This is a genomic window from Kitasatospora sp. NBC_00070, assembly GCF_045041205.1.
Lineage (GTDB): Bacteria > Actinomycetota > Actinomycetes > Streptomycetales > Streptomycetaceae > Kitasatospora.
Window position 1 is genome coordinate 7,618,306 of the sequence record NZ_CP108247.1, and the last position, 56,120, is coordinate 7,674,425.

The following is a 56,120-nucleotide window of genomic DNA, read 5'->3' on the forward strand; positions in this document are numbered from 1 at the left end:
CTCACGTGGAACCAGCTTGCCTGCGAGTACGGCCCGCTGACCGCGCTGGCCGACGACCGCCGCATCGGCGGCGGTCGGCGCTGACCGCGCAGCACGCGATGGCGGTCAACGAGACGGTGCTCACCTTCGTCCGCTGACTGGTCGGTCCCGGGTCATGCGCTCGGGGGTGTCGCGTCTCGAGAATCCGAAGCCGGTGCCGGACGGATGCGGGATCCTGATGACCACGGACGACCCGGAACACCAGGACGACGAAGACGAGCCGCAGGACGACACCGACAGCGCAGGTGCTGAAGCTGGGGGCACCGACGACGAAGGCGCGGCAGTCCGTCGCGGGCAACCGATCGGCGGGCTGCTCCCCGAGATCTACGACCCGCTCGGGCCGTTGCGTGCGCAGCTGGCCGCTCGCGTCTCCGCTCCGGCCGACCCGTGGTGGACGCTCCGGGTGCAGCACGCCAAGCTCTACCCGGCCAAGGATCGCATCGCCTGAGCAGCGCCGTCCGGGGCCTTCCGCGGCGGGTTGTCGCGACCCCTGTTGCTGAAGGCTGTCGCGGGCTGTGACCTGCACGGGTGGGCACATCCCCCCGTAGTTGGTCCGGGCGCGACAGCTTCTCGGGGGCCTGGTGTCGGGCTCCCAGCAGGTCGCAGGTTGCGTGCTGTTGGTGGACGGATGGGTGGTGTGCCCGGGGAGTGCGGGAGGTGGGCTGTGGGGCGCCGTGGTCTGGAGCGTCTGCTCCGTGAGGAGGACTGCCCCGTTCTCATCGACGCGCTCATGGAGCCGGAAGAGGACTGACGGGCCCGCCTCTTGGTGCGCTATGGAACCCCATGTCGCACACAGCCCGGCCGGGGGCATCGGCTACTCCAGCGGATGCCGAGTTCGGTGAGATGGGTGGCGTGGGTGGTGGGGATGTCGGCTCGTCTGTTGCGGCTGTTGGTGATGAGCAGGCCGAGGCTGACCTCCACGGTGTTGCTGCAGGGAAGGGCGAGCGGTTCTCGATCACGTGATGATGCCGGGGAGGATGCGTTGCGGAGGTTGGGAAGTGATGCGGTGTCAGCGCACTCGTCGCGAGATTTGGTGCTCGGCTTCGTCAGCGATCTCGGCGCGGCCGGCGCCGCGATGCGGGAGGCGTTCCCTTCGCTGGAGCGGCTGGCTGATGTGCTGGTGCTCGCCCGCTCGGGACAGGTCAGCCGCGGCGGTGAGGCCGGCAAGTACTCGTACCTGGTTCACGGTGCGGGCTGTCGGATGACAGGCCCGGGCGGGATCGACATCGATGTGGACTTCGTCGACGCGGCGGAGGTCTTCGACTTCTGGCGCCTGCGTTGCTACGGACAGAGTCTGCCTGCGCCTGTCGACCCCACGGACGAGGAGCTACGGGTGGCGGTCGAGAGCCTGGGGGATCTGCTGGCCGAGGTGAGGCCCGGGTGGTTCACGGTGTCCGACAGCCATGAAGGACGCGCCGGGCCGGCGTTTCTGGCGCCTGACTCAGCTGGTCTCCCTTTCGTCGCTGCTCAGGACCTGTCCGCGCTCTGCCCTGATCGTCTGGGTTTAGTGCCTTTTGGCGAAGAACAGGAAGCCCAGGAGCTGCACGAGGCCAGCCGGCACGAGGACCTGCTGGCCCTGTATGAGAAGCACCACCCTAGCCACCTACAGATCGGGTAGTAGCTTCGCATCCGCCTGGTGGCGGCCGCGCGGGATCACACCGCCGTTGGTGAGCCGGATCGGTGTGATGAGGAGAAGCCAGCCGGCTGCGGCGGTGGGCTGGAAGTCGAAGACGCTGGTGAACGGGCCGGTGATCAGCAGCATGGTGCGGTACGCCCGGCCCGAGCGGCTCCACTCGCGGGTGGCGGCGACCTCACCGTCGAACCAGGCCGGGCCGCCGGGCCGGCGGACGGTCAGCCGGTAGCCGTCGAGAACGGCCGACCAGCCCGGATGCGGGCCGGTCGCGAGCGCGGGCGTGGTGCCGCGCTCGGCCCAGCCGTCTTCGAGGACCAGCGGGCGACCCACGTCAGCGGGAAAAACCAGGACGGGCTGGTGGTCGGGCATCAGCTCGGGCCACGGCCGGCCGCGCAGGCCGGGGCCGCTGATGATTTCCATGGACGGGCCCATCCCCGGTCCGGCCGAGCCAACTCTCCGCCAGGCGGACAACATCATCGGCCAGGCGGGGGCGGCGGTGCAGGCGAATCCACTGACGGGCCACCGGCAGGCCCTGACCCTATGGAGAGCGCCGCTGAAGATCAACCGGCACCAGACGCTGCCGCCGGCCAGCTGCACTGTTTCTGATGGTTATCTGTCAGGCAGAGGTTAGTTCCCGTTTCCCACTGGACGCGTGCGATGCAGTCGCTGGAGGGCCTCACCCTGTGATGTTCGGGTGCGGTGTCAGCGGGATGCGGCTTCATGTCAGCGGCTGCTCGGGGTAAGAGCCGCAGGGCGGGGCGGTGTAGCCGGGCTGGAGTGCTGACGTTGGACCCGCACTTCCATGGACGTGTGGCCGCATCAGCCTGTGACTACCTGTCCGTAGCTCACATCAGGCATGGTCCCGCGCAGCGGGCGGCCAGGTCGGTCAGGGGGTGGACCGAAGCGGCAGGGGCGGGGCAGCGGAGATGTGCCGTTCATGTGACTGATACGTTCGTCCGTCCGATCAGGGATCACCTGAAGGACTGCACGTGACCACCCAAGCCCCGCCGCCGGAGTCCACCGATCCCTGGCATGCCCCGGCAGCGGACTCCGCCCAGGCGCCGGCGGCGCCGTACCCGGTGCCTGCCCCCCGTCCTCTGGTCGCCACATCCGGTGCCTGGCCCTGAACCGCGGAACGGGCTGGGCATTGCCGCGATGGTGCTCGGCATGCTGGCGCTCACGGTGATCCTTTTCTGGCTCGCCTGGCTTCCCGCCCTGGTCGCGGTGGTGCTCGGTGTGCTTGGGCTGGGGCTGTGCCGCCGGGGCATCCTCGGGGTGCTCGCGCTGCTGGTCTCGGGCGGAGTCGGCACCTTCGTGGGGATGGCGGTCTACAAGTCCGTCCAGGCGGACCGGGCGGAGCAGCAGCGCCGGGTGGCCGCCGAGAAGGCCCGTCAGCTGACCTTCGGTCAGAGCTACACCACCGCCGACGGCCTGAAGACCACCGTGGCCAAGCCGGAGACGGGGGCCCCGCGCCTGAACGTCCCCTCCGCCGAGTCTGGCGTGCAGGCCGTCCGGGTGGCGGTCGCGGTGGTCAACAGCACGGCCGAGCCGCGCACCATGCGCGCGGGCCTGCTCTACCCCAAGGGCCCGCACGGCGACGCCGAGGACCTCTACGGTGGTCCCGGGAGCCACATGTCGATCGACGGAACCCTGTAACCCGGTCAGCAGGTGGTCGGCAATCGCACCTTCGCGCTTCAGTCCGCCGATTTCGGCCTGGTCCAGGTCGAGTTCGTCCCGGACCGGGCCACCTTCGAGCCCATCCGGTGGTCCGGCGTGCTCTGAGTTGGCGTCAGTGGAATTCCTCGGTGGTGACGGGTTTTTCCCGGGGAATTGCGGAGGCGCCGGCTGTCGGGTTGCTCAGGGAACTGCGGCTGTCGAAGGCGACCGTGCGCCATCTGCGACAGCTCACTCCGGGCGTCGAAGGTTGCGTCAGCGGGCCGGAAACGATCTCGGACAACTCCTGGAAGGGTGCCGCGCCCGGCCGCCGACGCACCTCGCGCAATGCCTCCTCTGAGCTTGCGTCTTAACCTCCGCCTCCGCCTCCGTCATACGGCGGCAGGGGGAGGGTGTAGGCAGTGTCAAGCTTGTTGATGATCTTCCGGAGTTCGCGGGCGCCCCGGGGTGACATCGCATTCCCGGAGGCGCCTCGGCACCGCTGAGCGGGTGGTCCGGGCAGGGAGGCGCCGGATGTCTGGCGGCTCCTGTCGCTCGGTTGACGCGGCCCGTCCATCCCGGTAGCCCTGGGTGTTTACTCGACTACGAGCCGTGTGACGCTCCACACAGTGATGATCCGTGCACGGTGTGCAAGACTCACCCCAACGGGCCAAAAGCCTTCAATTCCTAGGGAGTACACCGTTATGCGCACCCGCATCGCAGCCGTTGCTGTCGGTATGACCACCCTTCTCGCCGTACCCGCCACAGCCTTCGCCGCCCCTGCCACGATCACGGGCCCGGTCACCTGCACCACCGATGCCTCGGTGACCGGCCAACCCTGTGTCTGGCACGAACGTGACGCCGCCGGTCTCGCCGGCCTCGCCCGGCTCACGTCGACCACCGGTCAGCCGGTCCTGGCCAAGGTTGAACTCAAGACCCAGCGCGCCTGGGGGAGCCCGTGGTTGACGGTGGCCTCGACCACCGCCCTGCGCTCCGGCCCGGCCGTGCTCACCACCCCGAAGGTGGTCACCAACGAGCTGAGCATCGTCTGCGTCACCACCGCCCCGGCGCTGGCCCCGGAGCAGCAGAGCACCCTCTGTACCCACCCCTCGGCCTGACCGGCGGCGGCGCGTCCGACGCTCCCTGTCCGGCCGGGCGCGCCGCCAACCGTCTTGCCAGCCATAGGCATTGGCAGTCACCGGCGGGGCCCGGTCGGCACGCACCGCGCCGACCTCGATCCCGGCGGCCCGGACGCCTCCGGTGGCGATCCGAGTCCGCCGGGCCGGGCTTCGCAGCCTCGCTCGCCTCGTCATCGGCCGTGACCTGTCGCCGGGATCCGAGTGGCCGCAGCCCGCGTTATGTATCGGTGCTGAGCCACGTGCCCGAGTCGTGTGACCCGCCCTCGACGACGTCACCCGGGCGGTGAGGTGCTCCTCCGGCTCGGTGACCCGCGACATCCGCTGCCCTGGGCCGTTCGCTGACCTGTTGCGGGAGTGGATCGACAGCCGTGACTCGATGAACACCGCCATGGACCGTGGCTCACGCCCGCTCGTCCCCGGCCGCAGGGCCGCACCACCGATTCACCCTTACGTCCTCGCCGTTTCGATCAACGACCATGGGGCACCGACCACCACCGGCCGGGAAGCAGCCATTTGCCCGCGCCCGTCGTCGCCGACGCCGGCTACCACGACAGACCGGCGCCACCTCGAGCCCGTACGCCGCAGGCAACCGGCCGCGGTCGCCATCCCGCTGGATGCCACGACGAACTGACCACGGCAAGAGGTCGGTCGACGTCCTGGTCGGCCGGCCCATCCCGTCGCCGCACCTGAAGGAGGGTCTGGGCCCACGAGCGGCGCGGGTTTCGGGCCGCACGTACGCGGCTGGTCACGGACGGACTCGTATTCCGGGCTCGCACTGGCGGCGGCAGTGCCCGTGGCGGCGGGTCGAGGGCAGGGCACTCCCTGATGCCGCCCCGCCAACCGCACCGGCGGCGACGCGGGCCCGGTGTTCCGGCCCGGCGCGTGGTTGCGCAAGCTGGACAAGGCCCGCACCGACGGCAAGCTGACGGCCCAGCAGACCACCCTGCTGGACGCGCTCCGCCCTGACCGAAAGCCCAGACCGCCCGAAGGGAACCCAATGGACGAGGACAGCCCGACCAGCCGTTCCCGCTGGTGCTCCACCGCCACACCGACGGCGAGCTCATGATGCCCGCCTCCCACGTCACCGGCCTGCAGCGCCACACCGCAGACGACTACCCGGGCTGACCCACTTCCTGCACGCAGCACTGCGGATCTCCCGGGGCACGGCCAACGCCTCTCACAGCAAACCGGCCACGTCCCGGGCCCTCCCGATCCGAGACCAGAAGGACACTCCAGCATGGCGACCGCACTCCCTGACCGGGCTCCGGGGAGACGGTTGTGAGGGCGGCCACTGCGGGCGCCGCCGTGATCACCGCGAATCCGACCATCCGTGCCCGCGTCCTCGCGCTGGGTCGACGATGTGCCCGGCGTCACCAGCCGCGAGGGGTGACGGCGGGCACAGTGGGGCCCTGAACGATCGTCCGGAGGACCTGCCAGGCCCTTGAAATCGGGGGTCCGGTCCCGGCCGTACCTTCGGTAACCCCGCTCTGAGCTGCCCTTTCACCGAAATGCTTGCCCGGAGCCCCCGATGGCTCGTAGCTTCGTAACCAGTGCACAGCGCACCACCCGGGTCCACCACCCGCAGCCCCCGCCCACGAGGCGGCCGGGTATACGCGGTGAAGGTGACCGGGGCGGCAGTCCGCGTCGGACACGTGAGCAGCCGCCCGCTGCGTGCGACATCCCGGAGTACACCCCCGTGCGGGGCCGCTCCGTGCTGTCCACCCGGGGCTTCCGAGAGGATCTGTATGACCTTCCGTAACGAGACCACCACTGCCACCACCTCCGCCAAGCGCAACCGCCTGCGGATGGTCCTGATGGGCGGCGCTGTGGCCGCTCTCCCGGTGGCGGGCCTCGTCACGGCCACTTCGGCCTCTGCCGCGTCAAGCTCGACCTGGGACGCCGTCGCCCAGTGCGAGAGCACCGGCAACTGGAACATCAACACGGGCAACGGCTTCTCCGGCGGCCTGCAGTTCACCCCGAGCACCTGGGCCGCGTTCGGCGGTACCCAGTACGCCGGCTCCGCCGACCAGGCGAGCAAGGGCCAGCAGATCGCCGTCGCCGAGAAGGTGCTCGCCTCCCAGGGCCCCGGCGCCTGGCCGGTCTGCTCCGTCAAGGCCGGCCTGACCAAGGGCGGCTCCGCGGCCCAGGTCGACACCTCCGCGGCCGCCGCCCCGGCGAAGTCCACCAAGTCGGCGGACCAGACCACCAAGGCCGCTCCGAAGAACGACACCTCGGCGGCCTCGCGCGGCACCGAGCGCAAGCCCGTCGAGAAGACCGCCCCGGCTGCTCCGGCCGCCCCCGTGCAGAAGAGCACCGGTGGCAGCTACACCGTCAAGAGCGGTGACACCCTGAACGCCATTGCCGCCGCCCACGGCGTGAACGTCAACACCCTCTACACCGACAACTCCGCGGTCATCGGTGGCGACATCGACCTGATCCTGCCCGGCCAGGTGCTGAGCATCTGACCTGACGGTCGGTACACGGGTACGACGGAGCCTCCCTTCCCTGACCTCGGTCAGCGAAGGGAGGCTCCGTCGTACCCGTGACGTGCACCCGGGCGGTGTGATCAGGTGAAACGGAGCAGCGGCCGGGCACCAGGCGCCGGCCACGGCGAGCGCCCCGATCAGGGCGCGCGGCTGCTCCTGCTCCACACCGTCCGGTACCTATGTCCCCACGGCCCGGGCACCACAGGGTGAAGACGTCGGGGCGGCCGGGCCTGTACACAGCCTGGCCGCCCTGCTCCTGAAACAGCACACTGACCCTCATGGCACACAGGTTGTTGTGCCGCGCCTGGCCGTTGACGGCGCACAGCCGCCGCGACGCCCCGAAGGGGGTGAATGTGCCTGCGCTCCGTAGTGGCCAGGGTTTGCATGGTGATGACCATGAGTTCGGCGGGAGCGCCCAGGTCCCGGAGGACTGTGTGCTGCCGCCCGAGAAGAAGGCGGTACTCGGCCTCGCTGTCGGGGTAGCGCTTCGAGCCCGGCAGGTAGTGGAACCGCACCCACCGCTCTCTGAACGCCTCAGACAGGAGGTGCCCAACCGGATGGCACGTCCCCCAGCGAACCTGCCACGCGGCCGAGAGCGTCTCCATGTCCACCACCTGCTCCGCGCCTGCTCCCATGGGTTCCCTACCGTTCGTTCGCACCGGCGTGACGCGGTCGTCACGCTTCGAGCTGCGGGTGACCCGCTGCTCGCGCCTACCGTACGTGCGCCGATCAGCAGGGTGAGAGGCGCCGGCCAACGGGGCTGAACAGTCTGGCCACCCTGCCTGCAAAGCTGGCCATCTACCGTGGAAGGGCACAGAGGCCCCGAAGAGGACAAGCGGCGTTCCACCGAACCGCGACGTTTCCAGAGGTCAGCGACCGGTTCCACCTGCGGCAGGGCCTGTCTCGCCGCATTGAGGAAGTCGCTGCCGCCCACCGGGGTTGTCGGCCCGCCGCGCTTCCGCCTGCGGAACCGGCCAGGTCAGAGATGCTCGCCGATGCGGAGCGCGTTGCCGGCCAGGCCCTGTGGTGACAGTCGCAGGGCCAGCGCTCGTAGCGCTCGGATTGATTTCCCTGGCCTCGGGCCTCAAAGCCGAGGGCTGGGCCGGTACCTGAGCGGCTTGGCGGACCTGGACGAGATCGACACTGAGGTGTTGGCGGCCGGTCGGGGGCGTGTTTGGCCTGAATGCCTGTTTCTGGGTTTCCCGTGCGGTGTTCCCCTGCATGGGGCGGGGATACTGAGGCGGACATTTCCGCTGGCCCTGCAGGGTCCCACGCTCCGGAGACGACATGCCCAAGCTCCTCACCACGGCCTTCAGTACCGCCGCACTGACCGCGGGCCTGCTTCTCGGGGCTCCTGCCGCTGGTGCCCAGGCCGCCGCGTATCCGACCAGTTCCTTCGACGTCACCTACGGGAACACGTACACCCGGGGCACGATCACTTGGTACAACCGGCAGGTCGTCGTGTCCGGCGAGCACAAGTCGGTCAGTGCGACGAGCTGCCGCGGCACCACGGCTTTCGGTGTCGACTCCCAGAACCACGACGTGGCGGTCAACTTCAGCGACCACGGGGTGTGCGGTGCCAGCGCGAAGTTCAGTTTTCCCGTGACCTTCTACCAGGCCGGAGTCGGCGTCGTCCGCATCTGCCTCGACAACGGCGCGGAGCACCCTCCCGTCGCCTACCTGAAGTGTGCGCGCTACGGCCGCCCCTGACAGGTCGGCGCGGTGCCCGCCATTGTCAACCTCGGCGGCGGCTGCGGCAGTGCCAAGTTCCGTGCGCTGAAAGCTGAGTTGGTATTCAGCGCCGAGATCGCCCGCAGGGGCGTGTCGGCCCTGTTCAGGCCGGCGAGCGGTGGGTGATCGAGCGTACCCACTCGTGGATGAACGACTGCGGCGAGCTTCGGCGCTGGACCGGGAAGAGCGGCGAGGTTGTGGACTTCTCCTCTGCCTCGCCGCCACTCTCGTCACGATCCGCATGCCGATCCGCCGGGCAACGAGCTGCTACCGCTGGGACGGGCGCCCCACCAGGCGATGCCTCGAATGGTCCATGCGCCGGTTGTTCTCAGTCGGTGGGGGTGGCTGTCGGGTGGATGTTGAAGGTGATGTTGGAGAAGTCCCGTCCCAGGACGACAGGGCCGCTCTGCGAGCCCTCGACGTGGTTGTGAACCGTGCCGCCGGTGTCGCCGGTCCGGGCCAGGTCCCACCAGTTGGCGAGCAGAGTGCGGAACTCGGCGTCCATGGAGGCCCTCACCTCGAGCATCGTGATCAGCCGCTGCGCTCGCACCGGATCGGCCGGGGCGGCCTCGAACGCGGCGAGCTCTTCCTGGCCCGAGCCGATGCCAGGAGCGCCCGCAACGTCGCCGGGATCCCGATGACTGAAGGGGCGGCGGACCAGGGCCGACAACCCCTGCCACATCTGTCGGCCGGCTTCGCCGCCGACCGTTCCGGCCAGAGCCACCAGAGCTGCTGCCGAGATCGGATCCATGATGTCCCCCTGTGCGGTTCCGTTGTCGGTCCCACCCTAGGAGTTCTCGGTGGCCCGGTGCGGGTACTCCGCTGATCTGTGGATGCGCGCGTCCCAGGACCCTGGGGCTGCCTGTGATGTGCCACCGCCCCGTCAGGAGGGTTGGCGGCTGGGAGATATGAGGCACAGGCAGGCGCAGGGTGGAGGGGGAGATGTACGACAACGTCGGTGGCCAGGCTCGGGGTGGTGCCGTCTCCGGGCCTGGCACATCGGCGGGGTACATCGTCACGTGCACGCACCGGCTGCGCCGGATCGGCCTGTTCCGTTTCGGGCCCCGCCTGAACTGGGCTGCTTCGAGGACCGGTTGGCTGAGCGGGAATGCACTCTGCGGGGCACGGAGAGCCACCCGAGCAGTGGTGGGCCGCTGACCGGTATCGGAGGGACCGGCGAGACCGTGTTGGTGTTCGATATGGCCCGCGAGTTGAGTGACGGTTTCCCTGACGGGGTGCGCTGCGTTGACCTTGATGACTTGCGCCGGGACGGCGTCGTGGAGGTTGCGGACGCGCTCGGGGGGCTTCCGACCGGACCGGGAGTCGCTCCGGACGGGCTGGAACGCTCATGTGCCGGTCGCTCCAGGCAGTACTGGACCCGGACACGAGACAGAAGACCGCTCATCGTCGTTGACAGTGTCCGGTCGGCGGGCTTGTGTGTCAGTTCTGGTCGGATGCGTCGCCGTAGACGTTGTCCGGGCTGACGATCCGGGTGATGGCCCGGCCGAGCAGGGTGCTGGGGTTCTCGCCGTTCGAGGGGATGTCGGTGTTGAGCAGGATCACCATCGTCGCCTGCTGGGCGGGCAGGTAGACCGTCAGGCTCTGGTAGCCGGGTAGGGAGCCCGCGTGGCCGATCCAGCCGTGGTTGATGTCGATGCCGAGTCCGTAGGCGTCACCCGGCGCGCCGGTGGGGTGTGCGTCGAGGCGCTCCGCCTGGGTCTGCGGGGCCAGCAGTCGGCCGGTCGCGACGTTCTCCGCCCAGGCGTGCATGTCGTCGAGGTTCGAGATCATCGCGCCGGCCGCCCAGCCCCAGCTGGGGTTGAAGTCGGTGGCGTCCGCCACCGTGCCGTCCGGCGTCACGTCGGTGTAGCCGTGGGCGTGCGGCAGCGGGAACTCCGCGGCCTGCGGCAGGAAGGTGTGCTCCAGGCCGCTCGGCCGCGTGATCAGGTCCCCGATCACGTCGCTCAGGGGGCGGTGGGTGACCTTCTCGACGACCAGGCCGAGCAGCACGGTGTTGGTGTTGGAGTAGTCGAATTGCGTGCCGGGAGGGAACTGGTTGGGGTGCTCGAAGGCGATGCCGAGCAGCTCACTGGGCGACCACTGGCGGTGCGGCTCGGTCGCCAGCAGGTGCTGGAAGCCCTCGTCCTTGCTGTAGGCGAACAGGCCGCTGCGCATATCCGCGAGCTGACGCAGCGTGATGTGCTCTCCGTCGGGCACGCCGTCGACGTACGCGGAGATCGGGTCGTCCAGGCCGACCTGCCCGCGGTCGACGAGTTGGAGCAGCGCGGTGACGGTGAAGGTCTTGGTCTCGCTGCCGATCCGCATGTTCAGGTCGGTGCGCATCGGGGCGCAGTCGCTCGTGTCCGCGACGCCGAAAGCCCGTACGTAGCGTGGCTGTCCGGGCTTCCAGAGGCCCACGATCACTCCGGGGACACCGGCGTCGGTGGCCGTCCGCTGGATCACCCGGTCCAGTTCCGTCGCGGTCGCGTCCCAGGGCCGTGACGCGGCTGCCGATTGCCCGGGAACGGGTACGGCCGCCGCGGGAGCGGCAACCGGGGACAGGGAGGCCGCCGCACACGCAGAGACGACCATCGCGATGCTGAGCAGGGCAGTTCGGCCCGTCCGGATGTACATGCGTCCTTGGTAGGTCCCTCCGGGTCCTCGTCCGCAGCGCCACGCCGCCCCCCGGTACGCATTCATCCGATCGCCTCGGGCTCGCTGCGCGAAGAACTCTCGCAGGCCCTGGGCCCGGCGACCAGGTCTCCGTTCCCCGAGCGCCGGAAGAACGCGCAGACGCGCTCCCGCGCGCGAAAGTCCTCCGGCATCGCCTGCCAGGATGACGGTGGCCGTTCCGGTGACCGTCACACGTCCTGCCCGCGTTCGTCCGGGGGCGCCCTGCGGGGGACACGCGGAATCCTGCTGTCCGGGGCGCCGCTGTCCAGTACCGTGGCTGTCGGTCAGCAAGCCGGAGAGGCGGGGTCATGAGCCTGGAGGACGGCAGGTCGAACACTGGGCCGCCGGGTACCGCCAACAGTCTGTCAGGTGGCACGGTCAACGGTCCGGCCGTCCTGGCGGGAGCGGTGCACGGTGGCATCACGTTCAACTACCAGGCGGCGGCGGCCCCGGTCCCGAGCAGGCCGGACCAGGTGCCCCGCCCGCCTCGGCCGTTCGTGAACCGGCAGCAGCAGCTCGCGGATCTCGACGGACTGCTCACCTCCGGGGCGGACTGGGAGGGATGCCCCGTCGGCGTCTTCAGCGGACTCCCCGGGGTCGGGAAGACCGCGGCCGCCTACACCTGGGCCCATCGCCGTCAGGACGCCTTCCCCGACGGGCAGTTGTTCGTGGACTTCACCGCGCTGCGCGGTGGCGCCGGAGCGGACGTCTCGGAAGCCCTCGCGATGTGCCTGCGAGCACTGGGGGTGAGCGAGCAGTACCTGCCGACGGGCCTGGCCGACCGCACCGGCCTCTACCGGAGCCTGTCGGCCGACCGACGGATGCTCGTGGTGCTCGACGACGTCACCTCGCCCGGCCAGGTCACGGCGCTGGTGCCGCAGGGGCGCGGCAGCGCCGTCCTGGCCACCAGCACGAGGCGGCTGGGCGAGCTCGCGATGGCCGGTGCCGCTCTGCTTCAACTGGACGTCCTCGACCGGCAGAGCGCGGTCGAGCTGCTGGCCGGACTGTGCGGCCGGGCCCGGGTCGACGCCGAGCCGGCCGCCGCGGCCCAACTCGTCGACCTGTGCGGCAGACTGCCCGTTGCGCTGCGGATCGCCGGGGCGCGGCTGGTGATCCACGGCGGGCTGACCATCGCCGGGCTGGCCGCCGAACTCGCCGACGAGCGGAGCCGGTTGAGCCGGCTCTCGGTATCCTCCGCCCACGAGGAGCGCCCCGTGTCAGCTGCACTCGAACTTGCCCACCGCGACCTTCCGGCGCCGGCCGCCCGGCTCTACCGGGTGCTCGGCTGCCTGCCCGGCCGCACCTTCGACACGGCACTGGCGGCCGTCGCCGCCGCACTCCCCGTGCCGCAGACCCAGGATCTGCTGGACGTCCTCGAATCAGCGAGCCTGCTCAGCCGCACCGACGACGGCCGCTACCGCCTGCACGAGCTGGTCCGGCTGCATGCCCTGGAAGCGGCCCGCGAGAGCGACCCGCCGGAGACCGAGCGGCAGGTCGTCGGCCGGGTGGCCGGGCACTACCTGGTGCTCACCACCCTCGCCGACCTGGCGGTACGGGCCGACCGGCTGAGGATCACCGAGGTGACCGGACTCCTCGGCCACCGGGGCGAGGGCCGGGCGGACCCGCACGATCCGTTCGCCCGCGCGGACGACCCGGGGCAGGACGCCATCGCGTGGCTGGAGGCAGAGCGGGCCAACCTGCTCACGGTGCTCCGCGCGGCGGCCCGGTTCGGCTTCGACCGGCAGACCTGGCAGCTGGCGGAGGTGCTCACCGTCCTGTTCCTGCACCACCGGCACCTGGCCGACTGGCGGGAGTCACTCGACCTCGGTGCGGCGGCCGCCGCCAGGGACGGTCAGGCGGCCGCCGAGGCCCGGCTGCGCAGTCTGCTGTCCAGGCCCTTGCTCGACCTCGTCCGCGACGACCAGGCCCGGGAGCAGCTGGAGCAGGCGCAGCGGCTCGCCGCCGGATCCGGCCACCTCGTCCTGCAGGCGTCGGTGCAGGAGTTCTTCGGGCGGTACTGGGACCGGCACGACCCGGCCCGCGCCGTCGACGCCTACCGGGCCGCCCTGGCGATGAACATCCAGGCCGGCGAACCCCGTGGCCAGGCGCTGGCCAGGTACTTCCTCGGCTGCGCCCACAGCGCGGCCGGAGAACACGGCACCGCCGCGCGGGAGCTCACCACGGCCCGGGACAGCTTCCTGGACCTTCGGGACACGCGGATGGCGGCTCGGGCCCTGGCGGACCTCGGCCGGGCCCGGGCCCGGGCCGGCGAGGGGCCGGCCGCGATCGCGGCGCTGACCACCGCCGTCGACGAACTTCACCGGCAGAGTGCCCGCCACTACGAGGCGCAGGCCCTGGAGGACCTGGCCGGCCTGCTCACCGACCCGGGCGGGGTCGACGACCTCCTGCGGCGCGCGCTGGTCATCTACGAGGCGGGCGGCAGCCCCCGTGCGGAGGTGCTCCGAGCCCGCCTCGCGGACGGCTCCGAGGGCGGCAGGACCTGACGCAGCCGCAGTTCCTGTTCACGCTCCCCGACCCGGAGGTGGACGGAGCTGACGGCGCGTCGGCCCAGCCGCAGGCAGGCGTAGACGCCCGCCGCCGCGAGCCCGGGATCCGGCGGCGGGCCGCAGGGGGCGGTGGCCAGCAGCACACTGCCGTCCCGGAGGCCGAGCAGGCAGCCGTCCGCCACCGCGAGCGCCGCGAGCTGCGCACCGGGGAAGTCGGCCAGCAGGCCGGCGATCCGGGCCAGCCCGGTCTCCTCGGGGACCGCCGCCCCCGCCCGGAGCAGGACGGACGCGCTCTCACTGAGCCGGGGGTCCGGCTCGTCCACGTCGCAGGCGAGATGCCAGAAGAGGTGCTCCTGCTCGGCGCCCTCCACGGCCAGCCGGGCCGGGTACCGGCGGATCTCCACCTCGACCCGGTCCGTCGCCTGCCCGACCACGGTCCGCACGGACATCGCCGTGACCGGGGCCCCGGTGGTCGGCGGTGCGGGATAGGCATGGGTCCCTCGGACGGGGCCGTCGGGGACCGGCAGCCCGAGCAGGTCGTAGACCAGCCGGCGGATACGGGGCTGCGCCTCGCCGGGATCGGCGAACGCCCGCGCGGTGATCTGCGCGAACCGGCCCGGTCGGTGTTCCGTCACGGCGGCGTCGACCTGGGCCCGCAACGGGCCGGCGTCCAGCCACCGCGCCGCCGCGCGCAGCCCGTACCCCGCCGTCCGCGGCACCGACTCGGTGCCGAACGCGCCCAGCAGGAGCGGGCGGTCGACGGCGGCGCCGTACAGCGTGACCGACCCGTGGTCGCCGATCACCAGGTCTGCGGCGACCAGCGCCTGCTGCCAGCCGTTGGTCGGGTCGACCACGAGCAGGCCGGCTTCCGTCGCCGCCTGCTGCATGCTCCGGATCTGCCAGGCGCCGTGCGCCGCCCACACGTTCGGGTGCAGGACCAGGGCCACCCGGAACTCGTCGGCCGGCAGCTGGGACAGCAGCTCGGTCGGCAGGTCGGGACGGTTCGCGATGAGCGAGCCGGCACCCCAGGTGGAACTCACCAGCACCAGCCGCAGACCGTCCGGCACCCCCAACGCGGCCCGGTACCTGTCACGCCACCGGACGCTGGCCCGCAACCGGTCGAAGCAGGGGTCACCCACCAGGACGGTCCGCCCCACCGTGTTCGGACGGGCGGCGGCCAGCTGCCTCTCCTGCTCGGGGTGGGAGAGCGTGAGCCAGGCCCGACGGGTGGTCAGCAACTCGTCCGCCACCAGCCCCGAGAGCCGGGTTCCGGGGCCTGCGGAGTCCGGTACGAACTTCTGGAACCCCACGCCGTGGGGCAGTACCAGCACCGGGTAGTCGCCCGTGGGGACACCGATGTTCTCGCTGGCGGTGAGCAGCAGGTCGGGCTTGATGTCCTCCAGCTGCGCCCACGGGAGCATCCGGCAGCCGAGTGACCTCAGGAGCGCGAGCACACCGTCGTTGAACGCCGACGAGGGATCGTAGGCGAAGACGGTCGCCACCCGGGGGTCGTCGTGGACCACCGCGGGGAGCACGTCCAGCACCCGGACGAGCGAGGTGACGGTCCTGGCGGCCACCACCAGGGTCCTGGTACTCCCGAAGGTCCGCCAACGCCAGGCCTCGGGACCGACCGGGACGAGAACGCGTCCGTCAGGCTCCATCGCACACCTCCGCCCTAAGGCAGAATCGCACACAGCCCGTCAGACGTGCTCGCGGCTCGCGGCTCGCGGCTCGCGGCTCGCGGCTCGCGGCTCGCGGCTCGCGGCTCGCGGCTCGCGGCTCGCGGCTCGCGGCTCGCGGCTCGCGGCTCGCGGCTCGCGGCTCGCGGCTATTGTTCGTAGCGCACCGAGGCATTCCCGGCAACTTTTTCACCACCCGATCTTCCTTCGGAAGGTTACTTGGTGGTGCGGCAGTGGTCTATGACGCCGAGTCAGCCGGCAGCTGCGGTGGGCAGCCGTGCTGAGGGGGCGGACCTCGCGGCGGGGTTGTCGTGGCGAGTCTCTGTCCGTGTGGGGAGTCGCGGGGAAGACGGCGCGTCCTCGCCAGGCGTTCACGCTGGTGGGTGCCACCGGCGTGCTCCTCGTGCGCGGTGGTCAGCCGCTGGCCGGCCGGGCGGCCGCGGGTGGTGTCCGGGCTGGGCGTCGTCGAGCCTGGGCAACAGTGCTGCGGTCCTTGCCGGTGAGGGCGCCGTCGCGGTGACGGCTCGCAGGGAACGGCTGCGCGAGGGGACTCTGTTCGGCGTGCCGGGAGTGGGCCACCGTCGTTTAGCCTCGCCGCGGTGCGGGTGGTCCGGTGTTCAGCGGTGGTCTGTCGGCTGTCCGGGGCCGCGGCCCTGCCGCTCGGGCCGCCGGTCCGCCTGACCGAGGAGTTCAGGGCGCGGACCTGTGATCCCACCAATGGCCAGGAACTCGGTGCCACCCACCTATTCGAGCCACAGGAAATCCAGCAGGGCACCGTCGCGCGTGAGCGTCAGGACGCCGCCGTCGACTATGCCGAGCCCGTCCGGGCGGCCGGTGCCGTCACTGCCCGGCGACGCGGGCAAGCTCGAAGAGATCTGGGACGACATCATCAGCGAACTGGACAGCGACTACGGCGCCTACCAGTACGTCTCCCACGTAGGCCTCGGCGCCTGACCACCCATCACCACCCGGGCCCGGCCGACCAGGCCGGGCCCCGACCCATCGAGAGGCCGGCCGTGACCACCACGCCCACCCGCCTTCCCACCCAGGCCCGCCCCGCCCCCGACCCGCAGCCGGCTCTGGTCCTGGACCCCGGCGCCATCACCGATCCCGTTGAGCGTGAGCGGGCGCTGGCCCGGCTGCTCCGCTTTCAGGCCCAGGTCCTCACCAGTCACCTGCGCCTGGGGGAAGGCGACCGGGTCCGGCTGCTGGAGCCGGTGCACGCGACGTGGATCGACAAGGACCTGGCCGCCGAGGAGCACTGGGAGGAGGACGCCTGCACCTACGCGGATGTCCCCGTCGGCACCCTCGGCGTCGTCACCCGGGTCCGCCGCTACCCCACGCTGTTCCCGTACGTCGTCGCGTTTGACCGCGACCCCGGATGCGCCGTCCGCAGCCTCCGGATCGAGCGCACCACCGATCAGCCGCTCACCCCTGTCAGGCCGCCGGCCCCGGACACCGGCCTGCAGCCGAGCCCGCACTGACCTCCTTGGCCACCACCAGGCGGTGGTCGTTGCCGAACCGCCAGATGTGCCGTTTCGCGGTACGTGGCCAAACGGTGCACCGTAGTCGGACAGGCCGGTGGTTCCGGTTCTGAGCAGCTGTCAGCTGCTCAGCGGAGTTGGTCGGTGGACGGCAGGGAGGTCGGCATGTCGTCGGTGACCCAGGCGTACTCCAGGGCCGACAGGGTCGTGCCGCCCTCTGCCCAGAGCAGGAGTTCGCCGATGTACTCGTTGGAGCGGTCGTAGACGCTGGCACCGGCCGGCAGCAGCGTGGACGGAGCGGCCGGATGCTGCTCCAGTCCGAGGACCCGGAGGTCGACGCTCACCGACCCGGGGCCCCAGGTGGCCACCACCTCGGTGCGGTCCAACTGGCCGAGCAGAGCCGGAGCACCGGCGAAGTCGGCTTTCAGGAGGTGTTCCAGCACGGCTCGCTCGGAGGCGTTGAGGGGGCGAGGTTCGATGGGCACGGCAGACATGGGTCCATCCTCGCGGGTCGCTGCCGTCCGGCCGGCCGGTCCCGGCACAGCCCGCCGGCGGTCGGCCAACAAGGCTGAGCAGCCTGGCCGACCAGCCCGCAACGATGGCCACCTACCGTGCAAAGGCATACCGCCAGAGCCCGGGAGCGAAGGGCGTTCGACGTAGGTTGTCCCGCAGGTTCGCCCTGCCCACCCGGGCGCCCGCGACGTTTCCACAGTTCAGAGCAGCTCTGCCCGAGACCGGAAAGCCAGACAGCCCCTTCCTGTACTTCCCCGCTTGCGACGGTGCGCCGCCTGGTCTGCCTTCTCGGGGATGACGTGTCCGGATCGCTCGCCGCCGCAGGTAGCGGCGGGTCCGGCAATTGCTGTACGCCTTGTCGGCAGTGATGTTGTCAGGCGTGGTGCGAGGACGGCCGGTCGTGAGACGCGGAGCCCGGATCTTGTCCATGACGGGCTCGACCTGGGTGCAGGCGGCGCATTGTCCCGGCGTGATGACCAGGGACAACGCCCGGCAGTGGCCCTCCGCGCTCAGGTGGATCTTGGTGGTGCGACCGCCTCGGGACCGTCCGTGGGCCTCGCCGCCCGCCCGCCCGGGCGGGCGGCGGGCCGGGGCGCGGCCCGTGGGTGATGCTCGGCAAGACCTTCAAGGGACCGACCGACCGGGACGCTCGCCCGGCAGGCCGCCGAGTTGCCCGCCCGGGAGACCGGGCGGGACGCCCGGGCGCTGCTGGTCTGGCCGGAACTGGTCGTCGAGGTCGCCTTCGACGGCCTCCAGCGCAGTCCCCGCTACCCTGCGAGTGCAGTCCTTGCTGCCCCGCCAGCGCAGTCTCTGCTGCCCCGCCAGTGCAGTATCCGCTATCCCGCCGGGCCGGCCCTGCGGTTCGCCCGGGTGGTGCGCTACCGGCCGGACAAGAGCGCCGCCGAGGCCGAAACGGGTTCCTCTGTACGGGAGTTGGCCACCGTCGAAGGCTTGTGAGGCCGTCCGCGCGGCCGGGTCCGCCGACCTGTCCGGCGAAGTACTCACGGACTGAAACGCCTTGCGCCGCAATGGGGTTCACACACAGGGGTCGAATCAGCCATTCCCGATCCGGCCACCGTGGTTGGACCAGTGACGGTTAGGTTGACCGTGACAACGAGAGGCGGCCGCCGGTCAGCCGGCGCCGCCCTGGCGAAAGGTGCCCGACATGCAGGTGAGCGTCGACCGGGACCGTTGCTGCAGCTCCGGCATGTGCGTGACGAACGCCCCCGCGGTCTTCGAGCAGGACGACCGGGACAGTCTCGTGAGGCTCCGTCAGACCGTCCTGCTGCCCGAGCAGTTCGACGACGTCCTGCTCGCCTCCGAGCTCTGTCCGGGCCGGGCGATCACCGTCACCGGGGACGAGCCCGCGCGGACCGGGGTCTGACGGACCCCCGCCGCCGGCCCCGCAGGCCGCGCCGGGAACCGTCCCGGGCCGCGAACCCCACGAGAACACCCGCGACGTGAGGAGACCCCAGCCTTGACCACCGCACCCACCACCCCCGTCCTCCCACTGCCGGCCCCGCACGCCGCCGGCGGCTGCCCGTTCAGCCCGCCGCCCGCGTACCCCGAGGCCGCCGCCACCGGGCCGATGACCAGGGCCGAGCTGCCCGACGGCGACCTCTGCTGGCTGGTCACCGGCTTCGCCGAGGTCCGCACCGTGCTGTCCGACCGCCGGTTCAGCGCCGACATACGCCACCCGACCTTCCCGCTGCTGATCGCCGGCGCCCGCTCGCTGATCACCGACAATCCGGACTTCCTGCGGCTGGACGACCCCGAGCACGCCCGCCAGCGCCGCATGATCACCGGGGAGTTCCTGGTCAAGCGGGTGGAGGCGCTGCGCCCGGAGATCCAGCGGATCGTGGACGGGGCACTGGACCGGATGACCGCAGGCCGGACCACGGCCGACCTGGTCACCGACTTCGCGCTGCCGGTGCCCTCGCTGGTGATCTGCCTGCTGCTCGGCGTGCCGTACGAGGACCACGACCGCTTCCAGAGCCTGAGCCGCACGATGCTCAGCCGGGAGAGCACCGTGGAGCAGCTCCGGGAGGCCCAGGAGGAGGTCCGGGCCTACCTTCGCGACCTGACGGACCGCAAGCGCGCACAGCCGGAGGACGATGCCCTCAGCCGACTCGCGGCGCGGGACGACCTGACCCCGGACGACGTGGCCGGCATGGGCGTGCTGCTGCTGATCGCCGGGCACGACACGACCGCGAGCATGATCTCGCTGTCGACCGCGCTGCTGCTGGAGCACCCCGAGCAGATCCCCGGCCTGGCCGACCCGGCCACCCTGCCGGGCGCGGTGGAGGAGTTGTTGCGGCTGCTGACCATCGTGCACACCGGCCTGCCCCGGGTGGCGCTGGAGGACGTGGAGCTGGGCGGCGTCACCGTCCGGGCCGGGGAGGGCGTGATGGCGCTGCTCTCCACCGCCAACCGGGACGAGGCGGTGTTCGGCGGCGCCGACCATCGGGCGACGGACGAGCTGGACCTGCACCGGGACGCCCGGCGGCAGCTGGCGTTCGGCTTCGGGGTGCACCAGTGCCTGGGCCAGCCGCTGGCCCGCGCCGAACTCCAGATCGCCCTGGAGACGCTGTTCCGCCGGCTGCCGGGGCTGCGGCTGACCGGCGAGCGCGAGTTCCGTACCGACTCGTTCATCTACGGGATGCGGTCACTGCCCGTGACCTGGTGAGGGGTCACCCTCCTCGATCTCGACCTCGCCGCCTCCCTGGCACCGGCCAAGGAGAACACCTGGGCCGAGGCCCACACCCGCTACGCCGCAGCCCCCACTCCGGAGCGCCCTGACGGCGCGGTCGTCGCCACTGCCGACCTCGCCCGCCGGAAAGGCCAGCCGATCCGGATCATCGACCTGACGCCCTGAGCTGACGACCCCTCACGAGCAGGCCCGCGCCGCAAAGGCACGGGTCTGCTCGGCGCCCACCGCCTGGGACGAAGTCCCGGTGAAGATGGTGAACAGAACCACCCTGCTGGACGACTGCAAGTCCTACCTTCACCGGCGCTGGAACGAGGGCTTCCGCAACGCCAGCCAGCTCTACCGGGAAGTGCAGGCCCTCGGCTACCAGGGCAGCCGGGACGGCGTCGGCCGCTACATCCGCCTGCTCAAGGGAACCACCGTCGTGCCACCAGCACCTCGCTCCGCCTCCAGGCCCCGCCGAATCCTGAAGTGGATCACCATCCGGCCAGAGCTCCTACGGCTCGACGAGGCCCTCGACCTCAAGGAGATCCACGCCGTCTGCCCTGAGCTGGAGGCCGCCACCGGCCACGTCCGCGGTTTTGCCGACATGATGACCAACCTCCGCGGCCACGAACTGCCCCACTGGATCAGCGGCGTCCTGCGCGACGGTCTGCCGGCAATCCGGGTGGGCGCCCAGGGACTCCACTACGACGAGAGAGCCGTCATCGCCGGCCTGTCCCTTCCCTGGGGCTCGGGTCAGGTCGAAGGTCAGGTGACGCGAGTGATTCTGTGGAATCCAAGCTCTCAAGTGGCACCGAGGAGCCTGCCGCTTCGAATAACTGCTGGCCGGTTGGGCCGCGGGCCGGAAGACTCAGCTGCTGTGAACATGGGGATCTCCGGTTTCAAGCCGTCCTTCCTGATCGGGATCGAGGCGGTCCGGCAGGCACACGGATCACGTCTGACGACGCTCGTTGGTAGGCGGCTGGCGCGGTGCGCCCTGGTGCGCTTCATCGAGGACGGAGACTGGTTCGCCGACTGCCCGGTGGTGCTGGACTTTGACGACCTCCAGGTGGAGGTTTGCCACTCGAAGCTCGACGAGCTCTCGATCGGCTGGAACACGATCGACACCGCAGCGCCCATCGCCGGGTTGGAGTGGTCCGAGCTCACGCCCCAGTGGTCTCACGGCGATGAACGCCTCGAACCCTTCGTCGGTCAGGAACTGTGCGAGGTCGCGCTGCTTGAGTGGCGGCCAACAGAGCATGACCTGGCAGCCGGAACGGTGGCAGTGGAGTTCGCTTTCGCCGACGGCTGTCTGCGGATCGTCAACGGCCTCGACGAGAACCGCATCGAGAGAGGTGCGGCCCAACCGGAATACATCCGGCACAGGCTGGGCCGCTGATCGCTACTACTTGGTCGGCGTGAGGCCGTTGATGACCTTGCCGGTGTTGACGATCTCGGCGAGGCGGGCCTCGACCTCGGCCAGGGCGCCGGTGAGTTGGTCAATCTGTGCGCGCAGGCCGTCGGCGCGTGCGGCGGTCTCGTCGTGTTCGACCTGCAACAGCCGCAGGAGTTCGGTGACGTTCACGCGGCCAGCTCGACGTCGTCGCGCCAGGCGGGGCTGGGGGTGGTGAGGCGGCGGAGCATGCCGGCGGTGGAGGCCCAGTAGATGCGGGAGGCGGCGTTGTCGGGCCGGTGGTCGTAGTCACGGGCGAGGCGCCGGTGGAGCATGAGGGTGCCGTTGACCTGCTCGACCACCCACCGCTGTCGCGGAACGAACCCTTTGCCCCCGTCGTCGGGGTTGCGCCGGACCACCTCGACGGTGCTGTCCTTCAACGCCCCGTGGATGATCACGGCGTCCTTGAAGCCCTGGTCGACCAAGGCCTTCTCCAGGCGCATCCCGCACCGTTCGGCCGCCTGGTCGAGCAGGGCGATGCCGGCCTCGTTGTCGTGCGCACCGGCGGCCAGGACCACCACACCGATGACCAGGCCCAGCACGTCGACGGCCAGTCCTCGCTCCCTGCCGGGCGTCTTCTTGTTCGCGTCCATTCCGTCGTCTCCTTCGGCACTCCCGCCGCCACGCGGACGGACTGGGTGTCGATGATCACCAGGGACGGGTCCTCTAATCGCCGGGCGCGCTCCCGCACCTGACAGCGGAGGATCTCCTGAATCCGCTGGTCAAGACCGTCCTGGCGCCACAGGGTGAAGTAGTAGAACACCGCCGACCAGGCCGGTAGGTCGTGTGGCAGGAGCCGCCACTGACAGCCCGTCCGGTTCTGGTACAGCAGCGCGTTCACGACCTCGCGCAGGTCGCAGGAGCCCGGGTCCCCGGTCGCCGAGCGCGACACCCGCTCCAGCTTCCAGGCGGTGACCAGCGGCTCGATCAAGGCCCACTGCCCGTCGGACAAGTCTGTTGAGTACGGCATCCGTTCCACGCCCCGACCCCATCATGCACACGACACGCAAGTCAGTCCAAATGCCTCCGTACCCACGAACGGGCGACACCAGATCATCCAGAAGGCCGCCTTCGAGAAGGCCCTGGCCCGGGACGGCGAGCGCACCCACGACCTGCGCCTGTGGCCCGCCCTCTACCCGCCCACCGGCCACGAGGGCCCCCACCGTCGCCCTCATCTTCGAAGCCGGCCGCAAGCGCGCCCGCCCCGGCACCAAGCCCCTCACCGCCGAACAGCGACAGGAGAAGCAGAAGCCGGACAACGACCGGTTGAAGCACCGCAGCTACACGGTGGAGACCACCTCGAAGTCCACCTGGTACGTGCCCCCGTACCGGGGAGAGGGGATCACCGCCCGCGACCACCACCGCGCGCTGCCGGTCGTGGCCACCCACCCTGCCACTGCTGCGCACTCGCAGGGCCGATGCCCCGATCTGGCGCCGCTTCGGCTGCCTCGGCTGGCACACTCTCACCGACGCGCTCGACAACCCCGACGGCGACCAACTGCTGCGCACCGAGCGGGCCGCCGCCGAGCGGGCCCGCGACCAGCGGGCGCAGGAGGAGCGCGGGCGCCGCTGCCCGGTGTGCGCCCGCTGCGCGGCGAAGTTCTCGGACGAGCGGTGGGCCGAGCGGGAACGAGCCCACAACGATGACAGGCTCTGCGCCGACTGCCGCCAGGCCGACGCCGACCAGCGGGCCCGCCAAGAGGCCGAGCACAAGCAGGCCGCAGCCGAGCCGCGGCAGCTGCCACCGCCGCCGAGGCGAAGCGCACCAGGCCGCGGTGGCGCCGCTGACCAGCCGCCGCCCACTGCTCCCCGGTGCGGGTCGCTGACCTGCACTGGGGAGTTTGGGCACCCCGTCTGACCTGCGCCGGTGAGTTTACTGTCGGGCCGGGTGAGTTTCGGTCCGCAGCGCCGGCGAGGTCGGCGGCCCCGGACCGGCCTGCGCTGGTGAGAATCGGGTGGGGTGGGCTGTTCGGGTGAGAGCGGTTGCTGGGCAGGAGTGGGTGGGCAGTGGTGCGGGGTGACGACTCCTCGAGCATCCACCGGCGCGCCCGCCGTCGGCGCCCTCGCTCGGCCACCCCGGCCGGCACCACGACCGTCTTCGCCACCGAGCACCAGGCCCCGGCCGCGCCCAACCGGCTGCGCGCGTGCTGCCGGACCTGGACCAGCGAGCACCGCCTTCTCGGTGGCACCGTCGTGCGCACCGCCTGGCACCAGCCGACCTGCCCGGACGGGGCGGCCCGATGACCGCCCCGGCCATTGCTCCCGCCGACTTCGCCGCAACGCTGCCGCCGCACGCCGTCTCCGCCACCGTGCTGCTCACTGACGCGGAGGATCGCATCCTGATGCTGTACCGGGCCCGCGCCTACCCGGGCCATCCGGCGTGGTGGCAGCTCTCCGGCGGCCTGGGCGATCTGGGCGAGCAGCCAGCCGCATGGCGCCGTCGCACCCCCTGCGCCATGCGCTCCACCTGAGGCGCGGCCCGGGCCCGTGAACCCAGGCCTCCGCCGACGTGCTCCGGCCGGTGGCTCGGTACAGTGTGGAGCCATGCGGCAGCGAGAGCGCGAACGCGCACTGTGGGACGCCTTCTTCCACATGGACGTTGAGCTGTGGCAGGTGCTGACCCGCAGGCTCCAGGCGGACACCGGGCTGTCCGAGCCGGACTGGCAGGTTCTGGATGCGCTGGGCAACGCCGAGGGCCACACGCTCCGCTCGTTCGAACTGGCGAAGACGCTGATGTTCGGTAAGAGCCGACTCCATCAGCACGTCGGACGCATGGAGCAGCGAGGTCTGGTGGAGCGGAGGCCGGTGCCCGGTGACGCCCGCGCCACGGTGGTGTCCCTCACCCCGGACGGCCTGTCGGTGTCCCGCCGGGCCCGGGCGTACCGTGCCCGGCACATCCGGGAGGAGCTGATCGGCGGCCTCACCACGGACGAGGTGGAGCAGCTCATCGCCATCTCCGACAAGATCCGTGCTCATGTGCGCCGCGACCAGGCGGGCTGAGGATCACTCCCAGACGGTGGTGGGGATCTCGGCCCGCAGGACGGGGGCGACCTCGGCGAAGAACCGTTCGAGGTAGCCGCGGGTGACCGCCAGTTCGGTGGTGTAGGTCGAGAAGAACCCCTCCACCCCGACGCCGAACACCTGGTTGCCGAACTTCCGCTGCAGGCCGAGGAGTTTCTCGGTGATCTGCTCGGCGGTGCCGACGAGCGCGGATCCGTTCTCGACGAAGTCCTCCAGGGACTCGAACGGGAAACGGGCGCGCACGCGGTAGTGCTCGGCCACCGAGGCCTCGAACATCGGCCGCGCGATCGCCAGGGCGTCCTGGGAGCGGTCGGTGATGATGGGGGAGTGCACGCCCACGGCGACCAGTGCGTGGTCGGGATCGTGGCCGTGGAAGGCGAGCCGCTCGCGGTAGTGGGCGACCAGATCCAGGTAGTGGTCGACGCGGTCCGTGCCGTTCGCCGAGTACAGCGGATCCCCCCAGCGCGCCGCCAGCTCGGTGGACCGCTTGTCGGTGGCCGAACCGTGCCACACCCGGGGCGCCGGCTGCTGGAGCGGCCGGGGTTCGAGGGACGCCTCGGTCAGCTTCGGACGGTAGCGGCCCTCCCAGGTGACCTTCTCCTCCCGCCACAGCCGCCGGAGCAGCTCGTACCCCTCCTCCAACCGATCCCACAGGTCGGCCGGGTCGACCCCGAAGACGCTCGGCGCGACCGCGTCGCCGCCCTTGCCGATGATCAGGTCGAGCCGTCCTCCGCTGAGGTGGTCGAGCGTGGCGTAGTCCTCGGCGGAGCGGACGGGATCGGTGAGCGACAGCACCGCGACCGTGGTGACCAGGCGGATCCGGGACGTCCGGGCGGCGATGTTCGACAGGATCACCGCAGGTGACGATGACAGCAGCTCCGGATTGTGCCGCTCGCCGATCCCGAACGCGTCGTACCCGACCCGCTCGGCCCACAGCGCGAGATCGATCAGCTCGGTGAACCGCTCCGTCCGGCTGAGCGGCGGGCTTCCCAGTCCCCTGCTCTTCCTCGGGACCAACGTGCTGGCCAGGAACTTCACGACCACACTCCTCTCGTTGAGTTCACATGTGAACTCTGGAGGAGATGGCTCCCCGCGTCAAGACGCGATGGGAACGCGGTCGACACTGAATCACGGCGCCGGTGCCAGATCGGGCGTCCGCGGTGAGGTTGACGGCGAGCGGGTGCTGCCCGGCGGCCGAGCTGACTGACCGTCGGCGCGTCGAGGCGGCCGGGCCAGGACGGAGGGGCGAGGGTGAGCCGCCCGCCCGCCCGCCCGCCCGCCCGCCCGCCCGGGACGGTGCGGTTGGCCCCCCTGCGGGAGTTCAGCTGCCTCCAGGAGGGCGCTTCATCCCTGTGCGGTGCTGATGGTGGTTCATGTGCCGCGCCACGTCGGGGCGGATCGCGTTGCCTTGCGCCCCGATCGGCTGGGTGGCTGCGTAGGCGAGAACGAAGAGCGCTTGTTGGTCAGAGCCGGCAGCACCAGGTGCCTGATGGAGTCCCAGATGTTGATGAGAAGTGGCAGCGGCTCCGGCGCCTGGAAATGGTGGTGACGTCGACCTGGGGCGTCCGTATCCTTCGCCAGGTGAGTCTGATCGAGATGGTTCCAGGGCAGGTCGAGCTCGTCGTTCAGGGGGCAGGTGCGTCGGCGGCCTCTGTCCGGATGCTCGATTGGTCGCGGGCAGAGTACGAGGTCGCCTTCGCCGTGGAGGCCATCGATGACGGTGTGCGTGCGCGGCTTGAGGCCGTGACGGTGACCGTCTGGGACAACATGTCCGAGTTCTTCGATGGCCTCGCGCGCGACTTCGGTGGTTGGGAGGGCGAGCGGGTCTGGGCCAACAACCACCTGGTCGTGACAGCTACGTTCGGCTCGGGCGGTCATGTGTATCTGGGCTGGACCCTGCGGTCCGGATTCTTCCCCGGTGACTGGAGCTGCGCTGTGACGACCGTGATCGAGGCCGGCGAGGGGATGACGGCTGCAGCCGCAGACCTGCGGGAGTTCCTGCGCGAGGAGTAGGTCCTTGACAGTCGGCCCGTCCCCGCACTGTCTCAGCCGACGGCCTGCTGTTCGGCGCGGGCGCGCTGGTTGAGGTCGCTGTGGCGGGTCTTGGGTGTGCGCGGGGAAGGTCGGCCGGGGATTCTGTGGGGCGCGGTTCGGGTTCTGGTGCGCTTCTCGGGGTCGGGCGTGTGGCCGTCGTCCCCGGCCCGCCCGCCCGCCACCGGACCGCGCCCGGCCGCCGTAGGTGTCGATGTTTGTCAACTTTGGTTGACATTACCCATGTCGTCAACCTAGGTTGACGACATGGGTAATCAAACGCTGCTTGCCTGCGGGATGGCCGCCGGCCCCCTCTTCACCGTCGCGTACCTGCTGGAGGGCGCCGGCCGCACCGACTACAAGTCCGCACGCCATCCGGTCAGTTCCCTCGCACTGGGACGCGCCGGGTGGACGCAGACCCTCAACTTCCTCGTCGCAGGTCTGCTGACGCTGGCTTTCGCCGTGGGCCTGTGGCGCGCCGGGCCTCCCTGGGGTGCACTGCTGATCGGCATCTGGGCGGTCGGCCTGCTCGGCGCGGGAACCTTCCGCACGGATCCGGTGGGCGGTTACCCCGTCGGCACTCCCGATCAGCTCCGACGTCCCAGCCGCACCGGATCTCTGCACGACCTGTTCTCCTTCGCCGGGTTCCTCGCCCTCGCCGCGGCCTGCCTCGTCTTCGCCTGGTCCAACTCGCCGGGATGGGCCCTCTACTCGATCGCCAGCAGCGTGCTCTTCGCCGCCACGATGGCGCTGGCCGGTACCGCGTTCGGCCAGCATCAACGCTGGGTGGATCGGGGCGGACTGATCCAGCGCCTCTCGCTGACGATCGGCTGGACCTGGCAGACGCTGCTCGCTGTGAGCGTCCTTCCGGCCTGACAACCACCTCCCGCCAACGGGCTGAGCCCCGCAGGTCAGTGGCCGGCCCCGCGTCCCGGCCTGGGCCCTGTGCTCGGGCTCCCGGCTCCTGGCCGCCGTGGCTGCGCCGGGCGGGGGCTCGCCGCTGTGCGGCTGTGGCGGGTGCTGCTGCGCCGGGGTGTGGTCGGCGTCCGGTTCCTTCCCGGGCCCGAGGCGGTGCTTCCCGGGCGTGGGACAGGCCCGGGACAGGGGTGTCCCGGGCCTGTCCCACCGCCGTCCCACCGTGTCCGGTTATGTCCGTTTCGCTGGGACGGTCTCAGGTCATATCCCCAGGTCGGAGTGCTTTCGGTCTCGGCCTGAGACGGGGCTGGGACATGCCCTCGCGGCGGGGCCGTCCCGGCCCTGGCTGACCCGTCCCATCGAAGTTTGATCTGTCTCACCGGAGTTCGACTGCCAGGGATTCGTCTCATCGGAGGTTGATGTCGCAGGTCAGGTACGGTTCGGGCATGATCGACAGTCTTCCTCCTGACGTTGCTGTGCCCGGTGAGATGCTGCTGGCCGGCTACTTCGTCGCGGTGCCCGAGCCGCTCAACGGCTCGGGCCTGCCCCGGGCGGCGGGGCTGACCACGGCGTCCGGCTGCCTGGCCGACCGGCTCCCGGAGGACGGCTGCTGGTTCGGTACCGCCTCGGAGGCGCTGGAGGCCTGCCTGCCCGTCCAGGTGCCAGCCACGGCCCGCTTGTACGCCCTGCTGGTGCCCGCCGACCATGTCGGTGGCTTCGTCGCCGACATGGTCGCGGCCGGGACGGACGAGCCGGTACTGCTCGCACACCTTGACCGCCGGGCCGGCCGGCCCGCCCGGGAAGTGGCCGAAGGCGGGCGCGAGCTGGGCTGGGAGGTGCTCGGCTACGACATCGGCATGCTGCACAGCTGGCTCTGCAACAACCTGTACGAGGACGGCGTGCGCGAGCTCGGCGTGGCGACCGACGACGACCGTGGCCTGCTACCCGATCGGGAGGCCGCCGTGCGGGTAGCGGCCTGGGCCAACGCCCGCGGTGACACCAAGCCCGTCACATGGTTCCCCGCCGCCCTGGTCGAATGGGACACCCAGGTCGAGGGACGGACCGGCCCCGCCGTCACCGAGACCGCAGTACGCCGAGCGGCACAGCCCTGGTGGCGCCGGATCTTCTAGCGGAGCAGGCCGGGCTGCGCGGTCGGGGTGCCAATCAAACTCCGCGGAGACTCGTCAAAGTTCATTGAGACGGGTCAGGGTCGTCCCGGTCTGGATTGTTGTCGGTGGGTCAGGCCGCCCGGGGCCCGGCCGTAGCGGGCGCCGGTGCGTCAGGCCGTTGTCCGGGCCGGGCTGCTGGCCGCCGTGCCGTCGTCCGGGGTGTCGAGCGGCTGCCCCTGGTCGCCGTTTCCCGTCGCTGGGACGGTCTCAGTGGGCGTTTAGCGAGCTTTGCTCCGTCATGCGACTTTCAGCCCTGACCATATTCGTGCTGCTTGCCCGATATCGGAAGTCTGTCCTGACCTCGGCCGCCGACATGACTGTCCGTCTCATCCGCTTCTATGCCTGGAAGTCCGTCTGGTTTGAAGAAGTCATAGAACCGCCCGCAGGGCGGCGGAACGGAGCTTTCCGCCACACTCATGCAGACGCTGTGGCGTGAGCCAGCGGAAGCCGTACCCCAGCGACCTGTCCGACGCCCGATGGGCCCTGATCGAACCGAAACTGACGGCCTGGAGGAAAGCCCGACTCGACCGCAGGCCCACCGGCAAACCCGCCCAGGTTGAACTGCGCGACGTCTTCAACGCGATCCTCTACATCAACCGCACCGGAATCCCCTGGAAGTACCTCCCCCATGACTTCCCCAACCACGGCACCGTCTACGCCTACTACGCGGCCTGGCGCGACGAGGGCGTGTTCGCGGAACTCAACTACGACCTGACCGGCCTGGCCCGCGTGAAGGAAGGACGCAATCCCGAACCGACCGCGTCCGTGATCGACACCCAGAGCGTGAAGACCTCCACCAACGTGCCTCTGACCAGCCAGGGCACCGACGCCGCGAAGAAAATCGTCGGCCGGAAACGAGGCATCATCACCGACACGATCGGACTGATCCTCGCCGTGACCGTCACCGCCGCGAGCCTGTCCGAGAACGCCCTGGGAATCCACCTCCTCAACCAGGCCAAGAAGACCTACCCGAACCTCACCAAAAGCTGGGTCGACACCGGCTTCAAGAATGCCGTGATCGAGCACGGAGCCGGCCTCGGAATCGACGTCGAGGTCGTCCACCGCAAATCCGACGTCCGCGGCTTCCACGTCGTGAAGAGACGCTGGGTAGTCGAACGAAGCCTGGGCTGGCTCATGCTGCGCCGCCGGCTCGCCCGCGACTACGAGACCCTGCCAGCCAGCTCCGAAGCCATGATCCACATCGCCTCGATCGACAACCTCACCAAACGCATAACGGACGAGACCACACCAACCTGGCGAGGGACCTACTAGGGCATAAAGGGCAATCCGCCCACATCAAACGCCCTCTCAGAGTCTGGGCAGTCGGCCGGGTCGAGAGCGCGGTCCGCTGCGGCTTCGGCTTGGCGGTGTCGCTGTGCCCGGTCTCTACCTGCCGCGGCGGGCCGGCCAGGCGGACTACCGGGGCGCCACCCTCGGCTCACTCGGCCGGCCGCTGACCGGGTCGACGGTGAAGACCGTGATCTCCTTCTCCGCTGTCACCATGATCTGGTCTGGCCCGGACCACTCGGCGCTCTTGAAGTAGCCGCGTCCGTCTCCCTCCTCCCACACTCCCAGATCCCAGTGGCGGGCGGACCAGCCGCTGTCGGTCAGCAGCTCCACGCGGTAGACCGGGTCGATCGAGAAGGCAACGTTGGTCACGGTCAGCACATGGTCCGGGCGGTCCGGGCCGGCCTTCTGGTCGACTGCCCGTCCTTCACCGTTCAACGCGAACGACAGGAAGGCGATCGGTAGCCCGACGACACCGAGGGCCACCACGGCGGCTGCGCAGCCGATCTGCGACCACCTGGTGCGGAACTCGAACCCGACCACCGCCGAGGCCACGGTCAGCACGACTGCGGCCCCGAGCAGCAGCACCGGGTGGTCGAACCAACGCTCGACCTCCACCAGTCCGCCCGAGTGGGAGGCCTGAAAGCCAGGCAGGTACGCCAGGAGCGCCACCAACGCCAGACCTCTAAGCCACCACGCGATCCACCTGCGACGTGTCGCTGCCATCCGTTCCCCCGGGTGATCGTCTGCGCGGACTGTACTACGGGGCGCGCGCCTATGTGCTTGGTCAAGGGGGTCGGTGAGCCGGCACTCCAGCCGCAGGTCTTGGTCTTGCTGGGTGAGACCGGTCCGCACGTGGAGAAGGCCTCCGTTGATCATCGCAAGTTGTGTCGGCAAATGAAGATCAGCCGGTGGCCGTGGGCCACAACGTGGACCCTGCCCGGTGGCAACCGGTATGCGAGGGCCTGATGGCCAAGGTGGCGGACCGGTTCGCCCGGGTGGAACCGCGCCGCCGGGCGCGGGCGTTCGTGCTCGGCCTGCTCGCGGACCTGCCGAGAAAGAACTGCTGGACGATCGCCGAGCACGTCGGTGACGCTAGTCCATCCGGCATGCAGCACCTGCTCAGCCGGGCGCCCTGGGACGCCGACCAAGTGCGAGACGACATACGGGACTTCGTGGTAGACAACCTCAGCGACGAGACTGCCGTGCTGGTCGTGGACGAGACCGGCGACCTGAAGAAGGGCGCCGAGAGTGTCGGTGTCCAGCGCCAATACACCGGGAATGCGGGCCGGATCGAGAACTCCCAGGTCTGGGTCTACCTCGTCTACTCCGCCTCGGTCGGGCACGCCGCCATCGACCGCCGCCTCTACGTTCCCCGCTCCTGGACCCAGGACCCCGACCGGTGCCGTGCGGCCGGCATCCCCGACGACCTGCGGTTCGCGACCAAGCCCGCCCTGGCCACCGAGATGATCGCCAAGGCCCTGGACGCCGGCGTCCAGGCCGCGTGGGTCACTGGCGACGAGGTCTACGGGGGCGACCCGCACCTGAGTACCGAGTTGGAGCGACGTCAGATCGGCTACGTGCTGGCGGTCTCACGCAAGCGGCCGATTGCCACCCGCGCGGGCATCTTCCATGCGGGCGTGCTGGCCCACGGCTTGCCGAAACGGGCCTGGCAGCGGCTGTCGGCGGGGGCCGGGGCCAAGGGGCACCGCTTCTACGACTGGGCCCAGGTTGACATCGATAGCCCGCCCGGCAGCCCCGGCCACTGGTGACTGCTTGTCCGACGGAACCGACGCACCGGCGAACTCGCCTTCTACCGTTGCTACTCGCCCTGCCCTATCTCGCTGAGCGCCCTGGTCAGGGTGGCGGACGGCGCTGGACCGTGGAGGAGACTTTCCAGGCCGCCAAGGGCCTGGCCGGACTCGACGAGCACCAGGTCCGCCGCTGGGTCTCCTGGCATCGCTGGACCACCCTGGCCATGCTCGCGCACGCCTTCCTCGCCGTCACCGCAGCCATCGAACGGGCCGCGAACACCGCGGCGGCAGAACTCGGCCCGCTGACCTGTAACGAGATCCAACGGCTGTTCGCGGCACTGCTCGCCCGCCACGCCGGCGATCTCGCCCATCGACTGCGCTGGTCGACCTGGCGCCGCCGACACCAAGCACGAGCCCGCACCAGCCACTACCGGCGACAAACAGCCCAACTACCGTGAAGATCACGATCTACAGCCGGAGGACTAGACCATTGGAATGGGTCTAGACCACCTGCGTTCGGAGTGTCCAAGCAGCACTCGCCTCGAATGAGGCTATATTGCGGTGTATATGCGATTAATTATGTGCGCTAGATGCGGTGAACTGTGCTACCTTTCCCGCATGGAGGTATGTGATGAGTGAGATCTACGCGGCGGTGGACGCGCTGCTGGCCAAGGCCCGGGACGGCGGGGACCTGCCAGTGCCCGCCGAGCGGGAGCGGCTGCGCAAGGCCGCAGCCCTGACCCAGATCGAGATGGCCGCCGCGCTCAAGACCCGGCGGGAGACCTTCGCCAAGTGGGAGAACGGCACCGCGCAGCCGCGGGCCCCCAAACGCGGCGCCTACGCCTTCCTGCTGGCGGGCCTGGCCGACATCCACGGCACCGAAGGCCCGGACGGCTGGCTGACCCCCGCCCGCCAGGCCCGCCCCCTCGACGCCGACACCACCGCGACCACGGAAGGGGAGTGACACCCTGATGGACCGCCAGACGTACACCGCCGAGCTCGCCGGCCTGCGCGAGCTGCGCACCGAGATCGGCCAGGCCGAGAAGGCCGTCGCCACCGCGCGGAAGGAGCTGGACAAGCTCACCGCCCAGCGCTCGCGCAGGGTTGCCGGGCTCGCGGGGTACGAGGCTGCCAAGGCCGACGCGGTTGCCAAGGCGTCCGGCCTCACCCTGGCCGACGTGGTGCGGATCGCGCCGCTTCTGGACCCGACCCCGGCCGCCCTGCGCACGGCCAAGGCCGAGGACCAGGCCGTCGTCGTTCCCGCCGCCGCGCCCGTGCAGGTCCCGGTGGCCGAGCCCGCGCCGCCGGTCGGTGCCCTCGCCCCGGTGCTGACCCGCCCGGCTCCCGTTGTTGCCGAGCAGCCGGCCCCGGCCGCCGTGACGGCGGAGACCCCGGACGAGGTCGAGGACCAGGCCGTCGTCGCCGAGCAGCCGTCCGAGGTTCCCGCTGCGCCGGTCGCTTCGGTCCCTACACCGGTACGTCCGGTGGACGAATCGGGGGTGCGTGAGCTGCCGTCCCTGCCGCAGGGCCCGGACGGCGCTCGCTTCGAGGCCGTGACCACGGGCCTGGTGTCCAAGCGCCCGGCCTTCACCCAGAAGGCCCGCTCCACGGTGTTTCTGGACGCCGCGAAGGGCGAGCTGGTGGCCCGCGACCAGGTTGTTCGGCTCACCCTCGGTGCCCGTACCCCGGGGGAGATCCTTGATGCCGTGCTGGCCGCCGCGCCGGGAACCGAGCGGATCTACGTCACCACCGGTGACCCCTGGCACGACGGCGCCGAGCGGTACTCCACGCTCAAGGACGCGGTGGCGGCCTGGCTCAACACCCCTTCCGAGCGTTGGACCACCGCGACCGGCCGGGGCCGGGACCAGCTCGCCGGGCACTTCGTCCACCAGCGCCAGCCCGTCGGCCGCTACGCCCCCCACGCGCAGCCGGACGGCGACATGGTGGAGATCCGCTCGATCGTCGAGTGGTTCGACCCGGCCGGCGCGGACGCGGCGACGGTGCGGGACGCGTTCCGGCTGCTGTGGCAGGCGCTGCGCCGGCACTGGGACGACGCGGTGCTGATGGGCTCGCCGTCGCAGACCGGCCGGGACCTGTGGACCCGCACGATCCCGCTCAAGGGGAAGTGGGCGGGCGGCTACCCCGTCATGAGCGAGGAGCTGCGCGGCCTGCTGCACGCCACCGCCGGGCAGGGCCGCACCGAGCTGATCCTGCCGCCCCGGGTCCCGGCCGAGCTGGACCGGCTGGTGGAGCTGGACGCCACGTTCGCCTACGGCAAGCAGACCTGGAAGAGCGGGGTCGGCCCCCCCGAGCGCCTCACCGCAGGCCGGTTCGCCGCGCTGGCGGAGAAGGAGCAGGCGAAGGCCCTGATGTCCTGCTCGCACTGGAACGTGCGCGTCACCGTCCCCGACGGCTGGGAGCACGTCGGGCTGCTGCCCGCCCCGGTGCCGGGGGAGAAGGCGTGGGCCTATCCGGCCGAGCCCGGATCGACGTTCACCACCTGGGCGGGCGGCGCGGAGATCCACCTGGCCCTGTCCAACCACCTGATGCCGTGGAAGATCGAGGTGCTGGACGGCCTGGTCTGGGAGGACGGCAAGCCGCTGGACGACTGGGGCAAGAAGCTCAAGTCGGCCTGGGCGGACCTGACCAACCTCTCGAAGCTGCACGGCGACGAGCGCCAGCGCAAGGCGGCCTTTCTCGCCTCCCGCGCGGTCCGCGCCATCCTGCTGTTCGGGCTCGGCGGTTTCGCCCAGCGCCCCCGGATGGTCTCCGGCTCCACTCCGGCGGGCGAGCCGCTTCCGGCCGGGGCGGAGATCCTCGGTCAGGACGGCGGCCTGGTCACGTGGCAGCGCTCCACCGGCTTCTCCCGCGACCCCAATGCGCACCCGGAGTGGGCGGCCCGCGTCTGGTCCGGGGCGCGGGCCGCGTTGCTGTCCACCCGGATGCGCGAGGACGACGTCCACGTCGGCGCACTCCACCTGCCCGCCCGCAGCATCGTGGCGTTCCGCACCGACGCCATCTACACCACCGAGGACGTCTCCTGGCCCTACCACGGCCAGCCTGGCGACTTCCTGAAGAAGGGCCACCTGCCCGGACCCGTCGCGCCCCCGGCCACGGTCGAGGACCTGATGGCCCTGCGCGACCTCGGCCGCACCCACTACACCCAGGGAGGTGACCGGTGAGCCCCGCCGACCCGACCAACCCGAACGAGGCCGCGCAGCTCACCCAGCAGTTGATCGACCAGGGCTACACCAAGCGCCAGGTCGCCAAGATGCTCGGCCGCGACGCCTCGCTCATCTCGCAGTTCTTCACCAAGGGCAAGGGCGCGAGCATGGTCAACGCGCTGCGCCAGGTGGTCCGCGCGGTGCGTGGCGGCGAGCGGGACGAGGAGGCGCTGTCCGGCATCGCCGGGGCGAACACCAAGCGGCGCACCACCAAGGGCGGCCAGAAGGCCCGGGTCCGCGGCAAGGACACCATCGGCACCCCGGGCGGCAGCATGGCCGGCCGCGCAGGCAAGCAGGCCATCCGCTCCGGCGCCGCCCACCTCGCCCCGGTCGTCCACGAGACCGGCCAGGCCGGCGGGAAGCTCGCCTTCACGGTGCGGATGAAGGCCGACCAGTACGTCTACTCCGCCGGATCGGAGAAGGACTCCGGCGGTGTGCGCCGCGGCTTCATCCCCCGCTCGGACGGAACGGAGGAGCGCACCTACGGCTCCAGTTCGTCCGGTGGGTTCGACGCAGCCGAGTGGTCCCAGCGCGTCGCCGACCACCACGGGGATGTCACCGAGGCGATGAAGGAGTGGCTGGTGGAGACCGGCCGCGCGGTCGAGGACGCCGACATCGCGTACCTCGAGGTTCGCGCCTGGGTCCCTGAGGACAACGGATGAGCACCGAGCACAACGGGCGGCTCAGCGCCGCGAGGCGGGCTGAGTTGCGCACCATGGCGCTTGAGCTGGGGGACAGCGGCCACACCGTCAGCCAGATCGCCTGGAACCTGCGCACCTCACCCAGCACCGCCCGCCGGCTCCTCACCGAAGCCACCCGGGCCCAGGACAGCACCGCGCCCGGCCGCGGTGATGAAAGGACAGCCGGATGACGGAGCATCCGATCTTCGGTCAGCCGAGGCCGGCCTGGTTCTGGGGTTCCGCCGACAAGCTCGCTGTCCTGAAGGAGGCGGCTGCCAAGGCCAAAGTGACCCTGCACCAGGACATCGAGCCCTCGGTCGACGATGCCCAGGGCCTGGAGGAGGCGCTGGCCTCGATCCTGCTGCGGCGCGGGTTCGAAGCCGACTGGTCGATCAACGCGTTCGGTTCCCTGGTGGAGGAACTGATCGGCTACCTCCACCAGTACGCCTACCCCGACGAGCACTGACCCGCCCCCCGCATCACCCGGCAGACGAAGGAGACTCCGCGCCGTGGACACCACGACCACCACCACCGCCACCGCCACCGAGCAGGACGTCCCGGCCGGGCTGCGCGGCCCGGCGTCGCTGCCCGCCCAGGCCGAGCCGCCCGTCCTGGTGAACCCGCTGCCGCTGCACTGGTTCCAGGAGGACGCGGTGGCGGCTGCGGTGAAGGCCGTGAAGAACGGCGGCCGCGCCACGATCGTCGCCGCCACCGGCTCCGGCAAGACGCTGATCGCCGCCGGCTGCGCCCGCCGCCTGGCCGCGAGGGGCCGGGTGCTGGTGCTGGTGCCGACGATCGAGCTGCTGGAGCAGACCGCCACCGCCTGGTCGCTCAAGGGCGGCCGCCGCGGCCTGGCGATCGCCGCGTGCTCGCGGGCGGAGGCACTGGAGAGCGCGGAGGCCGGCGGCCGCCTCCACGCCCGGGTGACCACTCAGGCCGCGCGGATCGCCGACCTGGTGACCAAGATGAAGGCAGGCGAGCCGGTCACCGTCTACGCGACCTACGCGTCGCTGGAGCGGATCGTCACGGCGCACAAGGAGTTCGGGCTCCCGGCCTGGGACGCCGTGATCATCGATGAGGCGCACCGGACGGCAGGCTCCGAAGGTAAGGCGTGGGCGGCGATCCACTCCGACGAGAAGGTCCCGGCCACCCGGCGGCTGTACTTCACCGCCACCCCGAAGATCGCCGACGACTCGAAGGCGAAGCCAGGCCTGGCCGACCTCACCGCCGCAGGCGACGGCCAGGACGTGGAGCGGCTGCCCGCGCTCTGCTCCATGTCGGACACCCGCATCTACGGGGAGACGGTGTTCACCTGGACGCTGGGCCAGGGAATCGAGCACGGCTACCTCGCCGACTACCGGGTACTCGTACCCGTCGTCACCGACGAGGACCTCCGGGAGCTGCTCAACCTGCCCGCCGTCGCCGACCTGCGCTCCCAGAGGTCGAACGAGGAACTCCTGCGCCTGGCGCTGCAGATCGCGGTGCTGCGCGCGGTCGCCGACCTGGAGCTGCGCCGGGTCATCACCTTCCACTCCCGGGTGCAGGCGGCCCGGGAGTTCGCCGCGACCATGAACGCCACCGCCGAGCTGCTGCCCGTCGCGGACCGGCCCGAGCGGGTGACCGCCCTCGCGGTCGCCGGCTCCGACAAGCTCAAGGACCGCCGGGCCGCGTTCGCCACCTTCACTGCCACCACCGGCGAGCGGCCCGGCGAGGAGGGCGAGGAGTGCTGCATCATCTGCAACTCCCGCCTGCTGAACGAGGGCATCGACGTGGCCGCCGTGGACGCCATCGTCTTCGCCGACCCCAAGTCGAGCGTCATCGACGTGGTCCAGGCCGTCGGCCGGGCCCTGCGCCAGGCGTACCGCCAGGGCAAGGTGTCGTGGGTCATCATCCCCGTCTACCTCCCCACCCCCGAGATCGGCGACGACACCGCCACCACCGACCCCGCCAAGGTCACCGAGGCCGGGGAAGCGGTGAAGGCCGAGGCCGACGACGAGATCGAAGCCAGCTCGTTCCGCACCATCTGGCGCGTCCTGCGGGCCCTGGCCGCGCACGACGCCCGGGTCGTCGGCCGGATCACCGAGCTGCGCACCAAGCGGGCCGGCGAGAAGGAGGACGTCGCCGAGTCCGAGGCGGGCGAGGAGTCCGGCGAGGCCGGGGACGCCGAGCAGCCCGCCCAGGAGTCCCCGGTCGACTGGCTGCGGATCAACGCCCGCAAGCACGCTGCCCAGATCCTGCAGACGGTGAAGCTGCGGGCGTTCAACCCGCGCGCCACCGAGTGGCAGCGGATGTTCGGCCTGGCCGCCGCGTTCCACACCGGGCACCGTCACCTCGACCCGACGGACAAGACGCGGGACGGCGTGCTGGTCTCCTGGCTGGACCGCCAGCGCTACCTCAAGGGCGCCGGCCTGCTCGCCCCGGTGCGGATCAACGAGTTGGACCAGCTCGGGATGATCTGGGACAAGCACGCCCGTTCCTGGGACCGCGGCTTCGCCCACGCCCGGGCCTGGGCCGAGACGCACGGCCACCTTGCGGTCCCGGCCGCCGAGAAGCTCGACGGCCACGCGGTGGGTGCGTGGGTCGGCCGCCAGCGCAAGAACGCGAAGCTGACGGCCGCGCAGGACGCCAAGCTGACCGCGCTGGACGCGATGTGGCGGATCGAGCCGGACTGGAACCGCTCCTACCGCCGCCTGCTCGCCTACCTCGCCACCGGAGGCACCCTGGACGGCCCCGCCAACCGCACCGGCGGCGAAGCCGACCCGACGTTCCGCCCGGGCGCGTGGCTGCGCAAGCAGGAGAAGGCCACCGCCGACGGGAAGCTGACGGTCCAGCAGATTACCCTGCTGGACGCGCTGTCCACCGTCCAGGCCGAGCAGCAGGTGCAGGAGCAGCGCCAGGGCGCGGTGGACGCCTCGGTCACCTGGTTCGCCGACTGGATGTGCGGCGCGTGCGGTGAAGGGGGCGATGCCCAGTTCGAGGACGGCACCAGCGTGGACGCCGACCACGACTGCGACAGGGGCGACGGTCCCGAGATCGGCTGGGAGGGCCGGGCCGAGTGCTCCGCCTGCGGCTGGGCCACCGAGACCGATTTCACCGACGGCGAGTACATCGAGTCGAACCACGACTGCGCAGGCGACCAGTAGCAGCACCACCCACAGGGGCGGCCCGGCCCACTTGGCCGCCCCCGCCCACCCACCCGAGCCGGAAGGCAGCACCCGCGATGACCGACACCATCCGCCCCGCTGGAGCTGCTCCCCACCCGCAGCCAGCCGCTGCCCGCCCACCGGGACCTGGGCCGGGCGATCCTCGACTCGGCGCTGGTGCGCGGGGCGATCTGGCTGCGCTGGTCCGGCCACGACGGCATCCGCACCCTCCACCATGGCGCCAGCCTGGCGCGCGGCTGGGTGGAGAAGGACATCAACGGTCTGGTCGGCTGGGCGGCCCTGGTCGACGGACGGCTCGTCGTCACCCGCGACAGCGATGGCCGTAGCCAGCCGGTTCTGCACACCGAGTCGTGGGAGGCCGGAGCGACGCTCCACGCCGCCCTCGCCCAGCACCCCGCCCGCCCCGACGACGACCAGAGCACCGACGAGGACGAGAGCGAGGGCCAGGAGCACGGCCTGCTCGGCGAGACCAGTACCCGCATCCGCCGCCAGGCAGCCGGCTTCACCCTGGCTGCCGTCGACCAGGCTCTCGCCGACGCCCATATCGACCTGCGCGCCGCCGGCCGGTACGCCGCCGACGGCGTCGAGAGCGCCGTCGCCCACGCCGCGCTCGTCTACCAGGAGTGGCAGCGCATCCGCGACGAGGCCGCCACCACCGGCCATGAGACCTACGACCAGGACCACGACCTCGGCCTCCAGCGCGCCCAGACCGCCACCCGCCACCGGCGCGACGTCGCGGACCGCGCCGCCGAGGCCGCCTACCAGGCCCGGCAGCGGACCGACGCCGCGCACCGCCAGCTCGCCGGAGCGGCCGCCGAACCCCTCTGCACCGCCCTTGACCGCGCCGGCCTCTACTTCCTCAACGAGGCCGACCACCAGGCCGTCCGCGACATCACCCGCCACCTCGACCCCGCCACACTGCGCCAGGTGATCGACTGGCTGGAGCGCACCCGTATTGCGGCTCTCGCCCTGCGCGGCGAGCAGGCCGCGCCCACCCGGCCCGTCGTACGCCGCAGCGGTTTCTGACACTTCACCGGGCCGAGCCGGGCGTACGGCAGCGGGCCCCGGACTTCAGGCGGTTTCCAGCGGTCGTCGCAACACGCAGTCAGTGTTGTCTTCCCGGACGGTAGCAGCAGGGAAGCAGGCGCCGAGCCGTTTCGGCCCGGTGATCTGACAACGGCAACGGTGCGACGGCTGGCGCCAAGGAGTCGTCTGGGCCTCGTTGCGCTCGGCTCGTCGCACCGGGCGCCGGGCGGGCGCTCGCGAAGGCCGCCCGGCTCAGGGGCGGGCCGACGTGGTGAGCGCGCCACCCGGATGCGCGGGGCGGGGCGGCGCCTTCCCGCGAGGGTGCCGCCCGGCCGGTGCTATTCGGCGAGGAACTTCTCGTACTGGGCGGCGGTGAGCAGCTCGTCCAGTTGCTTGGCGTCGGACACCTCGATCTTGATGAACCAGGTGGTGTGGGGTTCGGTGTTGACGGATTCCGGATCGTCGGCGAGGTTCTCGTTGATCTCGATGACCTTGCCGGCGACCGGCATGTGGATGTCGGATGCCGCGAGGACCGACTCAACGGTGCAGAAGTGGTCCCCCTGTTCGAGCTGGGCGTCCACCTTCGTTTCCATCACCACCGAGGTGAGGTCCTGGAGTTCCCTCTGCCCGCAGTCCGTGATACCGACAACGGCCGTCTTGCCGGTGACCTCGATCCACTCGTGGTCCTGGGTGTACTTGAACTTGGTGGGGTACATGTCTGCCTCCGTAGGTGTCGCTACGGGCTCAGCGTTGCGCACCTTCCCGGCTCCGGGCGGGATGCTCACCCGAACGAGTGAGCCGCGCGCCGGTCGGCCCGCCGCATCGACACCGCGTTCCAGCCTCACCCCATCCGGTTCGCCGGCCTGGCGCTCCGGCCGAGGGCCCGAACCGCCGGACTTACCCCACTGGCTGCGTCAGTGACAACTGACTCCGTCGGAAGGTCAGTTCTGACTCCGCCAGGCGATCTTGGATCGCAGTTTCCGGATGGGATCTGACTCCGGCTCGGCTGCGCTGGGGCCTCCCTCGGAGTCGTGATGGTGGCCAGCTTTCGTGGCATGGGCCAGCACGAATCTCCCGCAGACGACCACTTGAGTCATCACTCCTCGTGACTGCTGACGAAGCGGCGACGACTGTCCGCCCGTTTCCTTCGGCGTGCTTGATCGTTGGTGCGGGTGTACCGCCGGCTGACTCATCTCGGAGGCCTGGGACGTGTGCCACGTCGATCGGGTCCCCAGCAGCCAGCCCGAAGACGGACTGCGACCACACGGAGGACAGCATGTCGGACCAGGACCTGAGCAAGTTCCTAGACACTTTCGGCAAGAAAGCGGCCCCTGACGCCGAGGCCGACGCCGATACCGACGCCAAGGCCGACGGCGTGGTCGATCCGGAGGCGAGCACGACTCCCACCACCCATGGGCGCCGCTCCGCCGGGCCCGGCGGCGAGGACCCCTTCCGCCCCAAGAAGTAGTCCAGCAAGCGCGCACAACGGCAGACGCCCCCGACCGTGCGACTCGGAGCGAATCGCACCCGGGCGGTACCCGCCACCAGACGGCTCCTGGAACCAGTCATGGTTCCAGGAGCCGTCTGCATGCATGCGACGTCCCTCCTGCCGGTCCCGTCTCCGCGGAGGGAAGGCGGCCTGACGGTGGCTGAGATCGCCCAGACCGCCGAGCATGCCCGCCGCTGACGTGCCGTACGCCTGAGCACCCCAGATGATCGCCATCAACGCTGATCATGGCGACGGCCGCCAGGCCCCGAAGCAGCGGGACTCCGACACGGATCAGCGACTTCGCGTTCACCGTGTGCGACTTCTCGCTGATCGCCACTGCCCACTCACACCGCCCCGGACCCATCCGATCCACCAGACTTCACTCACGCTCAGTGACATCGGCCGCTCGTCAGCTCCCGCCCAGCCAGCCGCTCCCGGGTGTCGGTGGCCAGTTCAGACTCCCCGCTCGCGGCCACGTGACGGGGAGTCATCTGGCCGCGGATGTCACAACGCGTAGTCGTCAAGTCCTGTCCGTTGACACGGGAACGATGTGCCTAGGTGAGCCGCTTTGCGAGCTCGGTGAGCAGTTCGTTGGTGGCTTGTTCGGCGGCGGGTGAGAGGCCGAAGAGGTTGAGGAAGGCGTGGATCACGCCGTCGTAGTTGCGGTAGAACACGTCCACGCCGGCCTGCTGCAGGGCCTCGGCGTAGGCGTGGCCTTCGTCGCGCAGCGGGTCGTACTGGGCGGTGGCGATGATCGCCGGGGCCAGGCCGCTGTGGTCGGCCAGCAGCGGGGACACCTGCCAGTTGCGGCGTGCCTGGGGGTCGTCGCCGGCGTATCCGGTGCGGAACTCGCTGAGCAGGTCCTTGGTGAGGAAGTACCCGTCGGCATTCTCCGTGATGGAGGGGTAGTCGCGGGTGAAGTCGGTCGGCGGGTAGGCCAGCAGTTGGGCGGCGAGCGGCCGGCCCTCGTCGCGGAAGGTCAGGGCGACGACGGCGGCTTCGTGGGCGCCCGCGCTGTCGCCGGCCAGTGCCAGGCGTTCGGGCCTGGCGCCGTAGTCGTCGATGTGGTCGGCGACGTGGCGGGCCACGGCCAGGCAGTCCTGCATGGCGGCCGGGAAGCGGTCTTCGGGGACCCGGCGGTAGTGCACGGCTACCACGACGGCCCGTACGTCGCGGCAGATCCGGCGGCAGACGTCGTCGTGCGTGTCCAGGTCACCGGTCACCCAGCCGCCGCCGTGGAAGAACACCACGGTGGGAACCGGGCCCGTATCGGCGGGCCGGTAGACCCGGATGGGAACCGCACCGGCCGGGCCGGCCACCGTGGCGTCCTGCACCGAGCCGACCTCGATCGGGGACGGCAGTGGGTTGGCCGCCACCATCTGCCGGTTCACCTCACGCATCTGCTCGGCGTTGTCGCCGGTGAAGTGCAGGGGGCCGCCGGCGTTGACCTGTTCCAGCACGGCGGCGATCGGTGGGTCGAGCGGCATGGCAAACCTCCGGAGCCGGTAGTTCGATCTGCTCCCGACGCTAGATCCGGCCAGGGCACGTCGCCCCACGGCTGAGCCATCCGGACGACGACGGCAACGCGGTGAGCAACCCCGGTTGAGCGGGGGCCAACCGACCAAATGAGGCTGGTCAAACCGACGGTATGTCGGTTTGACCAGCCTCATTGTCTTCCGGAACGTGATTGGGCCCGCAGCCGCTTCGCTGGGGGCCGAATCTGTTTGTTCTGGTCAGAGTCGGTGGCGGGGGTGGGGTGGATCAGCGGGCTGGGGAGGTGCTGGGCTGGTGGCGCTTCACGCCCGGGCCATCGCCCTGCCCTGCGGACCGGACGGTGGGGGCGCGGCGTCGCTTTGGTCGGTGGGAGGGCTACGGGTGGCCCAGCAGCCAGCTGCCGGGTGCGTTGGGGTCTTCGCTGGCCAGGTACTCGCGCCAGGTGGAGTAGTACTCGTCGCGGCTGATGCGGCCGTCGCCGTCGCGGTCCATCTGCTCCATCGCGGTCTTGGCGTCCTGGTCGGACATGCCCCAGGCGGTCCAGATCCGGTCGATCTCGTCGCCTTCGAGGACGCCGTTGCCGTCGGTGTCGGCGGTGTCGAACTCGGCGTCGAGCGCGGGGCGGAACGTGCTGTCCAGGAGGCTGAGGTCGCTGACGTGGCGGTGCAGTCCGTCGTGGAACTCCTGCCGGCTGACGCGTCCGTCGCCGTCGGTGTCCATGGCCGTGCAGATGTTGTGGTGGACGAGCTGGTAGGCCCGGTGGAGGGCTTCCGCCTGCGGGGAGCCGGGGGCGTGGCCGAAGCCGGCGGAGAACGCCTGGGCGGTCCGGGCCCAGTCGTCGGCCTCGATGAAGCCGTTGGAGTCGGTGTCCAGCAGGTCGAAGAACCGGTCGAACTTGCGGGTCCTCAGATCGGGCGCGGTCGTCATCACTGCCTCCGGATGTGGTGCGTCGGGTCGGCCCGGATCCTTCCGTCCCGTGACGGGTGTGGGCGAGCCGCGAGGACGCCGGTCACACGGACGGACGCAGTCATCGTATGAACGCGCCCGCGGTTCGGCCCGGGGCCCCGCCACACGGGTCAGCCGGGGAGGCGGTCAGCGGGGGAGGCGGGCGAGCAGGAGCAGGTAGCGGCCGCTGGGGTCCGGCAGGTGGCGTACGGTCTCGAAGCCGTGCGCCGACAGCTCGTCATCGAGCCGGCCGGGGGTGAACCGGATGGCCACCGCCGCGCGCAGGACCTCACCTTGGACGAAGGCCACCCGGTGGGGGTCGGGATGGCCGGGGACGGTGACCCGCTGGTCGGTGAGTGCGCGCAGGCCGATCTCCACCCGCTGCCCGCCGGGCGCCCAGGAGACGTGGTGGGCGAACGCGTCGAGGTCGAAGTCCGTGCCCAGGTCGCGGTTGAGGATGCGCAGGCAGTGGAGGTAGAACGCCTCCATCAGGCCGGCGGCGTCCTGGTAGGCGGAGACCATGAGGGCGGGGTCGCCCAGGAGCGGGACGCCGAGCAGCAGGCCGTCTCCCGGCCGGAGCGAGTCCGCGAGGAGTGCCAGGAGGTCGTGGCGCTCCGGGGGCAGGAGGTTGCCCAGGGTGCTGCCGAGGAAGGTGACCAGCAGGGGGCGCTGTCCGGGGTCCAGGAGCGCGGCGGGCCAGGGGCGGGTGAAGTCGGCGGCCACCGGCCGCACCCTGGTGTGGGGGCTCCTCTGCCGGAGCCGGTGGTTGAGGTGGTCCAGTGCGCCGGCGCTGACGTCCACCGGCAGGTAGGTGGCCGGGGCGGGCATGTGCCGCAGCAGGGCCAGTGCCTTGTCCCCGGTGCCGGCGCCGAGTTCGACGAGGGTGCGGGCCCGGCAGTCCGCGATGACGTCGGCCGCGTGGGTCTGGAGCAGCCGCGTCTCCAGCCGGTTCAGGTAGTACTCGGGCTGTTCGCGGATCCGGTCGTAGAGGGCGCTGTTGTGCTCGTCCCACAGCAGCCGGTACGGCAGCCGCGGGGGCCTTCGGCGCAGGCCCGCCGTCAGGTCGGCGAGCGCCTGCGCCCTCCCGTCCTGCCGGAGAGGGGAAGCGGACACGGACACCACGGACCTCCACCAAACGTAGTTGATCAGATTCGGAGAGTCACTATAGGGTGCGGGCCGTGACGACAGACGTGGAGACCGAGGAGTACGGAAGCCGCCTGTACGGCTTCGACCAGCCGCTGGAACGCGAACGCATCGGCCTGATCGGCGACGTGTTCGACGCCTTCACCCGGCGCCGCATCACCGACCTCGGACCCCTGGCCGGCCGCCGCTGCCTGGACGTCGGGGCCGGGCCCGGCACCGTCGCCGCCTGGCTCGCCGGCCAGGTCGGCCCCGACGGCGAAACCACCGCCCTCGACCGCGACACCAGCCTGCTGCGCGAGGCCGCCCACCCCGGAGTGCGGATCTGGCAGGCCGACGTCCACACCGCCACCGACGCCGAACTCCCCCCGCCGGGCTTCGACCTCATCCACGCCCGCCTGACGCTCTGCCACCTCCCGCGGCGCGAGGAAGTCCTGCCCCGACTGGTGTCCTGGCTCGCCCCCGGCGGCCACCTCATCGTCAGCGACGTCATCAACACCATGGCCGCCGCCTCACCCCACCCCGCCGTCCGCGCCCTGACCCGCGCATACGACCAAGCCCTCGTCACCACCCTCGACAGCGACCTCAACTACGCCCGCACCTACCCCACCCCCCTCACCGACGCCGGCCTCAACGACGTCGACATGGCCGCCGACACCCCCCTGGTGCGCGCCGACAGCCACACGGCGCGCTTCTGGGAACTCACCTTCAGCGCCATGCGCACCGAGATCCTCGCCACCGGCCTCATCGGCGCCACCGACTTCACCGCCGCCATCAACCACCTCACCGCCCCCGGCACACACGAACTCGGCTACACCCTCGTCACCGCCTGGGGCCGCTCCGCCCTCTGACCGCCGGTCACTCCAGTCAGGCCGTCGCGCCGGGGAAGTCGCCGGCGAGCAGCTGCTCCACGGTGCTGCCCAGGGCATCGGCGATCAGCACCAGGTCCGCTGCGGACGCCTCGGCCTGGGTGGGCTCCCAGTCGATGCCCTTCCAGACTGCGTACTCGACGAGCGTCATCGGCTCGTCGTATCACTGCCAGGCCGGCGATCCTCTCGTCCGACACCACGTTTCCGCGCCTGAGCAGCCCGGCATCCTGCGCGGTCCGGCGGCCGGTGCCACTACGGTTGCGGGTCCGTGGCCGCCCGTAGACCCTTGGCATATGGACGAGTACGGTTCGGACGGCAAAGCCACGGGGCGGTTGACCGATGCCCGCCACCTGGCGCTGGTGGTGTCACTCATTCCCGCGGGTATCGCCCTGACTGTGGGAACCGGTGGAGTATTCCGCGCTCTGGGAGTGGTGTCGCTGCTGGTCGGTATTGCCATTCTCGGCTTGTGGCTGACCGGGCGAAATCGTCGGCGGTAGTAAGGCCCCTGAGATCGTTGGCCTGCACGTTGCCTCACGTGCCTGCACGGCGATCAGGCGGTTTCCAGCGGTCGTCGCAACACGCGGTCAATGTTGTCTTCCCGGACGGTAGCAGCAGCCCCCACTTCGCCGTTTCACGGCGAAGTGGGGGCTGCTGTGTGGTCGGAGCGTGTGTCAGTGGCTCCGGGCGGGACGCTCACCCGAACGAGGTAGCCGCGCGCCGGTCGGCCCGCCGCGCCGACACCGCAATCGCGTTCCAGACCCACCCCGTCCGGTTCGCCGGCCTGGCCTCCGGGCGAGGGCCCGCAACCGAACCGCCAGACGTATGCCTCAGGGACAGGTGTGGCCGTCGGCTCGGTGAGCTGACGGCCACGGCAACCACGGTCGTTACCTCGGACGGGCTGCGGCGGTCAGTCGGGGAGCCGGAGCAGCTGTCCCGGGTAGATCTTGTCCGGGTGGGCCAGCATGGGCTTGTTGGCCTCGAAGATCTTGAGGTACTTGTTCGGGCTGCCGTACACGCGCTGGGAGATCGCGGGCAGGGTGTCGCCGCTGACGACGGTCACGAACCGGGATGCCTGTGCAACGGGGTCGGTGACAGTCAGCTGGTCGTCGATGGACGCAACACCGGCGATGTTCCCGATGGCGAGCACGATCTTCTCGCGCTCCTCCTGCGACGACACCTCACCCTTGAGGATGACCTTGTCACCTTCGACTGTCGCCGAGATGTTCGGGTCGCCCAGGCCAATGTTCGCGATGTGCTTCTTGAGCTGCTCTTCGGCGTTGGTGCTGTCGGAGGTCAGGAGGTCGACCAGCTTCGGTCCGGCCTCCTTGGCGAACGAAAACTGCGGCATGGGTGGCCTTTCTGACGGTCCATCATGGTCATGGTCAGGCTAGCTGCCGCACTGTCGCCCGGGTGCTGATTCGCGTTCGCCAGACTGCGGTGTGTCTCAGGTGGTACCGGTCAGATGTGGTGCGGGAGATCGGGGCGACGGCTGCGGAGCGTGCCTTGGACCTTCAACGGGCACTTGGCCAGTCGAGCCACTGGTGAAGTGACAGGTTGGAGCGGCTCAATCCTTCGGTTGCCCCCTCTGGGTGCCGGAGGGCGGCGGGCTGGGGCCCTGCCCGATGACCGCAGCGTTCGTGATGACGCCGTCTTGGTGGTCGCCCTGGGAACCCGTGGCGAGGGCCCTGATCGCGTCGGCGGCCTCCCGCCCCTCGACCACCTCGCCGAAGACCATGTCACTCTCGGTCACGGCACTCGCAAACTACCTTGCTCCATCACAACGGAGTTGGTCAGGCCGCGAGCAGCTGGTGCAGACGGTTGGCCGGAGTGTCCCAGCCGAGCGTCTTGCGGGGGCGCCCGTTGAGCTGGTCGGCGACGGCGGCCAGGTACTCGGGGCCGTGGACCGAGAGGTCGCTGCCCTTGGGGAAGTACTGGCGGAGCAGGCCGTTCATGTTCTCGTTCGAGCCGCGCTGCCAGGGGCTGGCCGGGTCGCAGAAGAACACCGGGACGCCGGTGGCGAGCGTGAACGAGGCGTGAGCGGCCATCTCGGCGCCTTGGTCCCAGGTAAGGGATCTCCTCAGCCGTGCCGGGAGGGAGCCGACGGTGTCCACCAAGGCGTCACGAACGGCCTGGGCGCCGCGGTCCTCCGGCAGGTGCAAGAGCATGACGTAGCGGGTGGTGCGCTCAACCAGGGTCCCGATCGCCGACTTCTTGTCCTTGCCGATGATCAAGTCGCCCTCCCAGTGGCCGGGCACCGCCCGATCGTGGGCTTCGACCGGCCTCTCGCTGATCATCACCATCGGTGTGCTGAAGCGCGGTTGGCGGCTGCCGTACTGTCGGCGGCGCTTGCGGCGGACCCGCCCAGAGCGCAGGACGCGGGCCGCCTCACGACGCAACTGGCCGTGGTCCCGGGAGTAGAGCGCCTGATAGACGGTCTCCGGGACCACGTGCATCTCCGGCCGGCCGGGAAACCGTGCTCGTAGGGAGTGGCATATCTGCTCCGGGCTCCACCACCGGTCGAGCATCGCCTGGACGGCGTCGAGCAGCTCCGGGTTGGAGGTGATCTTGCGTCGCTTGGGACGGGGCCGGCGAGCGTCGGCGCGGCGCTGGGCGGCGTGCGGCCGGTAGTACCAGGAGCCGCAGTCGTTCAGCACGGTGCGGTTGCGCCGGACCTCGCGGCTGATGGTGGACGGGCTGCGGCCGAGCTCGGCGGCGATCTGCCGGATCGTCGCCTTCTCCCGCAGCCGGTCGGCGATGTGAACGCGCTCGTCCTCGGTCAGGTACCGCGACGGGCCGGAGGGCGGTACCACCGAGTCGATCGGTGGCACCGCCCTCCGGCCCCGTTCGCTGCTGCGGCCGCTACGCCACCTGTTGCCCGTCCTGCGGTTGATGCCGACGATTCGGCACGCCTCGGTGTTGCTGTACCCCTGCTGCATGAGCTGGGAGTATGCCGCCTGCTCCCGGGTCAGCCTTCGCTGGCCCGGGAACGCCTTGTCCTTGTGGATCTCGAAGTCCATCGCACCCCTTGAGCTGGGATGTTGCGACGACTCCTGGAACCCAAGTCACGTCCGGGGCCCGCCGTCGGTGTCCCGGCCGGCCGCCGGACTCTGGTGCAAGCAGGTGGCAGCCGGCCACGTTGGCGCCCCGCCCGCGGGCAATGGTGTGCGGGAGGAGCGCCTCCGATCCTGTCACGCCTCGGGAAGGCGGCCGACATTTGCGGGGCGGGTGTGCGGCTCGAGGAACAGCCCGAGAAGGTCGGGGCTTGCCGTGTCCTGAAGGACTGGGAGCGAACGGCTTGAACGGGCCTTGACCGGCCCGACCCCGGCGGCGAGCATCGCTAACCTCAGGGGCGTAAGGGACGGCCGGGTATCGCTGGCGGTCGGGACGGGGGAATCATGGATGTCTCGGTGATCGCGGAAGGGGCGGACCGGGAGGACCACCTCCGTTCGCTTCGGGACTGGCTGGCTGATTCCCAGGAGTTGCGGGGTCGGGTCGCAGGGGTGGAGCGGCCGCCGGTGGCCGGCACTCTGGGGCCGGTGCTCGACGCGTTGTCGGTCGCCCTGGGGCCGGCCGGGGCGGTGAGTGCGTTCGCCACCGGTCTCATCGCCTGGCTGCGCACGCGCCGCGGAGACGTGCACATCAAGGTGACGCTCCCAGACAGCAGTTCACTGGAGCTGGACGCGAAGCGGGTGTCCGGGCTCGACACCCTCGCGCTGCAGCAGCAGGTGGCAGAAGTCGCCGACCTGTTGAGCCGACAACAAGAGGGGGCGGCAGATCCTGAGCAGCGGGAGCTGCCGTGACGAACCTGTCAGGTGCCGGGGTACGGGTCTTGCTGGTGGCGACCGCCACCCATGGAGGGCCCCTGCTGACCTCGGTGCCAGCAGCCGCTACCTCCTGCCGGGATCTGCGGACAGCCCTGATCGAACGCTGCGGGGTGCGGCCCGACCGCCTGCGCGTGCTGCTTGACCCGGCCGATGCGCAGACGATGGCGCGGGCCGTCACCGAGGAGGCGCAGCGGGCGGACACCGTCCTGCTCGTCTACTTCATAGGGCACGGTCTGCTCGGACCGGACGGTGAGTTGTACCTGGCGGCCACCGGCACCGACCGCCTTACCGCCGGGATGGCCGGGCACCAGGCGCTGTCGTTCTTCTCGCTGCGGCAGGCGCTGGAGGCGAGCCGGGCGTCGTCCGTCGTTGTCGTGCTCGACTGCTGCTTCTCCGGACGGGCGTCCTTGGGCGGCGGGCCGTCGCTGCCCGCGTTCGCGATGACGCCCGCGCACGGCATGTACCTCATGGGGTCCGCCGAGCAGCTGGCCCTCGCACCACCCGACGCTGTACACACCGCGTTCACGGGCGCCCTCCTAGAGGTGCTGGCGCACGGTGATCCGCGCGGGCTCCGCCAGCTGACCCTGGACGCCTTGTTCGACGGGGTCTTCAGGACGATGAGCGAACGTCAGGGGCCGCTGCCCCGACGCCAGGCGGGGGACCGCTCGGGGCAGCTCGTCATCGCACCGAACCCGGCGGTGCCCGCACAGCCGGAGCCAGCGGTGCTCGCAGATGACGAGGTGCCCACACCCGGCCGGTGCCCGTACCTGGGCCTGGATGCCTTCGGGGCGGACGACGCCGACGTGTACTTCGGGCGCGACGGCATGACGGAGCGGATGTTCGCCGCGCTGACGGAGACGGCGGGGACGGACGAGCCGGGCCCGCTGGTCCTGGTGGGCCCGTCCGGTTCGGGAAAGACCTCGCTGCTCAACGCCGGTCTCACGGCCGGACTGCGGCAGCGTGGCCTGCTGGGCACCACCTCCTGGCTCACGCTCCGCCTGACCCCCGGCAGGAGCCCGCTCCGGCGGCTGGCGGAGCAGCTTGCCCCCGGCGCCGACACCACCGACCTCCTCCGGGAGGATCCGGACCTTGCGGCCGAGACGGCCAGCCGATTACTGGCCGGCCGACCGGAAAAGCGGCTGATCATCATCGTCGACCAGTTGGAGGAGCTCTTCACGCTGTGCCCGGACCCGGCGGAGCGCACAGCGTTCCTGCGGGCAGTCGCGGCGCTGTCCCGGCCCCCGGAAGCGGGCCTGCCGGGGGCCCTGGTGGTACTCGCGCTTCGGGCGGATTTCTACGGCCAGGCCGCCGCGCACCCCGAACTTCTCGCTGCACTGCGCGACAACCAGTTGCTGGCCGATCCGATGACCCCCGAGGAACTCCGCGCGGCCATCGACAGCCCGGCGGCCGCCGCCGGGCTGGTCCTCGACGATGGTCTCGCCGACGTGATCCTGCACGAGTTCGGCGCGACAACCGACCGGCAACCGGCCGCCGGCGCGCTGCCCCTGCTCTCCCATGTCCTGTGGGCGACCTGGCTACGCCGCGCCGGATCGCGACTCACCGTCGCCCAGTACCGTGCGGCCGGAGGCATCGCGGAGGCGATCAAGACCACCGCCGAGCACACATACGACGGACTCAGCCCGCAGGGCCAGGAGGCCATCCGGCTCATGCTGCCCCGGCTGGTGCGGGTGGGGGAGGACTCCGCCGACACGGCGCAGCCCGCGGACCGCTCGGCGCTCCTGCACGGTCTGCCCGACACGTCGGCCGCAGAACTGGCCATCGACCGGTTCACCCGGGCCCGCCTGCTGACTCTCGACCACGACTCCGCCCGGATCAGCCACGAGGCATTGCTGCGCGCCTGGCCCCGGCTGGCGGAGTGGGTCGACGCGGACCGGGAGCGGCTGCGCGCCCGCCAGCTCCTCGCAGCCGACGCCAGGGCATGGGAACGGGCAGGGAGGGACTCCTCGCTGCTCTACCGGGGAAGCAGGCTGGCCGCGGTACGGGAGCGCACCGCTTCACTGCCGGCGGGAGAGGTCGAACCAGGCTCCGGGGCCGCCGAGTTCGTGGAGGCATCCTGGCGGCAGGAGCGCCGGGGTGCGCGCCGGACCCGGGTCGCTGTGGCGACCCTGCTGGCCTTGGTGGTGCTCGCCACCTCGGGCCTGGTTGCTTCGGTGAGCTTTCAGCAGCGAGCCGAGCGGGCAGGTGAGCGCGACCTCGCCCGGTACCTCGCCGCCGAGGCCGAGGACCTCCGCGAACAGCGGCCCGGCCTGGCCAAGCAACTCAGCCTGGTCTCGTACCGGATGGACAAGGACGCTGGGCGCGGCGCACTGCTCAACAGCCGGCGCACACCCGGGGTGATCAACGCGGAGAAGCCAGCGGAGGACCTCGCCTACAGCGGCGACGGGCGCATTCTCGCGATCTCCGTCGGAGACGCGGTCGAGCTGCGCTTCCCGGGGGGCTCCGCCCGCCTCGAAGCGGGTGCGGTCGGCCCGGTGGCGGTCAGTCGGGACGGCCGAACGCTCGTGGCGGTCACCTACGATGATTTGCAGCCGACGACGGCGTGGGTGCGATTGTGGGACCTCTCCGATCCGGGCCATCCGGCACAGACCGCCGCGCCGCAGCTGGACCACAGCGTGCACGCGCTCGCCCTCAGCACGGACGGCAGAACACTGTACGGCGGCCTGTCGACAGGTGAGATCCGGGTCTGGGACATCGGCGACCGGGCCACGCCGAAGGCTCTTGCCCCACTGAGCGGTCATGCCGCACGGGTGGACTCGCTGGCGGTGTCGTCCGAGCGAGACCTGCTCGCCAGCATGAGTGTGGACGGCCGCATCCAGGTCTGGAAGGCGGCTGGTTCCGGAGACCCTGAGCGCGTGGCCGAGTTGGAGGGGGTGCACTACGACCGCAGCTATCTCGGGAACCCGAGACCGCTCCATCGGGTGGCCTTCAATCCCGGCGGGACAGTGCTTGCGGCTCCGGTTGCCCGGAAGAACGGCGACGTGCCGGGGCTGTGGCGGTTGGACAGGCCAGACACGCCACAGAGGATCGACGACAGTGCGGACGAAGAGATGGGGCACTCCTGTATCGAGGGTCTGAACTCTTTGGTGTTCAGTCCGAAGCGTGAGTATGTCGTCGGGGCCTGCGGCGGCACCTGGCAGGTGTTGATCTACCAGAAGACCGGTCGGCCCGAGGCGTTTCTCGCCGGGGCTTCGGGCGGCGAGTCGAGCCTCGGAGAAACGGGGACGATCCTGTTCGATCCCGCCAATCCGCAGCGGCTGCTGCAGGCGACCACCCGCGGGGTGCGCGTCTCCTCCCTCAACAATTCGGCCCAGCTGGGCGCGGACAGGGTCATTCCGGTCGTACCCGGCACCGGTGGCCAGTTCGACTACCGAGTAGTCGGCGGGAGGAAGCTGGTCGCCTTTCAAGGCGTGGGCCTGAACTACCTCCTGGACGTCACAGAGGACGACGCGACGGTGCTCAGCCGGACGCGTGCTCCCGACATGTTCACCGTGGGAGGCATCGCCCTCAGCCCCGACGGGAGCCTGTTGGCCGATGGGGAGCTGTACGAGAACGGCGAAACGGGCAAGGACGGCAAGAAGCAGCAGACTGTCGGCCTGCGGCTGCGCAGCACAACGGCGCCGGAGGGCACCTCACCACTGGCCACCATCGAGGACCTGGACAACGGTGTGGCAGCGATCGCCTTCAGTCCCACCGCACCTGTCCTGGCCGTGTCCGACATGAACGGTTTCAGGGACAGTAACCCGAAGACACCAGTGGTACGGGTCTTCGACATCACGAACCCGGAGCATCCACGGCAGGTCGCACGGATCGATGCGTCGGCTACGGAGCTCGACTTCTCACCGGACGGCAAGTCGCTCCTGCTCACCGACAGCCCCTTCGCCGACAAGGACGCCACCAGGCCTGTACGGGCCGACGAGCTGGAGAGCTGGGACCTCACCGACCCCGAGCACCCGCGGCAGCGCTGGGCGCGGCCGACCGGGGCCGGCTCAGGTTCGATCGCGTTCCGACCGGATGGGAAGCTGCTGGTCGGCTATGACAGGGACGGCACGCTGAGGCTGTGGCGAGTTGAGGGAGACCAGCTCACCGAGGAGCTCTCCCGCGTCTCCGTGGGTACCGACGGCGGCCCGATCGCCTTCAGCCCCGACGGAACCCACCTCATCCTGACCGCGAGGAGGGCCATCGGCGACGACGAGCGTCCCGAGATCTGGGACCTGACCGATACGAGGAATCCCAGGCGGAGCTCGTACTTGCCGGCATCCTCGCGCGCCGCCTACGCGCTCCAGTTCACCCCGGACGGCGAGTTCCTCGCGATCGTCAGGGCCTCCACAGGTCTCGAGCTGTGGGACACCAACCCGGAGCGGGCCATCGGCGAGATCTGCGACTCGGTCGGTGACCCCATCACCCCGCAGGAGTGGAAGCGCTACCTGCCCGACAGTCCGTACGAGCCGCCGTGCCGCTAGGGCTTGTTCCAGAAGGCTGGCCGCGCGCTGACCTACAGACCATCGTCGGCGGATCGCTGACTTGGCCAACCATCGAGACTCGGAAACTGCCGCATAAACTGCTCACACCGCGCCCCGAAGTCGCCCGAGGTATCTGCTAGGTGGGCCAGTTCGATGAATCTGGCAGGGTCCCGAGCGACCCGGTCGAGCATGACGATCTCCTCGTCAACGAACTTGCCTCCGCTCGCGGACGCCGCGCTCAGCGCGACAGCCGTTGCGAGCACCACACCCACACAGGTCCGCGTCGGGCTCACCACCACCTGCACACCCGGCTTCTCGTCCTGCAAGGCCGTCAGGTCGATCACCATCAGGTAGGCGCGGTCCTTACCCCCACGAGTCCCACCTCGAAGGTGAGCGATCCTGCGCTCTCGCCCTCACACGCAGGGATGCGCCCGCCGATCAGCATGCCGGCACACTCCTCGGCCGACATCGGCCGTCCCGACGACACCCTGAGACGGTTCGCGACCTGCCACCCGTCAATGATCTCCAGCTCTGGCGCCTCCGAGCCAAGGCCGAGCAAGGCTCCCAGGACTTCCCGGGCCCCCTTCACTACCGCGGCCAGGGAAATGGGCGCGGCAAGTTCGGCGGCGAGATCAACTGACACGCGCTGACACTACGGACCCAACGCGCAGACAGCCACTCGTTTCACCGCGGGCATGCAACCCAGCGCTACCTGCCCGACAGAGCGTACGAGCCGCCGTGCCGCTAGGGCTTGTTCCAGAAGGCCGGATGTGTTATTACCTGCTGATTTACGAGGTAAAGGCGAGGTTCTGCAGGCGGCCGCTACGGCCGCGAGGGTCTGCACTCGCTGACCGATGCGCTCGACAACTCCGACGACCACGCCGCCTACGAGCTGCGCCAGGCGGAGCTCGCCGCGCAGGAGAAGCGCCGGCACCGCGAGGCGATGGAGTTGCTGGCATGCGTGGACTGCGGCGATGTCCCGGTGCGGGAACAGGTCTACGTCCACAAGAGGGGCGGGTACTGGACGTACCGCGAGGGCGGGACCTGCTACCTCTGCCACAAGAAGCGCAAGGCCGCCTAGGCCCTGCGGGAGGACCAGGAGGCCTGGCCGCTGCCCGGGCCGCGCACGCGGTGCGCCCGCCGTGCTGGACCTGCAAGGGGCCACTGGGCGGCCCCTACGGCTCCGTGGGGGAGCTGCGCATCGAGGCGGGACCGGAGGTGGCGGAGTGCCCGGCCTGCGCCGAGGTGCGGGACAAGGAGGATCTCGGCCCGCTGTGGCTGCCGCTGCCCACCGTGAAGGAGATGAAGCTGCGGCGGAAGAAGAAGCTCGACGACCCGTGGTGGGAGGTGCGGGAACTGCACTCGGAGCTCTACCCCGTCTTGAAGCGCCACAGGGAGACCGCTTGAGCGGGGACGGCCAGGTGGGGTCCTCCCGCTGCAGCCTGATGTGGCGTCAACGGACACTGTATCCAGCTGCGTTGGTGTACTGGCATGCTGTGCCTGAGGCGGATCGAGGAGCGAGAGTGGCGGGCTGGGGCTTCCGCAGTGCTCGTGGAGATGGAGCCGCCGCTCAGCAGCACGTGCGAGGTCCGCGGGCAACGGCGACTTACTGTTCCCGGGCTCGAGCCGAGCGGTTGCATCCACGCCGCGAGGTGAGTCCCGAGGGCCGGTATCCGGTGCCGCGTCAGAAAGTCTTGGTCCTACGGCGATGTCACGTCGTCGGGCTGCACCGGCGGTGCATGTCCACCGTGCTGTGCTGGCGGCAGAGCGGGTGCGAGTCCGTGAGATCGATGATGACGAGGGCGGACGGCTGCTGCGGATCGTCCGCAGGGGCACCGGGGCGGTGGTGACCTGGCGGCGGGCCCGGACGGTGCTGCTCTCCGCCCATTTGCCGGGCACACGGGCCCCTGGCCCTGGAACTTGTGCAG

Annotated in this window: 54 protein-coding genes and 2 pseudogenes (1 of these 56 running past the window's edge); 37 read left to right on the forward strand and 19 right to left on the reverse strand. The window is 70.7% G+C overall.

Annotation, left to right across the window (positions count from 1 at the left end; translation table 11 throughout):
* The 3 genes from OHV05_RS34660 to OHV05_RS34670 all read left to right on the forward strand — a co-directional run.
* On the forward strand, positions 1–84 hold the 3' portion of the coding sequence (locus OHV05_RS34660) for a hypothetical protein (protein ID WP_405021278.1). It extends 48 nt beyond the left edge of the window; the window shows 84 of its 132 coding nt (coding positions 49–132); its start codon lies off the left edge, out of view; its stop codon occupies positions 82–84.
* Between the two features lie 82 nt (positions 85–166).
* Positions 167–487 (forward strand): hypothetical protein, encoded by a 321-nt coding sequence (locus tag OHV05_RS34665; protein ID WP_405021279.1) that lies wholly within the window; start codon positions 167–169, stop codon positions 485–487.
* Between the two features lie 417 nt (positions 488–904).
* On the forward strand, positions 905–1,657 hold the full coding sequence (locus OHV05_RS34670; RefSeq protein ID WP_405021280.1) for a DUF6896 domain-containing protein: 753 nt from the start codon (positions 905–907) through the stop codon (positions 1,655–1,657).
* On the opposite strand, the gene OHV05_RS34675 is transcribed toward OHV05_RS34670, so the two are convergent.
* The gene (locus OHV05_RS34675; protein WP_405021281.1) at positions 1,643–2,092 is read right to left on the reverse strand and encodes a hypothetical protein; all 450 of its coding nucleotides are present in this window, start codon (positions 2,090–2,092) and stop codon (positions 1,643–1,645) included. The two genes, OHV05_RS34670 and OHV05_RS34675, sit on opposite strands and share 15 nt — an antisense overlap.
* Positions 2,093–2,839: 747 nt before the next feature.
* On the opposite strand from OHV05_RS34675, the gene OHV05_RS34680 reads away from it, so the two are divergent.
* From OHV05_RS34680 to OHV05_RS34700, 5 genes are all read left to right on the forward strand, one after another.
* On the forward strand, positions 2,840–3,328 hold the full coding sequence (locus OHV05_RS34680; protein ID WP_405021282.1) for a hypothetical protein: 489 nt from the start codon (positions 2,840–2,842) through the stop codon (positions 3,326–3,328).
* A gap of 734 nt (positions 3,329–4,062) precedes the next feature.
* Positions 4,063–4,443, forward strand: a complete 381-nt coding sequence (locus OHV05_RS34685; protein WP_405021283.1) for a hypothetical protein — start codon at positions 4,063–4,065, stop codon at positions 4,441–4,443.
* Between the two features lie 1,766 nt (positions 4,444–6,209).
* Positions 6,210–6,929, forward strand: coding sequence for a transglycosylase family protein (locus OHV05_RS34690; protein ID WP_405021284.1), 720 nt, complete (start codon positions 6,210–6,212; stop codon positions 6,927–6,929).
* 1,308 nt (positions 6,930–8,237) lie between these two features.
* On the forward strand, positions 8,238–8,660 hold the full coding sequence (locus tag OHV05_RS34695; protein ID WP_405021285.1) for a hypothetical protein: 423 nt from the start codon (positions 8,238–8,240) through the stop codon (positions 8,658–8,660).
* A gap of 12 nt (positions 8,661–8,672) precedes the next feature.
* On the forward strand, positions 8,673–8,807 hold the full coding sequence (locus OHV05_RS34700; RefSeq protein ID WP_405021286.1) for a hypothetical protein: 135 nt from the start codon (positions 8,673–8,675) through the stop codon (positions 8,805–8,807).
* A gap of 202 nt (positions 8,808–9,009) precedes the next feature.
* Here the strand turns inward: OHV05_RS34700 and OHV05_RS34705 are convergent, their stop codons facing one another.
* Positions 9,010–9,432 (reverse strand): hypothetical protein, encoded by a 423-nt coding sequence (locus OHV05_RS34705; RefSeq protein ID WP_405021287.1) that lies wholly within the window; start codon positions 9,430–9,432, stop codon positions 9,010–9,012.
* A 689-nt stretch (positions 9,433–10,121) separates the two neighbouring features.
* Positions 10,122–11,144 carry a serine hydrolase domain-containing protein gene (locus OHV05_RS34710; protein ID WP_405021288.1) on the reverse strand — a complete coding sequence of 341 codons (1,023 nt, stop codon included), beginning with the start codon at positions 11,142–11,144 and terminating at the stop codon, positions 10,122–10,124.
* Positions 11,145–11,662: 518 nt separating this feature from the next.
* On the opposite strand from OHV05_RS34710, the gene OHV05_RS34715 reads away from it, so the two are divergent.
* Positions 11,663–13,858: an NB-ARC domain-containing protein gene (locus tag OHV05_RS34715; RefSeq protein ID WP_405021289.1), complete on the forward strand. Its 2,196-nt coding sequence runs from the start codon at positions 11,663–11,665 to the stop codon at positions 13,856–13,858.
* On the opposite strand, the gene OHV05_RS34720 is transcribed toward OHV05_RS34715, so the two are convergent.
* Entirely contained in the window at positions 13,780–15,522 is a 1,743-nt protein-coding gene (locus tag OHV05_RS34720; RefSeq protein WP_405021290.1) for a hypothetical protein, read from the reverse strand. The two genes, OHV05_RS34715 and OHV05_RS34720, sit on opposite strands and share 79 nt — an antisense overlap.
* 828 nt (positions 15,523–16,350) lie before the next feature.
* Here OHV05_RS34720 and OHV05_RS34725 point away from each other — a divergent pair.
* Both OHV05_RS34725 and OHV05_RS34730 read left to right on the forward strand, forming a co-directional pair.
* Positions 16,351–16,494 carry a hypothetical protein gene (locus OHV05_RS34725; protein ID WP_405021291.1) on the forward strand — a complete coding sequence of 48 codons (144 nt, stop codon included), beginning with the start codon at positions 16,351–16,353 and terminating at the stop codon, positions 16,492–16,494.
* 62 nt (positions 16,495–16,556) lie between these two features.
* Complete coding sequence (locus OHV05_RS34730; RefSeq protein WP_405021292.1) at positions 16,557–17,024, forward strand: hypothetical protein; 468 nt, start codon at positions 16,557–16,559, stop codon at positions 17,022–17,024.
* Between the two features lie 128 nt (positions 17,025–17,152).
* Here the strand turns inward: OHV05_RS34730 and OHV05_RS34735 are convergent, their stop codons facing one another.
* Positions 17,153–17,518: a hypothetical protein gene (locus OHV05_RS34735; protein ID WP_405021293.1), complete on the reverse strand. Its 366-nt coding sequence runs from the start codon at positions 17,516–17,518 to the stop codon at positions 17,153–17,155.
* A 688-nt stretch (positions 17,519–18,206) separates the two neighbouring features.
* On the opposite strand from OHV05_RS34735, the gene OHV05_RS34740 reads away from it, so the two are divergent.
* From OHV05_RS34740 to OHV05_RS34755, 4 genes are all read left to right on the forward strand, one after another.
* Entirely contained in the window at positions 18,207–18,494 is a 288-nt protein-coding gene (locus tag OHV05_RS34740; protein ID WP_405021294.1) for a hypothetical protein, read from the forward strand.
* Positions 18,495–18,702: 208 nt separating this feature from the next.
* Positions 18,703–18,921, forward strand: a complete 219-nt coding sequence (locus OHV05_RS34745; RefSeq protein WP_405021295.1) for a ferredoxin — start codon at positions 18,703–18,705, stop codon at positions 18,919–18,921.
* A 93-nt stretch (positions 18,922–19,014) separates the two neighbouring features.
* Entirely contained in the window at positions 19,015–20,223 is a 1,209-nt protein-coding gene (locus OHV05_RS34750) for a cytochrome P450 (protein WP_405021296.1), read from the forward strand.
* Between the two features lie 268 nt (positions 20,224–20,491).
* Entirely contained in the window at positions 20,492–21,625 is a 1,134-nt protein-coding gene (locus OHV05_RS34755) for a hypothetical protein (RefSeq protein WP_405021297.1), read from the forward strand.
* A gap of 6 nt (positions 21,626–21,631) precedes the next feature.
* Here the strand turns inward: OHV05_RS34755 and OHV05_RS34760 are convergent, their stop codons facing one another.
* Together OHV05_RS34760 and OHV05_RS34765 are read right to left on the reverse strand one after the other, a co-directional pair.
* Positions 21,632–21,811: a hypothetical protein gene (locus OHV05_RS34760; RefSeq protein ID WP_405021298.1), complete on the reverse strand. Its 180-nt coding sequence runs from the start codon at positions 21,809–21,811 to the stop codon at positions 21,632–21,634.
* Positions 21,808–22,658, reverse strand: a pseudogene (locus OHV05_RS34765) (IS5 family transposase). Before OHV05_RS34765 ends, OHV05_RS34760 begins: the two are co-directional and overlap by 4 nt.
* A gap of 1,028 nt (positions 22,659–23,686) precedes the next feature.
* Here OHV05_RS34765 and OHV05_RS34770 point away from each other — a divergent pair.
* The 3 genes from OHV05_RS34770 (at position 23,687) to OHV05_RS34780 (ending at position 24,679) form a co-directional block, all read left to right on the forward strand.
* A complete protein-coding gene (locus OHV05_RS34770) occupies positions 23,687–23,923 on the forward strand; it encodes a hypothetical protein (protein WP_405021299.1) in 237 nt (78 codons plus the stop codon).
* Complete coding sequence (locus OHV05_RS34775; protein WP_405021300.1) at positions 23,920–24,150, forward strand: NUDIX hydrolase; 231 nt, start codon at positions 23,920–23,922, stop codon at positions 24,148–24,150. Before OHV05_RS34770 ends, OHV05_RS34775 begins: the two co-directional genes overlap by 4 nt.
* A gap of 73 nt (positions 24,151–24,223) precedes the next feature.
* Positions 24,224–24,679 (forward strand): MarR family winged helix-turn-helix transcriptional regulator, encoded by a 456-nt coding sequence (locus OHV05_RS34780; RefSeq protein WP_405021301.1) that lies wholly within the window; start codon positions 24,224–24,226, stop codon positions 24,677–24,679.
* Positions 24,680–24,682: 3 nt separating this feature from the next.
* Here OHV05_RS34780 and OHV05_RS34785 read toward each other — a convergent pair whose 3' ends face one another.
* Positions 24,683–25,738, reverse strand: a complete 1,056-nt coding sequence (locus OHV05_RS34785; RefSeq protein WP_405021302.1) for an LLM class flavin-dependent oxidoreductase — start codon at positions 25,736–25,738, stop codon at positions 24,683–24,685.
* Positions 25,739–26,281: 543 nt separating this feature from the next.
* Between OHV05_RS34785 and OHV05_RS34790 the strand changes: the two genes are divergently transcribed.
* From OHV05_RS34790 to OHV05_RS34805, 4 genes are all read left to right on the forward strand, one after another.
* Positions 26,282–26,713 (forward strand): DUF6228 family protein, encoded by a 432-nt coding sequence (locus tag OHV05_RS34790; protein WP_405021303.1) that lies wholly within the window; start codon positions 26,282–26,284, stop codon positions 26,711–26,713.
* 315 nt (positions 26,714–27,028) lie between these two features.
* Positions 27,029–27,607 (forward strand): DUF998 domain-containing protein, encoded by a 579-nt coding sequence (locus OHV05_RS34795; RefSeq protein ID WP_405021304.1) that lies wholly within the window; start codon positions 27,029–27,031, stop codon positions 27,605–27,607.
* 485 nt (positions 27,608–28,092) lie between these two features.
* The gene (locus tag OHV05_RS34800; RefSeq protein ID WP_405021305.1) at positions 28,093–28,776 is read left to right on the forward strand and encodes a hypothetical protein; all 684 of its coding nucleotides are present in this window, start codon (positions 28,093–28,095) and stop codon (positions 28,774–28,776) included.
* 471 nt (positions 28,777–29,247) lie between these two features.
* Positions 29,248–30,087, forward strand: a complete 840-nt coding sequence (locus tag OHV05_RS34805; RefSeq protein WP_405021306.1) for an IS5 family transposase — start codon at positions 29,248–29,250, stop codon at positions 30,085–30,087.
* A 144-nt stretch (positions 30,088–30,231) separates the two neighbouring features.
* Here the strand turns inward: OHV05_RS34805 and OHV05_RS34810 are convergent, their stop codons facing one another.
* Positions 30,232–30,720 carry a hypothetical protein gene (locus OHV05_RS34810; protein ID WP_405021307.1) on the reverse strand — a complete coding sequence of 163 codons (489 nt, stop codon included), beginning with the start codon at positions 30,718–30,720 and terminating at the stop codon, positions 30,232–30,234.
* A 350-nt stretch (positions 30,721–31,070) separates the two neighbouring features.
* Between OHV05_RS34810 and OHV05_RS34815 the strand changes: the two are divergent.
* The 8 genes and pseudogenes from OHV05_RS34815 to OHV05_RS34850 all read left to right on the forward strand — a co-directional run bounded on the left by OHV05_RS34815 (position 31,071) and on the right by OHV05_RS34850 (position 39,950).
* Positions 31,071–32,314 (forward strand): annotated as a pseudogene (locus tag OHV05_RS34815) (IS701 family transposase).
* A 173-nt stretch (positions 32,315–32,487) separates the two neighbouring features.
* A complete protein-coding gene (locus tag OHV05_RS34820; RefSeq protein ID WP_405021308.1) occupies positions 32,488–32,820 on the forward strand; it encodes a helix-turn-helix domain-containing protein in 333 nt (110 codons plus the stop codon).
* A gap of 7 nt (positions 32,821–32,827) precedes the next feature.
* Positions 32,828–35,038 carry a hypothetical protein gene (locus tag OHV05_RS34825; protein ID WP_405021309.1) on the forward strand — a complete coding sequence of 737 codons (2,211 nt, stop codon included), beginning with the start codon at positions 32,828–32,830 and terminating at the stop codon, positions 35,036–35,038.
* Complete coding sequence (locus OHV05_RS34830) at positions 35,035–35,742, forward strand: helix-turn-helix domain containing protein (protein ID WP_405021310.1); 708 nt, start codon at positions 35,035–35,037, stop codon at positions 35,740–35,742. Before OHV05_RS34825 ends, OHV05_RS34830 begins: the two co-directional genes overlap by 4 nt.
* The gene (locus OHV05_RS34835; RefSeq protein ID WP_405021311.1) at positions 35,739–35,951 is read left to right on the forward strand and encodes a hypothetical protein; all 213 of its coding nucleotides are present in this window, start codon (positions 35,739–35,741) and stop codon (positions 35,949–35,951) included. The genes OHV05_RS34830 and OHV05_RS34835 overlap by 4 nt, the downstream gene beginning before the upstream one ends.
* A complete protein-coding gene (locus tag OHV05_RS34840; protein WP_405021312.1) occupies positions 35,948–36,226 on the forward strand; it encodes a hypothetical protein in 279 nt (92 codons plus the stop codon). The genes OHV05_RS34835 and OHV05_RS34840 overlap by 4 nt, the downstream gene beginning before the upstream one ends.
* Before the next feature lie 43 nt (positions 36,227–36,269).
* The gene (locus tag OHV05_RS34845) at positions 36,270–38,903 is read left to right on the forward strand and encodes a Helicase associated domain protein (protein ID WP_405021313.1); all 2,634 of its coding nucleotides are present in this window, start codon (positions 36,270–36,272) and stop codon (positions 38,901–38,903) included.
* A gap of 177 nt (positions 38,904–39,080) precedes the next feature.
* Positions 39,081–39,950 (forward strand): hypothetical protein, encoded by an 870-nt coding sequence (locus tag OHV05_RS34850; protein WP_405021314.1) that lies wholly within the window; start codon positions 39,081–39,083, stop codon positions 39,948–39,950.
* Positions 39,951–40,288: 338 nt separating this feature from the next.
* Here OHV05_RS34850 and OHV05_RS34855 read toward each other — a convergent pair whose 3' ends face one another.
* On the reverse strand, positions 40,289–40,666 hold the full coding sequence (locus OHV05_RS34855; RefSeq protein WP_405021315.1) for a glycine cleavage system protein H: 378 nt from the start codon (positions 40,664–40,666) through the stop codon (positions 40,289–40,291).
* Between the two features lie 560 nt (positions 40,667–41,226).
* Here OHV05_RS34855 and OHV05_RS34860 point away from each other — a divergent pair.
* Complete coding sequence (locus OHV05_RS34860; RefSeq protein WP_405021316.1) at positions 41,227–41,418, forward strand: hypothetical protein; 192 nt, start codon at positions 41,227–41,229, stop codon at positions 41,416–41,418.
* Between the two features lie 575 nt (positions 41,419–41,993).
* Here OHV05_RS34860 and OHV05_RS34865 read toward each other — a convergent pair.
* The 3 genes from OHV05_RS34865 to OHV05_RS34875 all read right to left on the reverse strand — a co-directional run bounded on the left by OHV05_RS34865 (position 41,994) and on the right by OHV05_RS34875 (position 44,991).
* Positions 41,994–42,926, reverse strand: a complete 933-nt coding sequence (locus OHV05_RS34865; protein WP_405021317.1) for an alpha/beta hydrolase — start codon at positions 42,924–42,926, stop codon at positions 41,994–41,996.
* Positions 42,927–43,308: 382 nt separating this feature from the next.
* Positions 43,309–43,860, reverse strand: coding sequence for an EF-hand domain-containing protein (locus tag OHV05_RS34870; RefSeq protein ID WP_405021318.1), 552 nt, complete (start codon positions 43,858–43,860; stop codon positions 43,309–43,311).
* A gap of 165 nt (positions 43,861–44,025) precedes the next feature.
* Complete coding sequence (locus tag OHV05_RS34875; protein ID WP_405021319.1) at positions 44,026–44,991, reverse strand: L-histidine N(alpha)-methyltransferase; 966 nt, start codon at positions 44,989–44,991, stop codon at positions 44,026–44,028.
* 65 nt (positions 44,992–45,056) lie between these two features.
* Between OHV05_RS34875 and OHV05_RS34880 the strand changes: the two genes are divergently transcribed.
* On the forward strand, positions 45,057–45,869 hold the full coding sequence (locus OHV05_RS34880; protein WP_405021320.1) for a class I SAM-dependent methyltransferase: 813 nt from the start codon (positions 45,057–45,059) through the stop codon (positions 45,867–45,869).
* Positions 45,870–45,885: 16 nt separating this feature from the next.
* Here OHV05_RS34880 and OHV05_RS34885 read toward each other — a convergent pair whose 3' ends face one another.
* Complete coding sequence (locus OHV05_RS34885; RefSeq protein WP_405021321.1) at positions 45,886–46,038, reverse strand: hypothetical protein; 153 nt, start codon at positions 46,036–46,038, stop codon at positions 45,886–45,888.
* A gap of 142 nt (positions 46,039–46,180) precedes the next feature.
* Here OHV05_RS34885 and OHV05_RS34890 point away from each other — a divergent pair, with 142 nt between their 5' ends.
* A complete protein-coding gene (locus OHV05_RS34890) occupies positions 46,181–46,384 on the forward strand; it encodes a hypothetical protein (protein ID WP_405021322.1) in 204 nt (67 codons plus the stop codon).
* 410 nt (positions 46,385–46,794) lie between these two features.
* Here OHV05_RS34890 and lysM read toward each other — a convergent pair whose 3' ends face one another.
* From lysM to OHV05_RS34905, 3 genes are all read right to left on the reverse strand, one after another.
* Positions 46,795–47,235, reverse strand: a complete 441-nt coding sequence (gene lysM / locus OHV05_RS34895) for a peptidoglycan-binding protein LysM (protein WP_405021323.1) — start codon at positions 47,233–47,235, stop codon at positions 46,795–46,797.
* Positions 47,236–47,451: 216 nt separating this feature from the next.
* On the reverse strand, positions 47,452–47,637 hold the full coding sequence (locus OHV05_RS34900; RefSeq protein WP_405021324.1) for a hypothetical protein: 186 nt from the start codon (positions 47,635–47,637) through the stop codon (positions 47,452–47,454).
* Between the two features lie 40 nt (positions 47,638–47,677).
* On the reverse strand, positions 47,678–48,823 hold the full coding sequence (locus tag OHV05_RS34905; RefSeq protein WP_405021606.1) for an IS30 family transposase: 1,146 nt from the start codon (positions 48,821–48,823) through the stop codon (positions 47,678–47,680).
* Positions 48,824–49,282: 459 nt separating this feature from the next.
* Between OHV05_RS34905 and OHV05_RS34910 the strand changes: the two genes are divergently transcribed.
* Entirely contained in the window at positions 49,283–49,687 is a 405-nt protein-coding gene (locus OHV05_RS34910) for a hypothetical protein (RefSeq protein ID WP_405021325.1), read from the forward strand.
* The gene (locus tag OHV05_RS34915) at positions 49,684–54,192 is read left to right on the forward strand and encodes an AAA family ATPase (RefSeq protein ID WP_405021326.1); all 4,509 of its coding nucleotides are present in this window, start codon (positions 49,684–49,686) and stop codon (positions 54,190–54,192) included. The genes OHV05_RS34910 and OHV05_RS34915 overlap by 4 nt, the downstream gene beginning before the upstream one ends.
* 32 nt (positions 54,193–54,224) lie before the next feature.
* Here OHV05_RS34915 and OHV05_RS34920 read toward each other — a convergent pair whose 3' ends face one another.
* Together OHV05_RS34920 and OHV05_RS34925 are read right to left on the reverse strand one after the other, a co-directional pair.
* Positions 54,225–54,539: a hypothetical protein gene (locus tag OHV05_RS34920; protein WP_405021327.1), complete on the reverse strand. Its 315-nt coding sequence runs from the start codon at positions 54,537–54,539 to the stop codon at positions 54,225–54,227.
* Positions 54,539–54,835, reverse strand: coding sequence for a hypothetical protein (locus tag OHV05_RS34925; protein ID WP_405021328.1), 297 nt, complete (start codon positions 54,833–54,835; stop codon positions 54,539–54,541). Before OHV05_RS34925 ends, OHV05_RS34920 begins: the two co-directional genes overlap by 1 nt.
* Positions 54,836–55,135: 300 nt before the next feature.
* Between OHV05_RS34925 and OHV05_RS34930 the strand changes: the two genes are divergently transcribed.
* Positions 55,136–55,273: a hypothetical protein gene (locus tag OHV05_RS34930; protein ID WP_405021329.1), complete on the forward strand. Its 138-nt coding sequence runs from the start codon at positions 55,136–55,138 to the stop codon at positions 55,271–55,273.
* A 104-nt stretch (positions 55,274–55,377) separates the two neighbouring features.
* Entirely contained in the window at positions 55,378–55,599 is a 222-nt protein-coding gene (locus tag OHV05_RS34935) for a hypothetical protein (protein WP_405021330.1), read from the forward strand.
* The last annotated feature ends 521 nt before the right edge of the window (positions 55,600–56,120 follow it).

Bases quoted from the DNA above. Each gene is read 5' to 3' on its own strand.
- OHV05_RS34670 (WP_405021280.1), top strand. From the start codon at position 905: ATGTCGGCTCGTCTGTTGCGGCTGTTGGTGATGAGCAGGCCGAGGCTG.
- OHV05_RS34675 (WP_405021281.1), bottom strand. From the start codon at position 2,092: ATGGAAATCATCAGCGGCCCCGGCCTGCGCGGCCGGCCGTGGCCCGAG.
- OHV05_RS34680 (WP_405021282.1), top strand. From the start codon at position 2,840: ATGCTGGCGCTCACGGTGATCCTTTTCTGGCTCGCCTGGCTTCCCGCC.
- OHV05_RS34685 (WP_405021283.1), top strand. From the start codon at position 4,063: ATGACCACCCTTCTCGCCGTACCCGCCACAGCCTTCGCCGCCCCTGCC.
- OHV05_RS34690 (WP_405021284.1), top strand. From the start codon at position 6,210: ATGACCTTCCGTAACGAGACCACCACTGCCACCACCTCCGCCAAGCGC.
- OHV05_RS34695 (WP_405021285.1), top strand. From the start codon at position 8,238: ATGCCCAAGCTCCTCACCACGGCCTTCAGTACCGCCGCACTGACCGCG.
- OHV05_RS34705 (WP_405021287.1), bottom strand. From the start codon at position 9,432: ATGGATCCGATCTCGGCAGCAGCTCTGGTGGCTCTGGCCGGAACGGTC.
- OHV05_RS34715 (WP_405021289.1), top strand. From the start codon at position 11,663: ATGAGCCTGGAGGACGGCAGGTCGAACACTGGGCCGCCGGGTACCGCC.
- OHV05_RS34720 (WP_405021290.1), bottom strand. From the start codon at position 15,522: ATGGAGCCTGACGGACGCGTTCTCGTCCCGGTCGGTCCCGAGGCCTGG.
- OHV05_RS34725 (WP_405021291.1), top strand. From the start codon at position 16,351: ATGCCGAGCCCGTCCGGGCGGCCGGTGCCGTCACTGCCCGGCGACGCG.
- OHV05_RS34735 (WP_405021293.1), bottom strand. From the start codon at position 17,518: ATGTCTGCCGTGCCCATCGAACCTCGCCCCCTCAACGCCTCCGAGCGA.
- OHV05_RS34745 (WP_405021295.1), top strand. From the start codon at position 18,703: ATGCAGGTGAGCGTCGACCGGGACCGTTGCTGCAGCTCCGGCATGTGC.
- OHV05_RS34775 (WP_405021300.1), top strand. From the start codon at position 23,920: ATGACCGCCCCGGCCATTGCTCCCGCCGACTTCGCCGCAACGCTGCCG.
- OHV05_RS34780 (WP_405021301.1), top strand. From the start codon at position 24,224: ATGCGGCAGCGAGAGCGCGAACGCGCACTGTGGGACGCCTTCTTCCAC.
- OHV05_RS34795 (WP_405021304.1), top strand. From the start codon at position 27,029: ATGGCCGCCGGCCCCCTCTTCACCGTCGCGTACCTGCTGGAGGGCGCC.
- OHV05_RS34800 (WP_405021305.1), top strand. From the start codon at position 28,093: ATGATCGACAGTCTTCCTCCTGACGTTGCTGTGCCCGGTGAGATGCTG.
- OHV05_RS34820 (WP_405021308.1), top strand. From the start codon at position 32,488: ATGAGTGAGATCTACGCGGCGGTGGACGCGCTGCTGGCCAAGGCCCGG.
- OHV05_RS34825 (WP_405021309.1), top strand. From the start codon at position 32,828: ATGGACCGCCAGACGTACACCGCCGAGCTCGCCGGCCTGCGCGAGCTG.
- OHV05_RS34835 (WP_405021311.1), top strand. From the start codon at position 35,739: ATGAGCACCGAGCACAACGGGCGGCTCAGCGCCGCGAGGCGGGCTGAG.
- OHV05_RS34840 (WP_405021312.1), top strand. From the start codon at position 35,948: ATGACGGAGCATCCGATCTTCGGTCAGCCGAGGCCGGCCTGGTTCTGG.
- OHV05_RS34855 (WP_405021315.1), bottom strand. From the start codon at position 40,666: ATGTACCCCACCAAGTTCAAGTACACCCAGGACCACGAGTGGATCGAG.
- OHV05_RS34860 (WP_405021316.1), top strand. From the start codon at position 41,227: ATGTCGGACCAGGACCTGAGCAAGTTCCTAGACACTTTCGGCAAGAAA.
- OHV05_RS34865 (WP_405021317.1), bottom strand. From the start codon at position 42,926: ATGCCGCTCGACCCACCGATCGCCGCCGTGCTGGAACAGGTCAACGCC.
- OHV05_RS34870 (WP_405021318.1), bottom strand. From the start codon at position 43,860: ATGACGACCGCGCCCGATCTGAGGACCCGCAAGTTCGACCGGTTCTTC.
- OHV05_RS34885 (WP_405021321.1), bottom strand. From the start codon at position 46,038: ATGACGCTCGTCGAGTACGCAGTCTGGAAGGGCATCGACTGGGAGCCC.
- OHV05_RS34890 (WP_405021322.1), top strand. From the start codon at position 46,181: ATGGACGAGTACGGTTCGGACGGCAAAGCCACGGGGCGGTTGACCGAT.
- lysM (WP_405021323.1), bottom strand. From the start codon at position 47,235: ATGCCGCAGTTTTCGTTCGCCAAGGAGGCCGGACCGAAGCTGGTCGAC.
- OHV05_RS34905 (WP_405021606.1), bottom strand. From the start codon at position 48,823: ATGCAGCAGGGGTACAGCAACACCGAGGCGTGCCGAATCGTCGGCATC.
- OHV05_RS34910 (WP_405021325.1), top strand. From the start codon at position 49,283: ATGGATGTCTCGGTGATCGCGGAAGGGGCGGACCGGGAGGACCACCTC.
- OHV05_RS34920 (WP_405021327.1), bottom strand. From the start codon at position 54,539: ATGGTGATCGACCTGACGGCCTTGCAGGACGAGAAGCCGGGTGTGCAG.
- OHV05_RS34930 (WP_405021329.1), top strand. From the start codon at position 55,136: ATGGAGTTGCTGGCATGCGTGGACTGCGGCGATGTCCCGGTGCGGGAA.